Origin of the sequence: Undibacterium sp. 5I2 (genome assembly GCF_035019605.1) — a bacterium.
Lineage (GTDB): Bacteria > Pseudomonadota > Gammaproteobacteria > Burkholderiales > Burkholderiaceae_D > Undibacterium.
Map to the genome: position 1 here is coordinate 1 of NZ_JASJVS010000033.1, position 47,105 is coordinate 47,105.

Annotated in this window: 39 protein-coding genes, 2 tRNA genes and 2 pseudogenes; 23 read left to right on the top strand and 20 right to left on the bottom strand. The window is 53.6% G+C overall.

Annotated features, from left to right (window positions below):
* Window positions 1-352: 352 nt before the first annotated feature.
* The 3 genes from QN359_RS12440 to QN359_RS12450 all read left to right on the top strand — a co-directional run bounded on the left by QN359_RS12440 (window position 353) and on the right by QN359_RS12450 (window position 3,045).
* Complete coding sequence (locus QN359_RS12440; RefSeq protein ID WP_322247608.1) at window positions 353-661, top strand: helix-turn-helix domain-containing protein; 309 nt, start codon at window positions 353-355, stop codon at window positions 659-661.
* Between the two features lie 55 nt (window positions 662-716).
* A complete protein-coding gene (locus tag QN359_RS12445) occupies window positions 717-1,772 on the top strand; it encodes a HipA domain-containing protein (protein WP_322247609.1) in 1,056 nt (351 codons plus the stop codon).
* 487 nt (window positions 1,773-2,259) lie between these two features.
* Window positions 2,260-3,045 carry an ATP-binding protein gene (locus QN359_RS12450; RefSeq protein WP_322247610.1) on the top strand — a complete coding sequence of 262 codons (786 nt, stop codon included), beginning with the start codon at window positions 2,260-2,262 and terminating at the stop codon, window positions 3,043-3,045.
* A 34-nt stretch (window positions 3,046-3,079) separates the two neighbouring features.
* Here the strand turns inward: QN359_RS12450 and QN359_RS12455 are convergent, their stop codons facing one another.
* From QN359_RS12455 to QN359_RS12485, 7 genes are all read right to left on the bottom strand, one after another.
* A complete protein-coding gene (locus QN359_RS12455) occupies window positions 3,080-3,760 on the bottom strand; it encodes a Fe2+-dependent dioxygenase (protein ID WP_322247611.1) in 681 nt (226 codons plus the stop codon).
* Between the two features lie 73 nt (window positions 3,761-3,833).
* Entirely contained in the window at window positions 3,834-6,107 is a 2,274-nt protein-coding gene (locus QN359_RS12460; RefSeq protein ID WP_322247612.1) for a catecholate siderophore receptor Fiu, read from the bottom strand.
* A gap of 177 nt (window positions 6,108-6,284) precedes the next feature.
* Window positions 6,285-7,328 (bottom strand): aldo/keto reductase, encoded by a 1,044-nt coding sequence (locus QN359_RS12465; RefSeq protein WP_322247613.1) that lies wholly within the window; start codon window positions 7,326-7,328, stop codon window positions 6,285-6,287.
* 178 nt (window positions 7,329-7,506) lie between these two features.
* The gene (locus QN359_RS12470) at window positions 7,507-8,550 is read right to left on the bottom strand and encodes a quinone-dependent dihydroorotate dehydrogenase (protein ID WP_322247614.1); all 1,044 of its coding nucleotides are present in this window, start codon (window positions 8,548-8,550) and stop codon (window positions 7,507-7,509) included.
* A 34-nt stretch (window positions 8,551-8,584) separates the two neighbouring features.
* Entirely contained in the window at window positions 8,585-9,307 is a 723-nt protein-coding gene (locus QN359_RS12475) for an arginyltransferase (protein ID WP_322251099.1), read from the bottom strand.
* 40 nt (window positions 9,308-9,347) lie between these two features.
* Entirely contained in the window at window positions 9,348-10,064 is a 717-nt protein-coding gene (aat, locus tag QN359_RS12480) for a leucyl/phenylalanyl-tRNA--protein transferase (RefSeq protein ID WP_322247615.1), read from the bottom strand.
* A 2-nt stretch (window positions 10,065-10,066) separates the two neighbouring features.
* Window positions 10,067-10,633 (bottom strand): NUDIX hydrolase, encoded by a 567-nt coding sequence (locus QN359_RS12485; RefSeq protein ID WP_322247616.1) that lies wholly within the window; start codon window positions 10,631-10,633, stop codon window positions 10,067-10,069.
* Between the two features lie 129 nt (window positions 10,634-10,762).
* On the opposite strand from QN359_RS12485, the gene QN359_RS12490 reads away from it, so the two are divergent.
* From QN359_RS12490 to QN359_RS12585, 20 genes and pseudogenes are all read left to right on the top strand, one after another.
* Window positions 10,763-10,839: transfer RNA gene (locus QN359_RS12490), tRNA-Met, on the top strand.
* A gap of 472 nt (window positions 10,840-11,311) precedes the next feature.
* Window positions 11,312-11,834, top strand: a pseudogene (gene scpB, locus QN359_RS12495) (SMC-Scp complex subunit ScpB); the annotation flags it as partial.
* 264 nt (window positions 11,835-12,098) lie between these two features.
* Entirely contained in the window at window positions 12,099-14,048 is a 1,950-nt protein-coding gene (locus tag QN359_RS12500; protein ID WP_322247617.1) for a pseudouridine synthase, read from the top strand.
* Between the two features lie 213 nt (window positions 14,049-14,261).
* On the top strand, window positions 14,262-14,747 hold the full coding sequence (rimP, locus tag QN359_RS12505; protein WP_322247618.1) for a ribosome maturation factor RimP: 486 nt from the start codon (window positions 14,262-14,264) through the stop codon (window positions 14,745-14,747).
* Complete coding sequence (gene nusA / locus QN359_RS12510; RefSeq protein ID WP_322247619.1) at window positions 14,744-16,303, top strand: transcription termination factor NusA; 1,560 nt, start codon at window positions 14,744-14,746, stop codon at window positions 16,301-16,303. The genes rimP and nusA overlap by 4 nt, the downstream gene beginning before the upstream one ends.
* A gap of 46 nt (window positions 16,304-16,349) precedes the next feature.
* Window positions 16,350-19,193, top strand: coding sequence for a translation initiation factor IF-2 (gene infB / locus QN359_RS12515; RefSeq protein ID WP_322247620.1), 2,844 nt, complete (start codon window positions 16,350-16,352; stop codon window positions 19,191-19,193).
* Between the two features lie 119 nt (window positions 19,194-19,312).
* Window positions 19,313-19,783, top strand: a complete 471-nt coding sequence (gene rbfA / locus QN359_RS12520) for a 30S ribosome-binding factor RbfA (protein ID WP_322247621.1) — start codon at window positions 19,313-19,315, stop codon at window positions 19,781-19,783.
* 4 nt (window positions 19,784-19,787) lie between these two features.
* Window positions 19,788-20,747 (top strand): tRNA pseudouridine(55) synthase TruB, encoded by a 960-nt coding sequence (gene truB, locus QN359_RS12525; protein ID WP_322251100.1) that lies wholly within the window; start codon window positions 19,788-19,790, stop codon window positions 20,745-20,747.
* Window positions 20,748-20,908: 161 nt separating this feature from the next.
* Window positions 20,909-22,741, top strand: coding sequence for a translational GTPase TypA (gene typA / locus QN359_RS12530; protein ID WP_322247622.1), 1,833 nt, complete (start codon window positions 20,909-20,911; stop codon window positions 22,739-22,741).
* 499 nt (window positions 22,742-23,240) lie between these two features.
* Window positions 23,241-24,116 (top strand): DMT family transporter, encoded by an 876-nt coding sequence (locus tag QN359_RS12535; RefSeq protein WP_322247623.1) that lies wholly within the window; start codon window positions 23,241-23,243, stop codon window positions 24,114-24,116.
* A gap of 88 nt (window positions 24,117-24,204) precedes the next feature.
* Window positions 24,205-25,569 (top strand): tRNA 5-hydroxyuridine modification protein YegQ, encoded by a 1,365-nt coding sequence (gene yegQ, locus QN359_RS12540; RefSeq protein WP_322247624.1) that lies wholly within the window; start codon window positions 24,205-24,207, stop codon window positions 25,567-25,569.
* 30 nt (window positions 25,570-25,599) lie between these two features.
* Entirely contained in the window at window positions 25,600-25,884 is a 285-nt protein-coding gene (locus QN359_RS12545; RefSeq protein WP_322247625.1) for a DUF1294 domain-containing protein, read from the top strand.
* A gap of 46 nt (window positions 25,885-25,930) precedes the next feature.
* Window positions 25,931-26,287: a hypothetical protein gene (locus QN359_RS12550; protein WP_322247626.1), complete on the top strand. Its 357-nt coding sequence runs from the start codon at window positions 25,931-25,933 to the stop codon at window positions 26,285-26,287.
* Window positions 26,287-26,721, top strand: coding sequence for an EamA family transporter (locus QN359_RS12555; RefSeq protein ID WP_369124410.1), 435 nt, complete (start codon window positions 26,287-26,289; stop codon window positions 26,719-26,721). Before QN359_RS12550 ends, QN359_RS12555 begins: the two co-directional genes overlap by 1 nt.
* Window positions 26,722-26,749: 28 nt before the next feature.
* Window positions 26,750-27,082: a multidrug efflux SMR transporter gene (locus QN359_RS12560; RefSeq protein ID WP_322247628.1), complete on the top strand. Its 333-nt coding sequence runs from the start codon at window positions 26,750-26,752 to the stop codon at window positions 27,080-27,082.
* Window positions 27,083-27,149: 67 nt separating this feature from the next.
* Window positions 27,150-27,452 carry a hypothetical protein gene (locus QN359_RS12565; protein ID WP_322247629.1) on the top strand — a complete coding sequence of 101 codons (303 nt, stop codon included), beginning with the start codon at window positions 27,150-27,152 and terminating at the stop codon, window positions 27,450-27,452.
* 46 nt (window positions 27,453-27,498) lie between these two features.
* Window positions 27,499-31,572: a DEAD/DEAH box helicase gene (locus QN359_RS12570; RefSeq protein ID WP_322247630.1), complete on the top strand. Its 4,074-nt coding sequence runs from the start codon at window positions 27,499-27,501 to the stop codon at window positions 31,570-31,572.
* A 112-nt stretch (window positions 31,573-31,684) separates the two neighbouring features.
* Window positions 31,685-32,734 carry a tRNA dihydrouridine(20/20a) synthase DusA gene (gene dusA, locus QN359_RS12575; RefSeq protein ID WP_322247631.1) on the top strand — a complete coding sequence of 350 codons (1,050 nt, stop codon included), beginning with the start codon at window positions 31,685-31,687 and terminating at the stop codon, window positions 32,732-32,734.
* A gap of 9 nt (window positions 32,735-32,743) precedes the next feature.
* The gene (locus QN359_RS12580) at window positions 32,744-33,196 is read left to right on the top strand and encodes a copper chaperone PCu(A)C (RefSeq protein ID WP_322247632.1); all 453 of its coding nucleotides are present in this window, start codon (window positions 32,744-32,746) and stop codon (window positions 33,194-33,196) included.
* 346 nt (window positions 33,197-33,542) lie between these two features.
* Window positions 33,543-33,618: transfer RNA gene (locus tag QN359_RS12585), tRNA-His, on the top strand.
* A 157-nt stretch (window positions 33,619-33,775) separates the two neighbouring features.
* On the opposite strand, the pseudogene QN359_RS12590 reads toward QN359_RS12585, so the two are convergent.
* The 13 genes and pseudogenes from QN359_RS12590 to QN359_RS12650 all read right to left on the bottom strand — a co-directional run.
* A pseudogene (locus tag QN359_RS12590) lies at window positions 33,776-33,970 on the bottom strand (GPW/gp25 family protein); the annotation flags it as partial.
* On the bottom strand, window positions 33,967-34,620 hold the full coding sequence (locus QN359_RS12595; RefSeq protein WP_322247633.1) for a phage baseplate assembly protein V: 654 nt from the start codon (window positions 34,618-34,620) through the stop codon (window positions 33,967-33,969). The pseudogene QN359_RS12590 and the gene QN359_RS12595, both read right to left, overlap by 4 nt.
* Window positions 34,621-34,989: 369 nt before the next feature.
* The gene (locus QN359_RS12600; protein ID WP_322247634.1) at window positions 34,990-35,412 is read right to left on the bottom strand and encodes a transcriptional regulator; all 423 of its coding nucleotides are present in this window, start codon (window positions 35,410-35,412) and stop codon (window positions 34,990-34,992) included.
* Window positions 35,400-35,699, bottom strand: coding sequence for a type II toxin-antitoxin system HigB family toxin (locus tag QN359_RS12605; protein WP_322247635.1), 300 nt, complete (start codon window positions 35,697-35,699; stop codon window positions 35,400-35,402). The genes QN359_RS12600 and QN359_RS12605 overlap by 13 nt, the downstream gene beginning before the upstream one ends.
* A 187-nt stretch (window positions 35,700-35,886) precedes the next feature.
* Window positions 35,887-37,086 carry an ATP-binding protein gene (locus QN359_RS12610; RefSeq protein WP_322247636.1) on the bottom strand — a complete coding sequence of 400 codons (1,200 nt, stop codon included), beginning with the start codon at window positions 37,084-37,086 and terminating at the stop codon, window positions 35,887-35,889.
* 483 nt (window positions 37,087-37,569) lie between these two features.
* Complete coding sequence (phnF, locus tag QN359_RS12615) at window positions 37,570-38,385, bottom strand: phosphonate metabolism transcriptional regulator PhnF (protein ID WP_323493584.1); 816 nt, start codon at window positions 38,383-38,385, stop codon at window positions 37,570-37,572.
* A gap of 51 nt (window positions 38,386-38,436) precedes the next feature.
* Window positions 38,437-39,285, bottom strand: coding sequence for a phosphonoacetaldehyde hydrolase (phnX, locus tag QN359_RS12620; protein ID WP_322247638.1), 849 nt, complete (start codon window positions 39,283-39,285; stop codon window positions 38,437-38,439).
* 25 nt (window positions 39,286-39,310) lie between these two features.
* On the bottom strand, window positions 39,311-40,411 hold the full coding sequence (locus QN359_RS12625) for a 2-aminoethylphosphonate--pyruvate transaminase (protein ID WP_322247639.1): 1,101 nt from the start codon (window positions 40,409-40,411) through the stop codon (window positions 39,311-39,313).
* A gap of 37 nt (window positions 40,412-40,448) precedes the next feature.
* Window positions 40,449-42,158 carry a putative 2-aminoethylphosphonate ABC transporter permease subunit gene (locus QN359_RS12630; RefSeq protein ID WP_322247640.1) on the bottom strand — a complete coding sequence of 570 codons (1,710 nt, stop codon included), beginning with the start codon at window positions 42,156-42,158 and terminating at the stop codon, window positions 40,449-40,451.
* Window positions 42,155-43,261 carry a putative 2-aminoethylphosphonate ABC transporter ATP-binding protein gene (locus tag QN359_RS12635; protein ID WP_322247641.1) on the bottom strand — a complete coding sequence of 369 codons (1,107 nt, stop codon included), beginning with the start codon at window positions 43,259-43,261 and terminating at the stop codon, window positions 42,155-42,157. Before QN359_RS12635 ends, QN359_RS12630 begins: the two co-directional genes overlap by 4 nt.
* Complete coding sequence (locus QN359_RS12640; protein ID WP_322247642.1) at window positions 43,258-43,824, bottom strand: phosphonate degradation HD-domain oxygenase; 567 nt, start codon at window positions 43,822-43,824, stop codon at window positions 43,258-43,260. The genes QN359_RS12635 and QN359_RS12640 overlap by 4 nt, the downstream gene beginning before the upstream one ends.
* A 58-nt stretch (window positions 43,825-43,882) precedes the next feature.
* A complete protein-coding gene (locus tag QN359_RS12645; protein WP_322247643.1) occupies window positions 43,883-44,902 on the bottom strand; it encodes a putative 2-aminoethylphosphonate ABC transporter substrate-binding protein in 1,020 nt (339 codons plus the stop codon).
* A 275-nt stretch (window positions 44,903-45,177) separates the two neighbouring features.
* Complete coding sequence (locus QN359_RS12650; RefSeq protein WP_322247644.1) at window positions 45,178-46,989, bottom strand: hypothetical protein; 1,812 nt, start codon at window positions 46,987-46,989, stop codon at window positions 45,178-45,180.
* Window positions 46,990-47,105: the final 116 nt, after the last annotated feature.

Genomic DNA, 47,105 nt, shown 5'->3' on the forward strand with positions numbered 1-47,105 from the left:
AAAAGCACGCGGGAATGACGAGGTATACGGTGTTTCAGGTGTAAAAAAGCGTCCATCAGGCTTTTGCGACAGCCTCTTCAGGGCGGGGAGGATGTCAAGTACTTTACCCGTTTTGTAAGTAAAAAATGACGTCCGCCTTCGGGTACAGTTTGTATGTATCTGTACGGTTTTTTGAGGATCTGACAGGGGATTTTCGTTCTGGCGCTATCTGCTGAAAAAATGACACGCGTTTAAGCCTAGGGAAGTAGGTTTATTATAATTTTTCGCTTGATTTGTCGTATAATCCTATTTCGATAGGTTTTTAATATAAAATCCTTTAATTTGCGAGTAAAAGACTACTCAATTAGGTTTTATGAAAAAAGTCACGAAAACCGTTTCCCCTTACAGCTCGCACATCGCTGACGTGGAGACGCTTGGCCACTTCATTCGCGCACAGCGCACCGCCGAAGGTCTTACCATTGAACAGGCGGCGTTGAGCATCGGTATTGCGAAACAGACACTCGCCGATCTGGAAAAAGGCAAGTCCACGGTCGGCATTGGGATTGTGTTGCGCATCGTTTCCGACTTGGGCTTGAACCTGTTCGTCGCGGACAAGCAGGACTCGAAAGCAGTGACGGACTTCATCCGGCTGCGTCCCTACGACACCGGCAGGATCAAATAATGCGTCTTGAGGTCTACTGCCAAAACGAGAGGGTCGCAACGCTACGGACGGAGAAATGGCCGTTACGCCTATCGAGCCCGAGCAGAAATTCCGCTACTTGTCGCCAGATGAGTTGTCGGAGCGCATTCGTGCTCGGCCGGCAATGCCATTTTCCGTCTGGGATGGGAAGGTCCGCCTGTCCATCGCCGGCTTCCAGGACAAGATCGCCGTCCTGAAGACCGATGAAGGATGGCACCTGGTCGAAGGACACGGCTTGGCCTCGACCGTCATTCTCAAGCCGGAGCCGATAAACTCTCGCCTCGCCGGACTGACCACAAACGAATTTTTTTGCATGCGGCTTGCGTTTCACGTTCGCTTGCCCGTGGCGGATGTGCGCCTGGTGCATGTGCCGGAGCCGGTCTTAGAAATTACCCGATTCGATCGGGAAGCAAGCGCCGATGGCATCCTGCGGCGCCATGTGATCGACGGTTGCCAGGCCTTGGGTATGTCGGTCGGAATGAAATACGAGCGGCCTTACGGTGAGACGAAGGATGTAAGGCACATCAGGGACGGTGCCTCTCTGCCACGTCTATTCGGGCTTTTAGACATAAGCAACCGGCCGGCGGCCCAGCGTCTGGCCTTGCTGCGCTGGGTGCTGTTCCAGATTCTGGTCGGTAATACAGACGCGCATGCCAAGAATCTGTCGTTTTTTGTCAGTGCGATCGGGACATACCTTACGCCCACGTACGACGTGGTCTGCACACTCGCCTACGCCGGCTCGATAGAGGACAACTTTGCAATGGCGATCGGCGACGCTTTCACGGAGGGAGAATTGAGCGCGTATGAATGGGCTCAATTCGCGGCAAATTGTCGCTTGTCGCCGCGCCTTGTTTCAATCGAAATGCTGAATCTGGTGCATCGGATCCGCGAGCGTTTGCCGGCGGTTCGCGCCGAGGTGGCTGCCGCTGGCGGGCTGGCCTCTGTCGTACAGAGCGTCGTCGATGTGATCAACCGCATGTGCTTGAGGCACGAGCAGCTTGCGCGCTTAATCGTCGAGGTCGATACGGACCAGTTTTCTGACCAGATACGCGACAAGCTTGTTCCAAGCGATCGCTTGCGCAGCAAGCTCTAGGGAAGCGCGGATTTAATCGCAGTGGCTTAGTCTCATCATTTCCGCCTGCGCGTACCTGACTACTCTTCGCCTCGTCATTTCTGCGCTGGCAGAAATCCAGTGGCACGCCAGTGCCTTCAGAGGCTGTCGCAAAAGCCTGATGGACGCTTTTTATATCTGAAACACCGCATACCTCGTCATTCCCGTATGCCACAGCCTCGTCATTTCCGTATGCCACAGCTTCGTCATTCCCGTATGCCACAGCCTCGTCATTCCCGTATGCCACAGCCTCGTCATTCCCGCATGCTTTTGGCGGGAACCCAGTGTCGTTTTTGCACTGAAAATGCCACAATTTCTGGCGTTTTCAGTTAACCACGAACGCCGCTGGATTCCTGCTAAAAGCGCGCAGGAACGACGTGGCCACCAGTCGGGGTAGTGATACCGACTGAAAACCCTTTTGCGACAGCCTCTTTAGGGCGGGGAGGATGTCAATGGCATCGACAAGGCTGTGATTTTTGACCATATTGATATTGACGAACCACTGGCTCAGGCATTCGACAGCATCATGCTGTTTTTGAAAAAGCATGCACTGCGTGGTGCGGATTTTTCAGAGTCGCGGCGCAAAGATGTTTGGAGTATCCCCTTGGGAATACTGCGTGAAGCTGTGATCAATGCATTAGTCCATGCCGATTATTCGCAACGTGGCGCACCTGTTCGTATTGCGTTTTTTGATGATCGGATTGAGATTGAAAATCCTGGTATTTTATTGCCTGGCATGACTATTGATGACATGAAGCAGGGCATCTCAAAAATCCGTAATCCGGTGATTGTGCGTGTGTTTCGTGAGCTCAATCTGCTTGAACAATGGGGTAGTGGCGTGAAACGGATCGTGAAGGAGGCTGAAGAACAAGGCTTGCCGGAAGTTCAAATTTCAGAAATTGGTATGCGGCTACGGCTGGTCATTCGATTTGCCGCCTTGTTGACTACGCAAGTGCGTGTTTCTGCTAAAGGCGTTGCGGCGACATTGAGTGCGCCATCAGAGGCCCAGTCAGAGGCCCAGTCAGAGGCCCAGTCAGAATCGATATTACATTTACTTTCCGATGCCTCGCTGGCATCCGCTGAGCTGATTAATTTGCTGCAGCTTAGTTCGAAAACCGGGGCATTCAAGCGCAGTATTCAGACTCTGTTGGAGCAAGGGCTGATTAGCTACACGCTGCCAGATAAACCCAGTAGTCGTTTGCAAAAATATTGCATCACCATGAAAGGTAGGCAACTATTAGCTGGTGCGCATTAAGTGTCTTGCGCTGTCAGCGTGCAACGCGCCGCGCTCAGGTCGTGGCCCACATGCGCAGTAAATTGTGATATTGCGCCGTCAAGCTCAGCACTTCGGCGCAGTCACCGAGGCGTTCGCGCAGTGTGCAGATGTTGTTATCCATTTGGAATAACATGCCGCGTTTGGCATCGTCGGCGATCATACTCTGGGTCCAGAAAAACGCGCACAGACGGGTACCGCGCGTGACCGGCATCACTTGATGCAGGCTGGTCGATGGATAGACAATCAAATCACCGGCCGATAATTTGACTTCATGCGTGCCATAGGTATCGAGCACCATCAGTTCGCCACCGTCATACTCCTCCGGCTCGCTGAGAAACAAGGTGCTCGACACATCGGTACGTAATTGCTGCGTGCTGCCCGGTATGGCACGGATGGCACCGTCAACATGTAAGCCGTAGTGTTCGCCGCCGGCATAGGAATTGAACAGTGGCGGCACGATGTGCAGCGGCAGAGCGGCGGAAAAAAACAAGGGATGGCGGCGTACCGCTGCCAGAACGATGGCACTGAGTTCGCGCGCCGTTGCTCCGTGCTCCGCTAACTGGCGGTTGGCTTTGACGCGTGCGCCTTGGGCGCCGACGGTTTGGCTGCCATCGACCCAGGTGCACGCGCTCAGGCGTTCGCGCAGGGCGCTGACTTCGCTGTGGCTCATGACAGCCGGAATGTGTAACATCATGCTGGTAACTCCTGTCGATTTGAGGTGCCCGGCCGATGCAAGGGCATAGCGTGACGGCCGGGCAGCGCTGTGCTTAAAATTTGATATTCAAGGCCAGCGTGGCTGAGCGCGGTGTGCCTGGGGCATAGCGATAACCGCTCTTGTTTATCGAGGCCACATAGCGCCGATCGCTGAGGTTGTAGACATTGAGCTGCAGGGCTACATTTTTATTGATGGCATAGTTGAGCATGCTGTCGAACACCCAGTATGGATCGGTGCTGACCGGTGTGCCGAGCGCACCGTCTTTGCCGCGCAAGAGCGCATCGACGAAGCGCGCACCGCCACCGAGTTTCAAACCCATTGGTAATTCGTAAGAGGTCCAGACGGTGAAGGTCTGTTTCGGGGCATAAGCGAGATTGGTTTCGCCATTGGCGGTTACGCTGGGTCCGCTGGCGACCGAGGTGTTCATGCGTGCATAGCCGGCGCTGACCAGCCAGTTGCGCCGAATCTCACCGCTCATACCGAGTTCCAGCCCTTGTACCCGTTTGGCACCGGTCTGGTAATACAATAAATCGACCAAATTTTGCACGATGTCGTTGGAGATGTCGGTGCGATACACGGCGGCGGTGAACGACAGTTTTTTCTCCAGTAAATCCCATTTGCCACCGATTTCGTAATTCTTCGCCACCTGCGGATCGAATTTAGGATTGCCGGCATTATCCGCCGCCAGGCTGAGGGCGAAATTTGCTCCGCCCGGTGCTTGTTTCGAGGTCGACATCGACGCATACACGCTGCTGTCGGTGGTCGGTTTGTAGAGTGCGCCGAGTTTCCAGTTGAGCAGATTGCCGGCGGTATTCAAGTTTAAGGGCACCAGCGTATTGATTGGCAGAGTAGGATTAGTTTTGGCAGTCGATAAGCTGGCGCTGGAATAATCGGTGTCGTAGCGGTCGATGCGCAGGCCGCCGTTGACTTGCCAGCGCGGGGAAAACTCTATGGTGTCAAACAAGTAAGCGCTGACGGTGCTGGTACTGCCGCGTGTGAACACGCCATTGCGTTGCAAATTGAGGCCGCTGACCGGGTCGGCTGGATTCGGATGGTACAAATTGGCGGCGGCGACGCTGCCCAAGCCATCGTAACCCCACGTGTTTTGCTTTTCCTGGGTCAATTCCAGACCGCCCAGCAGCGTCTGCTTGAAGCCGCCCCAATTGAGTTCGGCGCTCAGATTGCTTTGGTTAGTGAAAATCTCGTTTTGTTGATCTTTCTGTGTGCGTATGCTGCGTGCCAAGGTCCAGCCGCTGGTATCGCTCGGCACGGGGGTGAGTGCATTTGCGCTCGAGCCCATGAAAGCGGTGAGCAGATAATTTTGTGCGGTCTTACCGTAGCGCGTGGTGTTGATCAATCGGACGGTGGGACTGAAATCATGCTCGATGCGCGCAGTGAACATATCGGCACGGACCTGATCGTGATCGCTGTTGACGCCATAAAAATTGTTGCTATCGACTGCCGCCGCTTGACTCAGGACGGGGCGGGTCGGATCGGGGCTGGTGTAGCCGGGTAAGCCTATGGTGGGAACGCCGCCATCAGGAATATTGTTTTGCTCGACATGCAGGTAGCTGAGTATGACGCGGGTCGGGCTAGCCAGACCAAAGCTGAGCGTCGGTGCGACTGCCCAGCGCTGGTTGCGCACCACGTCGCGCCCCGCTACGCCGCTGTCTTGATCGAGCAGATTGAGCCGCAAAGCCGTACCGCTGGCTTCATCGAGGATGCGGTTGATATCGGCGCTGATGCGCTTTTGCTTAGCACTGCCAACTGACATGCTGATAGCGCCGGCATTATCGAGCTGGGCTTGCTTACTGTTTAAGTTGATCGAGCCAGTTGGCGCACTGCGGCCGCTGTCGGTGCCGGCGCTGCCTTTGAGAATATCGATTTGTTCGATGTTGAACAGGTCGCGAGAAATCGAACCGATGTCGCGCACGCCATCGACGAAGATACTGCCCGAGGTATCGAAACCGCGCATATAAATGGCGTCGCCGGTGCTGGTGCTGCCGTTTTCACCGAGGAAAAAAGCGCCGACACCTGGGGTATTTCTCAGCGCATCGGTGAGCGTGTGGGCCGCTTGCTGCTCGATCAGTTCGCGTTTGATGACGCTAATGGTTTGCGGGGTGTCGAGCAAGGGCTGACTGTATTTGGCGGAAGCGGCGCGCTCTGCTTTGAAGTCATTTTCGGTGCTGGCTTTGACGTTGACTTCCGGTAAGTCGGCGGCCTGTGCCGCAGTCAGCGGCAGCAGCAGGGCGGCGAAGGTGGCAGAGAGCGTGTGGGGTAAGCGTTTGGCGCGAGAGGCGTGATGAGGACGACTGATAATAGGCATTTCGGGATTCCAAAAGGATAGAGAAAACACATACCGTTTGGCTTTTCCGGGGAATGGCTGGTAGCAAGCAAGGAAGCTTGAGACAGTGATTGTAACGAAACTTTTCTTATTTGTAAATACGAACGATTATCAATTGCAATTAAGGTACAGCGCTTCCTCAGGGAAGCGCTGCGTACTTCAGAGCGCCGGGTTGTGCAACTGGCGGTGGATTTGTTCTATCTCGGCCAAGACTTCCGGACTCAATACGGTTTCGAAGGCATTGATATTTTCTTCCAGTTGGGCCAGCGTGGTTGCGCCGATGATGGTGCTGGAAACGAACCAGCGTGAGTAGCACCAAGCCAGCGCCAGACGTGCCGGCGTCATGCCATGCGCGTGTGCCAGTGCGGCATAGCGGCGACTGGCTTCAAACACTTCGGCACGCAGGTAGCGCGGACTCCAGGTCGGTGGGAAGTGCGTCAAGCGGCCGGCAGCGACGGCATCGGCGGCGTATTTCCCACTCAATTGGCCGAAGGCGAGCGGACTGTAGGCCAACAAGCCGATGTTTTCGCGGTAGCAGCTTTCATCGAGCCCTTGTTCAAAGGCGCGGTTCACCATATTGTAAGCATTTTGAATCGATGCCGGTGCAGCGGCGTGCTGCAAGCTGGCTTGGCGGCTGAACTCGCCTATGCCCCAAGCGGTTTCATTGGAGACACCGTAGGCGCGGATCTTACCTTCTTTAATCAGGGCATCAAGCGTGGCGACGGTATCGGCGATGGCGCAATGCGCGCGTTCTTGCGTCGGGTCGAAGCGGGTTTGGCCGAAAATCGGCGCATTCCGGCTGGGCCAGTGTAATTGATAGAGATCGATGTAATCGGTTTGCAGGCGCTGCAGACTGGTGTCGAGTGCGGCGCGCAGATTGGCCGGGCTGAAATCATTGTTACCGTTACGTATCCAGCCCATGCCGCGCGAAGGGCCGGCGATTTTACTGGCTATCACCAACTGCTCACGGCGACCCGATTTTTTTAACCAAGTGCCGAGGTATTGTTCGGTGCGGCCTTGCGTTTCGGCGCGCGGCATGACCGGATACATTTCGGCGGTATCGATGAAGTTGATGCCACGTTCGACTGCATAATCGAGTTGCTCATGTGCTTGGGCTTCGGTATTTTGTTCGCCGAAGGTCATGGTGCCGAGACAAATCGGGGTGACGTTGAGTGGACTGTTGCCGAGTTGTTTGCTTTGCATGAGTAAAAATTCCGTGGGTGGCTGGATAGGCGCGCTGGCGCTGTGGAGTAAAAGTATAGCGCAATTAGCCGTTGCGGTTTTTGGCCGTCCCGCCTCATTGGTAATTCCCTCGAATTTGAGGAAATTACAATCAGGAATAGTGATGCAAGTAGCTTTTCTGTACCGTTACATCTGCCGATTACACGCCTGGCCGCAAGGCCGCCGCACATTCCTTGACCAAGGCCGGGCCTTGATAAATTAAGCCTGAGTAGAGCTGCACCAATTCCGCTCCGGCGGCGATTTTGCTCGCCGCGTCGGCACCGGAAAAAATACCGCCGACGCCGATGATGGGCACTGCCGTGCCGAGTTCGGCTTTGAGTGCACGGATCACGTGGTTTGACAATTCAAACACCGGTTTGCCGGATAAGCCACCGGCTTCGTCGGCATGCGCGAGGCCCTGCACGGCGTCGCGGGTGATGGTGGTGTTGGTGGCGATGACGCCGTCGATACGGTGGCGCAGCAAGGCGGCAGCGATCGTTTTGATTTGCTCGGCGTCGATATCGGGGGCGATTTTCAAGGCCAGCGGCACGTAGCGGCGGTGTTGGTCGGCCAGACGTTGTTGGGCATCTTTGAGTTGGCCGAGTAAGGCGTCGAGTTCATCGCCGCCTTGCAGTTGACGCAGGTTTTTGGTATTCGGTGAAGAAATATTTACCGCTACATAACTGGCATACGGGTAGACCTTGGCCAGACAATGCAGATAATCATCGGCGGCATTTTCTATCGGTGTCGCGGCATTTTTACCGATGTTCAGACCGAGTACGCCTTGGCCTTCTTGATAGAAACGCGAAGCCTGAACATTCTTGACGAAGGCATCGACGCCGCCGTTATTGAAGCCCATGCGATTGATGATTGCACCGGCTTGCGGCAGACGGAACATGCGCGGCAGCGGGTTGCCAGCTTGGGCGCGCGGTGTGACGGTACCGATTTCTATCGAGCCGAAACCGAGTGCGGCCAGCCCGTCGATGTAGGCACCATCTTTGTCCAGACCAGCGGCCAAACCAACCGGGTTGGGGAAGCGAATACCCATCACGGTGCGTGGATCACAGTCGGGTTTGTTCAAGAAACGCGTCAGGCCGAGTTTGCTGGCCGTTTGTAAGGCCGGCAGGGTCAGATGGTGGGCGCGCTCGGCATCGAGCGAAAATAAAATGGAGCGGGCGAACGAATACAATAATTTTTCTGACATGGTAGTAAGCGAAGGTGAAATAAGTTGCTGAGAATTATAGGGATTGCCAATGGCCGTGCATTAATGCATCGAGCGGTTTGAAATTGGTCTTGTAAGACATTTTCGGGCTGGCGGCAATCCAGTAACCGAGATACACATGCGGTAACTGCAATTCGGCGGCTTGGCGAATTTGCCAGAGTACATTGTAGGTGCCGTAGGATGCTTCCGTTTCTTCCGGATCGAAAAACGTATACACGGAAGATAAGCCATCGCTGAGGATGTCGATGATGCTGACCATTTTCAATTGGTTTTCTGCATCGCGGAATTCTACCAAGCGCGTTTCTACCCGACTTTGCAGCAGAAACTGCGCATATTGATCGCGGCTGTCTTGGTCCATGCCGCCGCCGGCATGGCGATACTGTTGGTATTGCTGATACAGTTCATAGTGTTCATGGGTGTAGGCGAGCGCGATCACGCGGGCGCTGAGGTCGGCATGTTTTTTGTCGGCGCGCCGCTGACTGCGATTGGCATGAAATTCTGCCACGCGCACGCGCACTGGCGTGCAGGCGCGGCAATTGTCGCAGTGTGGCCGGTAGACGAAAATACCGCTGCGCCGAAAACCGCGGTGTACCAAATCAGAATACGCTTCTGAATTAATCAGATGGGCGGGCGTGGCAACTTGCGAGCGCGCTTGTAAGCCTGGCAAGTAGCTGCAAGGGTAGGGCGCAGTGGCATAAAATTGTATGCTTTCGCAAACTAATTCGTTGAGTTGTGTCACATTCGCTTCGTTTCTCTGTACCACGTGCGTGGTGCCTTATTTATAGCGGCAAGCTTGATAATGGCTGCCATTGAGTAATTTCCGGCTCGGTCGTGGCTGTTTCTATATGTAGCATAAATGCCTGACGGGATATTGCAGCCGCGCCCAAGGAGGCCAGATGTGCTGTCTCTTGCTGGCAGTCTAACAGTTTCACTCCCTGTGCGCGTAAGAAAAAAACCAACTGAGACAGTGCTAGTTTGGAGGCATTCGGCACGCGCGTAAACATCGATTCGCCATAAAACATGCGGCCGATGGCGACGCCGTAGGCGGCACCGACCAATTGGCCGTCCAACCATACCTCAGAAGAGTGGGCGTGACCGAGCGCATGCAAGCCGCAATAGCCGGCCACAATGTCTTCAGAAATCCAGGTGCCGGCACCCTCTTTGCGTGGTTGCGCGCAAGCGCGCATGACTTGTTCGAATGCCGAATCGAAGCGAAATTCCCAGCGCGGATCGCGCGCGGTTTTTTTCAGCAGTTTTTTTAAGCTCAATGAAACTTTGAACTCGTCGGTTTTTAATACCATGCGCGGATCGGTGGACCACCAGAGTATCGGCTGGCCTTCGGAAAACCATGGGAAAATACCGAGTTGGTACGCTTGCAATAAACGTTGTGGCGACAGATCGGCCCCTGCTGCCAGCAAGCCGGCCGCGCCGTCTTTTTCTGTCAGTGCCGTCGATACCGGCGGAAAGGCGCTGTGTGTTTCCAACCAAGGAATCAAGCTTAGCTCCGCATCGGTTTGAAAATATCATGTTCGTGCAGCGGCCAGTCTTGACCGGCGACGTGCTTGCTCAAATCTTCGAAAAAACAGCGCAAGGTGTGGCTGACGGTGGGGAAGGCGATGTCGTCCCACGGGATGTCGACATGCGAAAACAATTGTACTTCCAAGCTCTCGGTGCCGGCGGCGTAGTTGAGATCGAGCAAGGTCGCGCGGTAAAATAAATGCACCTGGTGTACATGCGGCACATTGACGATGGAGAATAATTCATGCATCTCAATATTGGCGCCGGCTTCTTCTATGGTTTCTCTTTGGGCCGCGGCCACAGTGGTTTCATTGTTTTCCATAAAACCGGCCGGTAAGGTCCAGTAACCGTAACGCGGCTCGATGGCGCGTTTGCAGAGCAGGATTTTCAGCTCGCCATCGCACTGCCAGACCGGGATGGAGCCGACCACCAGTTTCGGGTTCTGGTAATGAATGATGCCACAGGTGCTGCAGACATAGCGTTCACGGGTATCGTCGGCCGGAATTTTCAATTCGACGGGAGCGGCGCAATCAGAACAGAATTTCATAGGAGCGAGGGAGATAAAATTGAGCGATGTCTGCAGTGTAACATCAGCGGTGAGTACGGCGCAGATCAGAATATCGCGGTGGCGGCATTGCGCAATGCAATAAATCGGAGTATAGTTCACTTTATCAGACGCGGGGTGGAGCAGTCTGGCAGCTCGTCGGGCTCATAACCCGAAGGTCGTAGGTTCAAATCCTGCCCCCGCAACCAAATACGCAAAGCCGTTGATTTCTTGAAAAAGAATCAGCGGCTTTATCGTTTTTAGCGCGCGGTTCGCGCTCATATAACTATTTGTCGCACAAACAGTGAACCGTGTTATCCTGCATGGCGTGGTTGCAGAAGCAGGCAAGTCAGACTGAGTCGACTTGCAGCGCGGAGTTTGGCAGGGCAAGGGTGTTTGCCGATTACAATGCATGCGCGCTTGCTGAGAAATTTGCGTCAATTATCTTTGATGGCCTCGCTGTTCTGGACTACAATCTGGTATCTACTGATTAAATGGGTTGAGTGTGCAGCAATGCGCCTCGGGAAAACCTCTGATCTGCCCGCTGGACGGGCTTGCGGCCGAGATGGCTGACATAAATAAAATATAAATAAATTTAAATACATAGAAACGTGGGCTGTCACCGTATCCGGTTCAGTCTTTGTGTATGACATCCATTACAACCCGTGTAGTTAAAATTTCATGAATACTGCTGAGGCAAAACGAGTCCTCGAAACTGCTTTGTTATGCGCTCCGGAGCCGCTGAGCGTGAATGCCATGAGAAAATTATTTCAGGGTGACGACGAGCACGATGAGGCGGTGGGTGCTGACACGATCAAAAAAATGTTGGAAGATTTGCGGCTCGATTGGGCTGACAAGGGTATTGAATTGCTCGGTTTGTCGACCGGTTGGCGTTTTCAAAGCCGTCCTGAGATGCGGGTCTATATAGACAGGCTCAATCCGGAAAAGCCGCCGAAGTATTCGCGTGCGGCACTGGAAACCTTGGCAATCATTGCCTACAGGCAGCCGGTGACGCGTGGTGATATTGAAGAAATTCGCGGCGTGACAGTGGCTACGCAGATGGTTAAGACACTGGAAGACCGTGGTTGGATCGAGGTGATTGGTCAGCGCGATGTGCCTGGTCGACCTGCTTTGTTTGCTACCACGAAGCAGTTTCTCAGTGATTTGGGCTTGGCCTCGCTTGATCAGTTGCCGCCTTTGCAGCAGGTTAAACGGGATGAGCCGGCTGACATCATTCCTGAGTTTCAATTGTCGGGATTGAGCGATGAGTTGCTCAGTGTAGTAGTGGCAGTCGAGGTTGTGCCGTCATCGCCTGATGCGGCGAGTGCCGATGTTGCGCAAGCGACGTCCGCAGAGATAGATGAAAGTTTGAGTGATCAGGCTGCCGCCACGCCGGTGCCCGATAGTGAAGCGGGCGCTGATGGACAGCAGCCTTAAACAGTATGAACAGAATTGAAGAATGAATCCCATGAATCCTGAAGATGTAAAAGCCGATCACAATCGGGGCGACGTGGTCGCAGGTGCTGATGATAGCAAGCCAGCCAAGCGCGCAGTGCGCGGTCCGCGCAAGCCGCGTGCTGAGGGTGAAGCGGCGCAGCCGCGCGCTCCTCGCGCGCCTCGTGCGCCACGCGCCGAGGCTGTCGATGCCGCCGCTGCGAGTGATGAGCCGATTGTAGCGCGTGCGCCGCGTGCGCCACGTGCATCGCGTCCGGATGGTGAAGCGTCTGCTCCGCGTGCAGCGCGTACACCGCGTGCAGCGCGTCAGGATGGTGAGGCAGCCGCTCCGCGCACGGCGCGTGCGCCGCGCCAAGATGGTGAGTCGTCTGCGCCACGTGCGCCACGTGCACCACGCCAGGATGGAGAGTCGTCTGCTCCACGTGCGCCACGTGCACCGCGTGGGGATGGAGAATCGTCTGCTCCACGTGCGCCACGTGCGCCGCGTCAGGATGGGGAGTCGTTCGGTTCACGTGCGCCACGTGCACCACGTCAGGATGGGGAATCGACCGGTCCACGCGCGCCACGTCAAGATGGTGACCCCTATGGTTCGCGCACACCGCGCTCGCAAGCTGACTCCTCTGGGCAGCGCGCCGCGCGCTCCGATGGTACTTACGGTCCGCGCGGTGCGGCAGCAGCCGGTCGTGGTCCGGGTAAGCGTTTGCCACAAGCCGAGCGCCAAGTGCGGCGTGATACCAATCATCCGGATGAAGTATTTTCTTATGTGACCTCGGAAGCCTTTGATGCACTCGAAGGTGATGATGCACAGAAGGCGTCGCATGCCAAGCCGGTCAGACGCGATCTGACGGCCGATGATGATGCGCCGAAATTACACAAAGTGTTGGCCGAAGCCGGTCTTGGCTCGCGTCGTGATATGGAAGAGTTGATCGTTGCCGGTCGTGTGTCGGTCAATGGTGAGCCAGCTCATATCGGTCAGCGTATTTTGCCGACCGATCAGGTGCGTATCAATGGCAAGCCGATTATGCGTAAGGTCAGTAAAAAACCGCCACGCGTGTTGATCTATCATAAGCCGGCCGGTGAAATCGTCAGCACCAGTGATCCGGAAGGTCGTACTTCGGTATTCGACAGTTTGCCGAAGATGAAGGTCGGTAAATGGTTGGCGGTTGGTCGTCTCGATTACAACACCGAAGGCTTGTTGATGTTTACCACCTCGGGTGACTTGGCCAATCGGCTCATGCATCCACGTTACGGTATTGAGCGCGAATATGCGGTGCGCACACTCGGTGAGCTCGAAGAGGGTATGCGTCAGAGTTTGTTGGCTGGTGTGCAGCTCGATGATGGTCTGGCACAGTTCTCTAAAATTTCTGATGGCGGCGGCGAGGGTGTGAATAAGTGGTACCGCGTGGTTATCGGTGAAGGTCGAAATCGCGAAGTACGGCGCATGTTTGAAGCGGTCGGTTTGACGGTGTCGCGACTGATTCGTACGCGCTACGGTGCGATGACCTTGCCAGCGAATTTGCGGCGCGGTCGTTGGGATGAGTTGGAAGAAGATGCGGTTCGCAGCTTGTTGAAGATCAGCGGCTTGGAAAAAGTCGCCAGTGATCGTCCGGCACCGAAAGGGAAGTCGTTCGGTGATAAGCCTTACGGTAACAAGCCGGCCGGGCCGTATGCTCAGAAGCAGCCGAATTTCCCGATGTCGAGTGGTCGTGGTGAGTATGGCGTCGGTCGTGGTGCGAATACCACAGGTAATGCTAATGGCAATAAATTGAGCAGTAATCCTGGCAACGGTAACGGTAACGGCAATGGTAATGCGGCAAACAAGCGTCCGCGTCAGCCTGATCCTATGCAAACGGCGCTGGGCTTTCCTGATGCTGGGCAGCAACGACGTGGCCCGACTTCGCGTGGCAGTGGCCAAGCGATTGGTCAAGGAATTGCGGCGCGTCGACGTTCCCGCGGCGCTTGATTTTTGACTGTGGTTTGTGCTTGATTTGCCCTGTTTTTTGATTGCGACAGGGTAAATAATCGTTTATAATCTGGCAGTTATAAGATGATGCCTGATGAACTGATGATCAGAGCGCTGAAAAAACGATGGGCTTTGCCCATTTTTTTTTGCTTTTTCAGAGCGGGTGCGCTGTGATGGCAGGTTCTTGCAGGTTTGTATTGATCGGAGAATAGTTTGGCTTTGTTGGATTTGATAGAGAAAACCGTCAATGGTACGGGGTATGATCTGGTTGATTTTGAGCAGGCCGAACGCGGTTTGTTCCGAGTGTATATCGATCATTTGCCGACAGACGTGGAAAAAGGCAATATCGCCGTCGAAGACTGTGAAAAAGTCAGTCATCAGCTCTCGCATGTACTCACTGTTGAGAACGTCAATTACGAACGTCTCGAAGTGTCGTCGCCGGGGCTGGATCGTCCGTTGAAGAAGTTGGCTGATTATGTGCGCTTTGCCGGTCAGGAAGTGACGGTGAAATTGCGCATGCCTATGCCGGGTACGCCGAATCGCAAAACCTTTGCAGGCCTGTTGCACGAGCCTGAAGGTGAAAATCTGAAGCTGGAATTTGAAGTAAAAGATGGGTCGGCCATGCTGGAGTTTACGCTCGCCGATGTGGATAAGGCACATCTGGTGCCACAAGTGGATTTTAGGAGTCGCAAAGCATGAGTCGTGATTTGTTGTTATTGGTGGATGTGCTGGCGCGCGAAAAAAACGTCGATGAAGAAGTTGTTTTTGGTGCGCTTGAGCATGCTTTGGCGCAGGCAACAAAGAAGCGTTTTCCTGGTGAAGTCGATATTCGTGTGGAAATCGACCGCGAAACCGGTGAATTCCGCTCGTTCCGCCGCTGGCATGTAGTTCCTGATGAAGCGGGCTTGCAATTGCCCGACCAGGAAATTCTGCATTTCGAAGCGGTGGAAGATGATCCTGAAATTCAAATCGATGATTACATCGAAGAAGAAATTGAATCGGTCGATTTCGGCCGTCGTTTTGCCCAAGATACCAAACAAGTCGTACTGCAACGCATCCGTGATGCTGAACGCGAACAAATTTTGGCCGATTTCCTTGAGCGCGGCGACTCGCTGGTAACCGGTACCATCAAACGCATGGAGCGTGGTGATGCCGTGGTTGAGTCGGGTAAAATCGAAGCGCGTTTGCCGCGTGATCAGATGATCCCGAAAGAAAATCTGCGTGTTGGTGATCGCGTCCGTGCCTATATTTTGCGCATCGATCGTAATGCCCGTGGCCCGCAAGTCGTGCTCTCGCGTACCGCCCCTGAGTTCATCATGAAATTGTTTGAACTCGAAGTGCCGGAAATTGAACAAGGTTCTTTGATCGTCAAATCGGCCGCGCGCGATCCTGGTGTACGTGCCAAGATTGCCGTGTTTACGGCTGACAAGCGCATCGATCCTATCGGTACCTGTGTCGGTATGCGTGGTTCACGCGTGCAGGCCGTCACCGGTGAGCTTGGCGGTGAACGTGTCGATATCGTGTTGTGGTCGGAAGATCCGGCGCAATTCGTCATCGGTGCGCTGGCACCAGCCAATGTTTCATCGATCATGGTCGATGAAGAGAAACATGGCATGGATGTCGTGGTGGATGAAGAAAATCTCGCCATCGCCATCGGTCGTAGCGGCCAGAATGTCCGTTTGGCAGCCGAACTGACTGGTTGGCAGATCAATATCATGACCGCGGAAGAATCGGCCAGCAAAGCAGAGCAAGAAACTGCCGGGATTCGCGCCTTGTTCATGGAAAAACTCGATGTTGACCAAGAAGTGGCCGACATTCTGGTTGATGAAGGATTCTCTAGTCTGGAAGAAATCGCCTATGTGCCGATCAGCGAAATGCTGGAAATCGAAGCATTTGACGAAAGTACCGTGACTGAATTGCGTAACCGTGCACGCGATGCGCTTTTGACAGAAGCGATCGCTTCTGAAGAAGGTTTGGAAGGTATGGATGACGAGTTGATCAATCTCGAAGGGATGACACGCGTTACCGCAGGTAAGCTGGGCTTGGCCGGAATTAAAAACCTGGCAGCTTTTGCCGGTTTGGCCTACGACGAATTTGGCGCGATTTTGGCATTGTCTGCCGACCGTTCACGCCATTTAATTAAAGAAGCATTTGAAGATGTGACCGATGATGAGATGAAACTCATCGACGCTAAATATGATGATCAGGCCAAGGCTTTGTTAGCCAATGCCTGGAAACTCGTAGAAGCTAAGTAATGACGGGTTTCATATTCATAACGCGCACATAGAAAAAGAGGACTGAATGGCGAGTAACAACGTTGCCCAATTTGCCACCGAGCTGAACATGTCAGCAGATTTACTGCTTACGCAATTGCGTACGGCGGGTGTCGATAAAAATTCGACAGCGGATTTGTTGACCAAAGAAGATAAAGATCGACTGCTGGAACACCTGCGTCGTTCTCACGGTTCTGCGCTCGATAACGAAAAGAAAAAGATTACGGTCACTCGTAAAGAGACGACTGAGATCAAACAGGCGGATGCTACGGGCAAATCTCGCACCATTCAGGTCGAAGTGCGCAAAAAACGCACCTTTGTCAAACGCGATGAAGTTGTCGCCGATGATGCGGCAGCCCTGACACCGGTGGCCGAAGTCGAAGTGGCGCAGCTGAATGAAGAGGAAGCGCGGCATGAAGCCGAGCTGATCGCTCGTCAAGAAGTGGAATTGCGCGAAAAACAAGAGCACCTTGCAAAGTTGGAAGCAGAAAAAGAGGCCCAGGCCGCCGCCATGCGTGTGGCTGCCGAAGCCGAGGCCGCTAAGGTCGCTGCGGAGCGAGTCAAGGCAGAGCAAGCCGTAGCGGTCGCTGCGGCGGAAAAAACTGTAGAAGCGAAACCTTCTCAGTCAGATGAAGAGAAGAAACGTTTGGACGCAGAAGAAGCCAAGAAACAAGCTGGCCTGGTAGCGAAAGAAGCGGCAGATCGTGCCGCCGCCACAGAGAAAGCCAGAAAAGCGGTCGCCGACGAAGTCGCGCAGATCAAAGAAATGATGAATGCGGCGCGGCGCCCGGCGAAACCAGTGGTGGCAGCACCAGTGGTGGCCAAGCCTGCTGAAGGCACTTTGCATAAGCCGGCGGATAAAAAAGTCGGTGACAAGAAGCCTGTCGTGGCAGCTGCCAAAGATGATAAAAAACCTGCGGTCGGCGATAAAAAAGCGATCAAATCGGGGAATGTCTCATCGACTTGGCAAGATGATGCCAAGAAGCGTAGCGGTGGTTTGAAAACCCGCGGTGATACATCCGGTGGTCGCGATGGTTGGAAGGGCGGTCCTAAGGGCCGTCGTAACAATCACCATGATGATCGCGAATCGAATTTCCAAGTGCCGGTTGAAGCCATCGTGAAAGATGTCTATGTGCCTGAAACACTGAGCGTGGCTGAGCTGGCACATAAAATGTCGGTCAAGGCTTCGGAAGTGATCAAGCAATTGATGAAGCTCGGTCAGATGTGCACGATCAACCAGGTGCTGGACCAAGAAACGGCCATGATTTTGGTCGAAGAAATGGGTCACAAAGCATTTGCGGCAAAACTCGATGATCCGGAAGCGATGTTGGTCGATACCGAAGAACATGCGCAGTATGAGTCGTTCTCACGTGCGCCGGTCGTGACTGTCATGGGTCACGTCGATCATGGTAAAACTTCGCTGCTCGATTATATCCGTCGCGCTAAAGTGGCTTCCGGTGAAGCCGGTGGCATTACTCAGCATATCGGCGCGTATCACGTAGAAACACCGCGTGGCATGATTACTTTCCTTGATACCCCGGGTCATGAAGCCTTTACGGCGATGCGTGCTCGTGGTGCCAAAGCGACCGATATCGTTATTTTGGTCGTCGCAGCCGATGACGGCGTGATGCCGCAAACGAAAGAAGCGATTGCTCATGCCAAGGCAGCCGGCGTACCTTTGGTTGTGGCGATCAATAAGATCGACAAACCTGGTGCCAATGCTGATCGCGTGACGCAAGAGTTGATCGCCGAAGGCGTTGTGCCGGAAGCATACGGTGGTGAATCACCATTCGTTCAAGTGTCGGCAAAAACCGGTTTGGGCATCGATTCCCTGCTGGAAAACGTCTTGTTGCAAGCTGAAGTGCTGGAACTGAAAGCACCGATCGAAGCGCCGGCCAAAGGTCTGGTGATCGAATCGCGCCTGGATAAAGGTCGCGGTACGGTTGCGACTATCTTGGTACAGTCCGGTACTTTGAAACGTGGTGATGTGGTCTTGGCTGGTACAGCGTATGGTCGTGTTCGCGCCATGCTGGACGAAAACGGCGTGACGATTACGGCAGCGGGTCCATCGATTCCAGTCGAAATTCAAGGTTTGACAGAAGTGCCGTCAGCCGGTGAAGAAGTCATGGTCATGGCTGATGAACGCAAAGCGCGTGAAATCGCCTTGTTCCGTCAAGGTAAATTCCGCGACGTCAAATTGGCCAAGCAACAAGCGGCCAAGCTTGAAAACATGTTTGAAAACATGGGCGAAGGCGAAGTCAAGAATCTGCCTATCATCGTCAAGACCGATGTGCAGGGTTCGCAAGAAGCCTTGGTTCAATCGTTGCAGAAATTGTCGACCAGCGAAGTGCGCGTACAAGTTGTCCACGCAGCCGTTGGCGGTATTTCCGAAAACGACGTCAATTTGGCGGTTGCTTCGAAAGCGGTCATCATCGGCTTCAACACCCGTGCCGACGCATCGGCGCGCAAATTGGCCGAGTCGAACGGCGTCGACATTCGTTACTACAACATCATTTACGATGCGGTCGACGAAGTCAAAGCTGCCTTGTCTGGTATGCTGGCACCGGAAAAACGCGAACAGATCATCGGTATGGTCGAGATTCGTCAAGTATTCTTGGTCAGTAAAGTTGGCGCGATCGCCGGCTGTCTGGTTACCGACGGTATCGTCAAGCGTACTTCTTCCGTTCGCTTGTTACGCAACAATGTCGTTACCTGGACCGGCGAGCTTGATTCGCTCAAACGTTACAAAGATGATGCCAAAGACGTCAAGGCCGGTATGGAGTGTGGTCTTTCATTAAAAGGCTACAACGACATTCAAGTCGGCGATGCGCTGGAAATCTTTGAAGTACAGGAAATTGCACGTACTCTGTAATTCAAAACAACCCCGGCCAGTCCGGGGTTGTTATTTTGGGGGAGCAGAATTCTTGTGCGCACTAACCAGGTGCGCCGCGTGCGCCCCGACATACATCATGGCAAAACACAGTAAATATTATGGCAAAACACAGTAAAACCATCCCGGCACGCGGTTTGCGCGTCGCCGATCAGATCCAGAAAGATTTGGCGCAGATCATTTGGTCGGAATTAAAAGATCCGCGCGTCGGCATGATTACGCTGACCGAAGTGCAGCTCACGCCCGACTACGCGCATGCGAAAGTTTTTTTCACCACACTCGTCGATGATGCTGTGGCGATCAAGGCGACCAATGATGCCTTGAGTAAGGCTGCCGGTTTTTTACGCGCGCAACTCGGCTTGCAATTGCGTATACATACCTTGCCTCAATTGCATTTCATTCATGATATGTCGACCATGCGCGGTATCGCCATGTCGCGCTTGATCGATGAAGCCAATGCCAGTCGTTCGGCTGATGAGGTGGTCGTGCCGGCTGCTGTCGTTGACAGCAGCGACGAACTCGAGGACGCCGATGAAGGCGATCAAGGCGATGATGGCGACGCCAAGCATTGAGCCGATGGTGCGCCAAGCCGCAGTGAATACGTCGATCAAAAAAGCGCCACGCGTGCCGGTGCACGGGGTGTTGTTGCTCGACAAGCCGGTCGGTTTTTCCAGTAACGATGCGCTGATCAAGGCTAAACGCATGCTCAATGCCATGAAGGCTGGGCATACCGGGACGCTCGATCCGTTTGCGACTGGTTTGTTGCCGCTGTGTTTTGGTGAAGCGACTAAGTTTTCGCAAGATTTGCTGGAGGCTGACAAGACTTACACCACCGTCGTGCATCTGGGGCAAACCACCACCACTGGCGACACCGAGGGTGAAATTCTTGCTACGGCAGAGGTGGCGGTCACGCTGGAGCAAATCCATGCCGTGCTGGCGCAGTTCCGCGGACCGATCGCGCAGGTGCCGCCGATGTATTCGGCCTTGAAACGCGATGGCAAACCCTTGTATGAATACGCCCGAGCCGGTATTACACTCGAGCGCGCGGCACGCCATGTGGTGATTCATGAGTTGGCATTGCTTTCGTATCAAGCCCCGTTACTGAGCTTGAAGGTCAAATGCAGCAAGGGCACCTATGTGCGCGTGCTCGGCGAAGAGATCGGTGCTGCGCTTGGTTGCGGTGGCCACTTACAAGCTTTGCGCCGGATTGCGGTCGGCCATTTGGTATTGGAAAAATCGATCACGCTCGATTCTTTGGCGGAACTTGACATTGCGCAGCGCTTGGCTTTGCTCGACCCGGTCGATGCGCTGTTGTCGAGTTTTCCACCAGTGCAGTTGACTGATGAATTGGCCGTGCGTTTTTTACATGGACAAAGACTGGCGCTGGGAAAAGAGGCGCTGAATTTGCCGGCAGAGTTGGGACGGGTGCGCGTGTATCGCGCCTCTGATCAAGCTTTGCTCGGTTCTGCGCAGTTGCAGGAATACAGTATATTGGCACCGGAACGGCTGATCAAAACAGAGGGAAGCGCGCAGTAACGCCGCGCGTCGACTGAAAGGCAGGGGCGAGATGTTTCCGTCGCCCACGTAAAAATGTCATCGCAAGGTAGCAACTCCTTGAAATAATAGGTGTTTTCGGCTTTTGCGCTGCACCATGTTATAATCTTAGGTTATCCGATTTACCCCAAACGAACGCTATCATGTCCACTCAAAAACGCGCTATTCGCAACATCGCCATTATCGCCCACGTCGATCACGGCAAAACCACTCTGGTTGATCAATTATTGCGTCAATCCGGCACTTTCCGTGAAAACCAACAGGTTGATTCGCGCGTGATGGATTCGAATGATATTGAAAAAGAGCGTGGCATCACGATTCTTTCCAAAAACTGTGCAGTAGAATACAAAGGCACGCATATCAACATCGTTGATACCCCGGGCCATGCCGATTTCGGCGGTGAAGTAGAGCGCGTTTTGTCGATGGTTGACAGCGTGTTGTTGTTGGTCGATGCACAAGAAGGCCCGATGCCGCAAACCCGTTTCGTCACGCGTAAAGCGCTGGCCTTGGGTTTGAAGCCTATCGTCGTGGTCAATAAAGTCGATCGCGAAAACGCTGATCCGCAGAAAGCCGTTAACGCGACTTTCGAATTGTTCGACAAACTCGGTGCAACCGATGAACAACTCGATTTCCCTATCATTTACGCATCGGGCTTCAAAGGCTATGCCGGTTTGGTAGACACGGTTCGCGAAGGTAACATGGAACCCTTGTTCGATGCCATCCTTGAGCACGTTCCTGCGCGTGAAGATGACCCGGATGGTCCTTTGCAATTGCAAATCACTTCGCTCGAATACTCCTCGTATGTTGGTAAGATCGGCGTTGGCCGTATCCTGCGCGGTCGCGTCAAGGGCTTGCAAGATGTCGTTTGGATGAATGGTCCCGATGACAAACCGACTAAGGCCCGTATCAACCAAGTGTTGACATTTAAAGGCTTGGATCGCGTGTTGGCTGAAGAAGCTTTGGCTGGCGACATCGTGCTGATCAACGGTATCGAAGAAATCAGTATCGGCACCACTATCTGCGCACCGGACACACCGGAAGGTTTGCCGATGTTGAAGGTCGATGAGCCGACACTGACCATGAATTTCATGGTCAACAACTCGCCGTTGGCTGGTCGTGAAGGTAAGTTCGTTACTACCCGTCAGATCAAAGACCGTTTGGACCGCGAATTGAAAGCTAACATGGCTTTGCGCGTAGTGCAGGCTGAAGGCGATGATTCGACTTATGAAGTATCCGGTCGCGGCGAATTGCATCTGACTATTTTGATCGAAAACATGCGTCGTGAAGGTTACGAGCTGGCCGTTTCGCGTCCACGCGTGGTCTTCAAAATGGTGGACGGCGTGCGCCACGAGCCGTACGAAAACTTAACCGTTGATGTGGAAGAAGCGAATCAAGGCGGCGTGATGGAAGAACTCGGTCGTCGTCGCGGTGACTTGCAAAACATGGAATCCGACGGTAAAGGTCGCGTTCGTTTGGAATACCGTATCCCGGCCCGTGGCCTGATCGGTTTCCAAGGCGAATTCATGACTTTGACACGCGGTACAGGCTTGATGAGCCACGTGTTTGATGAATACGCTCCGGTTGATAATACCCGTGGTGAAATGGCCGGTCGTCGCAACGGTGTCTTGATCTCGCAAGATGATGGCGCAGCAGTAGCGTACGCTATCTGGAAATTGCAAGATCGCGGCCGTATGTTCGTCAGCCATAACGACCCAGTGTATGAAGGCATGATCATCGGTATTCACTCACGTGACAATGATTTGGTGGTCAACCCTATCAAGGGTAAGCAATTGACTAACGTGCGTTCCTCCGGTACCGATGAAGCGGTGCGTTTGGTCACACCGATTCAAATGTCGCTGGAATATGCAGTCGAATTCATCGACGACGACGAATTGGTCGAAGTGACACCGAAGAGTATCCGTTTGCGTAAGCGTTATTTGAAAGAACACGAACGTAAAAAAGCATCGCGCGATTAATATCCGACGACGCTGATGCTCACTGAGTAGCAATGCGGCGCTGATTTTAAACCCGTTTCGTTCTTTGTGAGCGTGACGGGTTTTTTTATTGGGAAAATCGGTAACAACTTAATGGATCGTCGTAAGCGAGCATGGAAAAGACTCTGGAAGGGGTTTGCATCCCCTCCCATCGGGTTGCTCCTTCGTCGCTCACCGGCCAAAAGAGGCTGTCGCAAAAGGGTAGTGAGTCGGTATCATTACCCTAACTGGTGGCCACGTCATTCCTGCGCGCTTTTGGCAGGAACCCAGCGGCGTTCGTGGTTAACTGAAAATGCCAGAAATTGTGGAATTTTCAGTGTAAAAAACGACACTAGGTTCCCGCCAAAAGCACGCGGGAATGACGAGGTATACGGTGTTTCAGGTGAAAAAAAAGCGTCCATCAGGCTTTTGCGACAGCGTCTGAAGGCCGGGGTTTCAAATCCTAGTCAGATTTTTGATGAAATTACAGATAAGGAGAGGCATGTCGTCAGTCAAACTCAATCACCGCAAAGCGGTCATGCTCATGATTTGCGCCGCCAGTTTATGGAGTATGGCCGGGGTCGTGACGCGCCATCTGGAGGGTGCGCGCGGCTATGAGGTGACGTTTTGGCGCAGCTTGTTTGCCGCGCTCTTCGTCGCTGCTGCCATGCTGCGGCAATATGGGCGCGGATTTTTTCCGCGCTTGCGCTTGCTGGGCAAGCCGGGTTTGATTTCCGGTTGTATGTGGGCCACCATGTACAGTTGCTTCATGATTGCGATGACCATGACGACCGTCGCCAATACTTCCATTATGGAAAGTCTGGCACCCTTGTTTACGGCGATACTGGCGTGGTTAGTGTTGCGCGAAAAAATTCCACTGCGTACCTGGGGCGCGATTGCTGCGGCCGGGGCTGGCATGGCGTGGATGTTTATCGGCAGCTTGGCGCAGCTCGATGCGCGTGGCATGCTCGGTATGTGCATCGCACTCGGGGTGCCGGTGGCGTCGGCGGTGAATATGATCGTACTCAAACGCAGTGGTCATGCGGTCGATTTGATACCGGCGGTACTGCTGGGTGGCGTGTTCTCGGCGTTGGCGATGTTGCCGTTGGCTTGGCCCTTACAAGCATCGCTGCACGATATCGGTTTGCTGGCCTTTTTGGGTTTCTTTCAACTCGGCTTTCCCTGCATGCTGATGGTGCGTGCGGCCGCTGGTTTGTCGGTGTCGGAAGTGGCTTTGCTGGCCTTGTTGGAAGTGTTGCTGGCACCGATATGGGCTTGGCTGGGGGCTGGCGAAGTGCCGGCGGCAGCGAGTATCGTCGGTGGCGCAGTGGTGTTGGCAGCCTTGGTGTTCAATGAGGTGACGGCCGGCGAAGCTTGATGTGGCTCAAAGCTTGTGTGGGTAAATTTGCGCAGAAAAGTGAGCGGACTTAAAATCGCGAACATTTTTCTTTATTGATCGCTCAGCCATGTTAATCGCCCCTGAACTTCTTTTACCCGCCGGCTCGCTGGAAAAAATGCATGCCGCATTTGATTTCGGTGCCGACGCTGTGTATGCCGGCCAGCCTCGCTATAGTCTGCGGGCACGGAATAATGAATTTTCTACTGCCGATATTCTGCAACAGGGTATCGATGGTGCGCATGCGCGCGGCAAGAAATTTTTCGTTGCCAGCAATATTTTTCCACACAACGCTAAGCTCAAAACCTATTTGCACGATATGGCACCGGTGGTCGCGATGAAACCTGATGCCTTGATTATGGCCGATCCCGGTCTGATCATGATGGTGCGTGAAAAATGGCCGGAAGTACCGGTACATTTGTCGGTGCAGGCCAATGCCGTCAATTGGGCCGATGTGAAATTCTGGAAAAACATGGGCTTGACGCGGGTGATCTTGTCACGCGAGCTCTCGCTCGATGAAGTGGAAGAAATTCGTCAGCAATGCCCCGATATGGAACTCGAAGTGTTTGTTCATGGTGCGCTGTGTATTGCGTATTCGGGGCGCTGCTTGTTGTCCGGTTATTTCAATCACCGCGATCCGAATCAGGGTACTTGTACCAATTCTTGTCGCTGGGATTACAAGGTCGAAAACGCTGATGAAAATGAAACCGGCGATTTGGCCCGCATTCCGGTCAAAACCATCGCGTTCAATTATGGCCAAGCGCTGGAACAAGCGAATCAATCGTTCTCAGCGATGGGCGACATGCCGCGCCATCCGTTGGCTGATCGTCCTTACCTGATCGAAGAAAGTACCAAGCCGGGGCAGCTCATGCCTATACTCGAAGATGAGCACGGTACCTACATTATGAATTCGAAGGATCTGCGCGCGGTCGAGCATGTCGAACGGCTGGCCAAGATCGGTGTCGATTCGCTCAAGGTGGAAGGGCGCACCAAATCGCTCTATTATGTGGCGCGCACGGCCCAGGTGTATCGCCGTGCGATCGATGATGCCGCCGCTGGTCGAGCATTCAATCCGCAGTTGCTCGGTGAACTCAACGGTCTGGCCAATCGCGGCTATACTGACGGCTTTTACCAGCGTCATCATACCCAAGATCATCAGAATTACATGGAAGGGGTGTCGCAGGCGCATCGCAGTCAATATGTTGGACAAGTTTTGCAGATTGTTGATGGCTGGGCCGAGGTGGAAGTGAAGAACCGTTTTGCCGTCGGTGACAGGATAGAAATTATTTCTCCGGCGGGGAATGAGATTGTTACCCTCGCTGAGATGCGCAACAGTGATCATCAAGCGCTGCAAATCATCGGTGGTGCTGGCCACAGGGTGCGCATTCCGCTGGCGGCCAAATACGACAAAGCGCTGCTGGCACGGATGCTGTAAGCAGCCTATGCCATCGAGCAGGGAGATGCGGTGTCTTGGATACAAATTGTCATGGCGTGGTATGGCACCCTCAGTCTGCTGTGTTATGGCAGCTATGCGCTGGATAAACGCGCCGCAATCGCTGGCCGCGCGCGCATACCGGAGCATACGCTGCTGTTTCTCAGCTTGCTCGGTGGCTGGCCTGGTGCCTTGTTGGCGCACCGATGGTTACGCCATAAATCGCGTAAAACCGCTTTTTTGTTGCGCTTTTCTTTTATGCTGACACTGCATGCTTTATTGTTGTTGGCGGTTGCGTATTTCTTGTTAGTTTTTTGAGCGTATCTTCCTTACAATGCTGAGATCGACTTTTTGAGGGGCTGGCATGAATTGGTATGGGGTTTTTGTGGCGGGCTTGCTGTTACTGGCAGGCTGTCAACCGCCGCCGCAGGTCAAACTCGCTGCACCACTGACGATTGCTTTGTACCCGAGCGAGCGAGATGCCGTCGCGGCAATATCGAACGCTGCTCGCACGACACCGCAAAGTTTTGCCGCTTATGAAGATTTGCAACTTTCTGAGCACTGCGCAGTCAGATTGCTGCATGATTTTCGCGTCAGTTGCGTGGAAACGCGCAATAAACAAGCGGCTTGGATTGCGTATAGTCAACTCAGCGAAGCGCGTGTACAAAGCTTGGCTTTGAGTGCGCCGCCGCGCATCGTCGCGCCAGAGCGTCAGCCATGATGGCTGGCAGCAGTCCATGGCTGCTGTGGGCCTTGTTTTCCGCTATTTTTGCGGCATTGACGGCAATTTTCGCCAAAATCGGCATCCAGGGCGTCGACAGTGATTTCGCCACACTGCTGCGTACCGTGCTCATTGTGTTGTTGCTGGCGGTATTTGTCTGGAGCACAGGCAAGTGGCGCAATCCCTTTGACTTGGCAGCGCGTACTTGGCTCTTTCTCAGTCTCTCGGGATTGGCGACTGGCGCTTCCTGGGTGTGCTATTTCCGGGCCTTGCAAAACGGACCGGCCTCACTGGTCGCGCCGGTGGATAAACTGAGCGTGGTGTTGGTGGCGATTTTCGCTTGCGCTTTTTTGGGTGAGCGGCCCGATTGGCGCCAATGGCTAGGTATTGCCATGATAGCTGGCGGGGTGTTGGTCATGACGCTCAAGCGCTGAGCCGCGGAGGCTTTGACAAGGATACATAATGATGAACTGGCTCTATCTGGGATTGGCAATTTTCTGTGAAGTGATCGCTACCTCGGCACTCAAAGCCTCGGAGGGATTCACGCGACCGTGGCCGACGCTGTTGCTGGCCTGTGGTTACGCTGCCGCTTTTTATTTTTTATCGCTGACCTTGCGCAGCATTCCGGTTGGCGTCGCCTATGCGGTCTGGTCTGGGGTTGGGGTGGTCTTGATTTCCTTGGTCGCTTTTGTATTGTACGGGCAGCGCCTGGATCTTGCCGCTTTGCTTGGCATTGGGCTGATCGTCGCCGGTGTGATTGTCATTAATGTTTTTTCTTCCTCAGTCAGCCACTGAGCCAGCTTGGCAGTGAATGTGGTAACCTGCCCTGATCTTTAACAGGGGGGTTTTCACATTGGAAAAATTGAAATTATTTCCGTTTGCGCGCCTGATGGCCTTGAGTTTATTCGGCTGGTCGGCGCTGGCGAGTTTTCAGCGTGCGCTCGCACATGATTTGCTCAGCGAAGCCCTGATCGCTTGCGGCTTTGTCTTCTTATGCGTGCTCTATTTATTGCAGCCCTTGGTGTTTGCGGCACCGACCGCAGAGTTACGCGCGCGTAAAGCGGCTGCGACCATCGGTTCGGCGGCCTTGCATCGATTTCTATCGATGAGCGGTTTGATTTGTTTAGCCGGCGGCTATGCTGCGCGCTATCTGCTTGAGGCTTGAGCACGATGCTGGTCTCGTTTTTTCAGTTTTTTGATGATCTTTTATGATGCATTTATTTTCCCAATGTTCTGATGATGAATGGCCCTTGCTGACGGCAACGGCCTTGTTCGAAGTGCCGCTGAATCAGCCGCGCGCACTCGAGTTCTTGCAGCTTTGTGGACGTACTACCGCTATTGGCAATCCGTATAACGCCAAATTGCTGAAAGAATTGATCACCGATTTGTGCCGACGGCATTTGCTGCGGCAAGAAATAGGGCTGGGCTTTGTGTTGCGCGAAGATTTGCGCATGGCGGTGCTGTTGCGCGCGCAGCAGCGCGGCGAATTGAAAACCTGGATCACGCATGTGCGTGATTTTCTTAAGCGTAATGGTGAATACCAACATTGGAAATCGTATGATGCGACGTTTTATCGGCGCGAAATGCTGTTTTCTTTACTGTTGGGCCGCACTGATGAAACTTTGCTGTGGCGAGAGAAATTTTATAGCGTCGCCACGCACACTCTGCCGGTGCCGGGTGCGGATTTCTTCAATGATGAAGAAGGCTTGGCCTTATTCGCTCAGCTCAAAGAGATTGATCAGGGTATGCTGCTCACCGATGTGTTTACCCATGCTAACTGGCATTTGAACGATTGTCGGCGTGCGTACGATTACGCTTGTTCGCAAATCGAACAGCATGCCGGAAGTTGGCCACAACTGATGGGCTTATTAGCTTGGCAAGCGCTGTTGCGCGGCGATTTTGATCGTCTCGAACAATTGAAAACGCGTTTGCCACCGCAAGTGCAAGCGGAATTTCTAATCGTTTTCGCGGTGCTGCAAAAGCGTATGGCCGCCGCAACCGGCGTGGTGCAAACCTATGCAGAAGTGCAGAAAACAGCCACGGGTAAGCGTAAGTTATTTTTGCCCGAGACCTTGGGTTTACTGGCGACCATCGCCTTGCTGGCCAAGAATGACAGCGCCAGTTTAAAACTGGCCAAGGCCCAGGTCGACGAGGGTGTGAAACAAAAGCACGCTTACAGTTATTTTGTCTTGCAACCCTTGGTCCATCATTTAGCCAGCGGCGTGGTGCTGCCGATTTCGCATTTTTCCGTGCGCCCGCAGCATGACATCGATGCCGTGTTCGAAGCGGTGGCTGCTTACTGGCAGGATGCGCCGCCGCATCCGAAGTTGCAAGCCAAGCTGTTGGCCATGCGCGATGTGATGCAGGGCTATGGTTATCAGTGGGTGGAGGCGGAACTCGATGTCTTGCTCGCTCGTCAATTCGCTGTCGAAGCGCGTGGCGTCGGCTGGCATGCGCAACATCAGATTGTGCCACTGCTCGACTTGTTTGAACGCGAAGCAAGTTGGAAGCGTGCGCTGACTGCCTTGAGCCAGTTGAAACCCGCTGCCGAAGCCGTCAGCACGGTCGCGGAACAGCGTTTGGCTTGGTTGTTGGAATTTCAGTTTCAGGAATTGAAAGCGGAACCACGCGAACAGAAGCGTAGCGTCAAGGGCAGTTGGAGTAAGGGCCGTCCGGTGGCTTTGCGTCGTTTGGCACAAGAGCAGGACAGTTTGCCTTACTTGCTGGAACAAGACCGCCAAATCGCCTCCTGTGTGCGCAAGACGCACGACAGTTATTACGGTGGTAGTGAATTTGAATTGCAGATCGAGAAGGCCTTGCCCCACCTGATCGCTCACCCAGCCGTGTACTGGGCCGATGCGCCCGATGTGCGTATCGATGTGGTGAAAGGCGATATCGCCTTGCAACTCAAAGAGGATGGTGATCAAATCAGTTTGCAGCTTGATCCTTACATTGGCGGCGACACCGCGCTGGTATGGAAAAAAGAAACCACCACGCGTTTGGCCGTCTATGTGAGTAGCCCGGAAATTCGGCAGATCAGTGGTATTTTAGGGCGCGGCATCAGTGTGCCCGGAAATGCCAAAGAACAGCTGATCGACGTGATTGCCGCCATTGCACCGCATTTACCGATTCATTCTGATCTGCCGGAATTGAATGCGCAGATTGCCAGTGTCGCGGCCGACCTGACGGTGTATGCACATTTATTACCACTGCAAGAGGGCTTGCGCTTGCAATTGCTGGTTCGTCCCTTGGCCGAAGGCGGTTGGTATGCGCCGGGCCAAGGTGCTGCGCATGTGCTCGGTGAGCGCGCCGGCTTGCCCTTGCAAGCCAATCGCGATTTGCCGCTGGAGCGCGCGCGGCTTGAGCAGGTGCTGCAGGCTTGCCCGAGCTTAAGCGTGGCGGAAAGCAGTCAGCAGGAATGGCAATTGCTGCATCCTGAGCAATGCTTGGAATTGCTGGCCGAATTAAAAGCCCTGCCGCCTGAGTTGCTGCAATTGGTCTGGCCGGAAGGTGAGCGCTTCCGCTTGCGCGGCAGCCGTTCGCTGGCTAATTTAAGCTTGAGCATTAAAAAACAAGGCGAGTGGTTTGTCGCCGGCGGTGAAATCACGCTTGATGATGGCCGTGTGCTGGCCTTGCGCGAATTGCTGCAAATGGCGAACGCGGCGCGCGGACGTTTCCTGCGCCTCGGCGACGATGATTATCTGGTGCTGACTGATAGTTTCCGTCAACGCCTGAGCGAATTACAGGCGCTCGGTGAAGTCGGCCCGGATGGCATCCGCATCAATGCCTTAGCGGCACCGGCACTGGCGGCCTTGGCGGCCGAGGTCGGGCAGCTCGAAGCCGATGCCGGTTGGCGTGCCCAAGTCGAACGGCTCGATGCCATGGCGGCTTTTGTGCCGCAACTGCCATCGACCTTGCAAGCTGAGTTGCGCGATTATCAATTAGCTGGCTACCAATGGCTGGCGCGGCTGGCACAGTGGGGTGTCGGTGCTTGTCTGGCCGATGACATGGGGCTGGGTAAGACCGTGCAAACCTTGGCCTTGCTGCTACAACGCGCACCGAACGGCCCGGCCTTGGTGGTGGCACCGATTTCGGTGGCGCTGAACTGGCAGTCGGAAGTCACGCGCTTTGCGCCGACCTTGCGGGTGCGGCCGTATCACCTCAATCGGTCCTTGGCGGAACTTGGTCCTTTTGATCTCGTCATCGCCAGTTACGGCATGCTGCAGTCGGATGCCGAGGCCTTCGCCGCGCAACACTGGCACAGCGTGGTGCTCGATGAAGCGCAAGTGATAAAAAATTCGGCGACCAAACGCAGCCAGGCGGCGATGGCCTTGCAAGCCGATTTCAAAATGATCGCCAGCGGCACGCCGGTGGAAAATCATCTCGGTGAATTATGGAATTTGTTCCGCTTTATCAACCCCGGTTTGCTCGGTTCGAAAGAACGTTTCGCCGAACGCTTCAGCACGCCGATAGAACGCGGCGATAAAGACGCACGCTTGCATCTGAAAAAATTATTGCAGCCATTTATTTTGCGACGCACGAAAACGCAGGTGCTGACAGAATTACCGGCGCGGACAGAAATCACTTTGCAGGTGGAATTGAGTGCAGAAGAGCGCCATCTCTACGAAGCTTTACGACAAGAAGCGCTCGACACCATCGCCAATCTAGGCGGTGAGGCCGGTGCGTCACTCAAGGTGTTGGCCGAGATCACACGCTTGCGGCGTTTCTGTTGTCATCCGCAATTGGTGCTCAAACAAGCGACGATTGCCGGCAGCAAGTTGGCGGTGTTTGCCGAAACATTGACGGAATTGCTCGATAACCGCCACAAGGCGCTGGTATTCAGCCAGTTCGTCGATCATTTGGCCATCGTGCGCGCCTATCTCGATGAGCAGGGTATCAGTTATCAATATCTCGATGGCAGTACCGCGCCCTTGGAGCGTAAACGGCGTGTGGATGCCTTCCAGGCCGGGGAAGGCGATGTGTTTTTAATCAGCCTCAAGGCCGGCGGCACCGGGCTCAATCTGACCGCGGCCGATTATGTGATTCATCTCGATCCTTGGTGGAATCCAGCGGTCGAAGACCAAGCCTCCGATCGGGCCCACCGTATGGGGCAATTGCGACCGGTGACGATCTACCGATTAGTGACGCAAAACACAATAGAAGAAAAAATCCTCGCCTTGCATGCCGATAAGCGTGATTTGGCCAATAGTCTGCTCGACGGTGGCGATGCCTCGGCACGCCTCGATTCGGCAGCGCTGTTGCGTTTGCTGAAAGAAAGCGTGTAAGCCGATGCCGGCGCACGCAATGGTAAAATGCGGCCTGACGGCGTTCCCGTCTACCGCAGTCTCTCGCTGCGCTGCCATTGTATTTTAATAAGTTGTTGTAATCATTGTCATCATGCCTGAATCACAGAAAACACCCCAAGCGGCGCGCCGCACCGTTTGCGTCGCTCCTATGCTCGATTGGAGTGACCGTCACTGCCGTCAATTTCATCGCGAAATCACGCGCCATACCTGGCTCTATACCGAAATGGTGACGACCGGTTCGCTGCTGCATGGTGATGTTGCGCGTCATCTCGAATTCAATCCCGGCGAGCATCCAGTGGCGCTGCAATTGGGCGGCAGCGAACCGAGCGAGTTGGCACAGTGCGCCGTGCTGGGGCAGCAATGGGGCTACGATGAAATCAATCTCAACTGTGGTTGCCCTTCGGAGCGCGTGCAGAAGGGTGCTTTCGGCGCTTGTCTGATGGCCGAACCGACGCTGGTGGCCGACTGCGTGAAGGCGATGAAGGATGCGGTCGATATCGATGTCACGGTCAAACACCGAATCGGCATCAATGATGTCGATTCTTACGATTTCATGCGTGATTTTGTCGGTGAGGTTGCCGAAGCTGGTTGCCGCACCTTTATTGTCCATGCCCGCAATGCGATCCTGAAGGGCTTGACGCCGCGTGAGAATCGCGAAATTCCGCCACTCAAATACGAGTATGCGTATCGCTTGAAGCGTGAATTTCCCGAACTGGAAATTATCGTCAACGGCGGCGTCAAAACTATCGCTGAAATCGATGTGCATTTGCAGCAGCTCGATGGTGTGATGATAGGTCGTGAGGCCTATCACAACCCGTATTTTATGGCCGAGTTTGATGCCCATTTTTATGCCGATACCAGACCGGTACAAACGCGTGAGCAAATTTTGCATGCGATGATTCCGTATATTCGTGAACAATTAGCCTTGCACGGCAATGGTGGCAAAGGTATGCGCTTGAACAGTGTGGTGCGCCACATGTTGGGGCTGATGATGGGGCTGGTCGGTTCGCGCGCTTTTCGTCAGACTTTGTCGGACAGTAAACAACTTGCACTCGGCAATCCCGAATTACTGATCGCAGCATACGAACGTATGCAAACGATCACTACTTATGACCGTAGTACTGAAAACTTGAACGCTTAAGGAGCACTTATGAATACCGCAATTCGATCGATCTTGTTATTGTCTTTGCTGTCGGCCGCCGCCATCGCGCAAGCCGAAATTGTTGTGCAAGAAGCCTGGGTGCGCGCCACGGTAGCGCAGCAGCACGCAACCGGCGCGTTTCTGCAGATACGCAGCAGCCAAGACGTGCGCTTGGTCGCAGTTCAGACCGCTGCCGCAGGCATCTCGGAAGTGCATGAAATGAAGATGGAAAATGATGTCATGAAAATGCGCGCGCTGCCGTATCTCGATATCGCCGCCGGAAAAACCGTGGAATTGAAGCCCGGTGGTTTGCACATCATGCTGATGGATTTGCATGGACAAGCCAAAGCCGGCGAAAAATTGCCGCTGAAATTGATTTTTGAAACGAAAGACAAGAAGCGTGAAACGGTTGAAGTGAATGCCAACGTAAAAAATATGAACGCGAGCGACGGTAAGATGTAAGTAAGCGCAAGGAATTTGTTTCCCAAGTGCACGATGCGTAAGCGATTGTAATAAGTGCAAAGTTTTGCTGCGCCAAATATTATAGTCGCGTCAGTTGCATTGTAAACTCCTCTTCTCACTACCGTGAGTTCATGCCTGCGCCGTATTTCAGCGCAGGCTTTTTTTATCTGAATGTACAAAGCAGCCACCGGCGCTTCCCTTAGGCCCCTGGCTATGCCGATCTCAATAATCGCGCTGGCGTGATGGGTAATAATTACAAAGAATGCCCCGCCCCCTTGTCAAAAACCGGATTGGTCGGTATAATGCGAAGCTCTCTGGGTGCATTATTTGATTCAGAGTTTCAGTGGTGGTCGTAGCTCAGTTGGTAGAGTCCAGGATTGTGATTCCTGTTGTCGTGGGTTCGAGCCCCATCGTCCACCCCATTGAATTCAAAGACTTAGCCCGCTTTTTAGCGGGCTTTTTCTTTTTTTCACAATTTGCGTGCCGCGTTAAGCCGGCAGTTCCTTGCAAATCGTAAGCCAGTTGCAAACCGCTCAGCGTGAGGCGCGGTTCCCAGCGCAGCAGAGCATAGGCCGTGGCCGCATACAAGCGCAAACGGGTGGCACCATTGAGCGGCTGATCGATCAGCTCCGGCACCTCCGAACCATACTCGCGCCGCATGACCCGGCTACCGATCGGTGTCGTTAACATATCGGCGACCGATTGCTGTATATGCGCCAAGCCCGACAAGGCCGCACCGCTGAGCCTGCTCATGCCACTCATCATGTCGCTCATTGCGGACCTCCGGTCTGCGCGCCGCCGGCTTGGATGCCGCCGTGGCGGTGAGCGACCAAGCTGATGCCGCTGACTTCCACATCTGCGCTGACCGTCAGCCGCCCCTCAATCCGCGCGCTGTCTCCAGTGGCACCTGGTAACACCGCCATGCCGGCATTGAGCATGCTCATGCCGTTGACAATCAGATTTTTTTGCACCGTCAAATTACCGGTACAGGTCGTTTCCGGCGCATCAGCGGTAACTTGGTCGGCTTTGATGAAGGCATGGCTGCCCGCTGGTAAAACAGCGCTCAAGGTATGGGATTGCCAGTCATAGGAAATGCTGGCGTCGTCCTGATAATGGCTGAGATGTTGCGCCGGATTGCTTGAAGGTGCCGCGCCACGGTCAGAGTAAATGGCCCCCACAATCACCGACTGATTAAAATCGCCTTCCGGTGACAATACAAGAACTTGCTCACCCTCTGAGGGTGCCCACCAGGTTTGCGTGTCGCCGGCCCGCTCGGTGAGCCATGGCCGCCAGTCCGTCAGATTTTTACCAACCAAGACGCGGGCCCGCTGTTGAGGATAGTCGCACTCGACGATACGGCCTAAGCGTATCAGATTGAGAAGTAAACGCAGTAATTCAGAGCGGTCGGCAGTCATGCACATCATGTTGCCGCGTCAGCGCTGGAATTGCATCAGGCACTTGGTTAGAAAGGCGTTTATCAACTCGGACGCGATGCCCAGTTGGCTGGCTGCATGAGAAAGTACCGGCTCAGCCTCGGCTCAGTCAGCGTCGCCAAAAAAAAGCAGCGATCAGGTCAGTGTCAGCGCACCTGCCTGACTACCGTAGACCATGGTAAGCAAGTCTAACGATGAATCATCCATTTGACTCCTCTTTTGCATTTAAAGGTACAAATAAATACCACCTCGTCGCAGCAGTTGTGGATACCGAAATGAAAGTGAATAAAATTAACGCAAAGAATTTGTACTTCAAACTGAATTTATTCACCATCTTTCCTTTACGACTTAGGCTGATAGTTAGATAAACACAGCAGCAGGGACCTGAAAGCGTCCGGCCAGCTCTTTAATTTGCCGAACGTTAAGTTCACGTTTCCCACGCAAAATCTCTGACACCACTCCTTGGCTACCAATTTCGGGAAGATCGGACTGAGTGAGTTGATGCTGCTGCATCAGAAACCGCAAAGTAGCTGCTGGCGTGACTTCTTGAACCGGGTTATGCAAATCCTCGTAGTCACCAATCACCGCGCCCAACGCATTGGTCAGATCGCCGAGTGGCGAACTTTCGTCGGCAGCGCCTGCATCCAGAAGCTGGTTCAAGATCGTGACGGCTTTCTCATAGTCGGCGTCCGTGCGGATCGCGCGCAGCGGTACAAGAGCTGCGAGCGCCTGAAAACGGGTGGTGATGTCGCTAATCACCTGGCGGTCCATTAAGGCTTCCATTTGTCATACTCCTTGTGCGTAAAAACATGGCGGACAAACAGCTTTTGCTGATCGAAATGTATCGCCGCGATAATGCGATATTTGTTGCCGCCGATATCGAAGACGTAATAAATGTCTACCTTATCGACCGCATTAAAGATGGCTTTTATCTCAGAGAAATTTAAATATGTCCGAGACTCGGCAATCTTACGCCACGCCTGAAGTGGCTCCCCGGCTTGGGGATGGATTGCTGAGAAGTCTGTCAGGGCTTTGTTGGATATCACTCGCATAAATATATTGTATCTCATTTTGAGATAATTGCATACATTTTTTGTGTGATCCCCATCTCAAGGCGGCAGCTATCCCGGTTGCGAATAAAGCTGTCGCTTCAACAGCGAGTAAAGTATCCAAAGAGCTTGTACATTTGCCACTCCATAATTTCAGGAACCCAATACTCGCGGTCACTCATTTCTACACTCACCTTCTATTATCGGATCAATTTTCGGCGTTGGCCCATTCCTCTCCAGGCATGGTGCGTTTCATAAACTCGTCAAACAACGGTACCGTAAATGCCGTATCACCATGTGTCGGACTCCAAACCATTCCTTTTGAAATTAAGCTGCTTCGAACTGGCCCCAGCGATGAACTCTCTCGCCCAAGCTCTGCCGCAATATCTCCTGAGCGATGAGGTCCGTTTCCAAGTTCAGCCATTGCGCGAAGGTATTTCTTCTCTGCCGGGGTAAGGCGATCAAATCGTACCTGAAAAAAGCTTTCGTCCAGCGCAGCAACCGCTTCAGTAGAGGCCGTCTCCACATCCGTTTTGCTGATCGGGCTAGTGTCGGCGACGTCCCACGCATGCTTCCCCCACTCCTGCAAGAAATATGGATAGCCTTTGGTATAGTTCAAGATCAATGCCACCGCGTCGCCATCCACGTCAACGCCCTCACTCAAAGCAGGCTTAACAATAGCGCTGGTAGCGTCAGCAGCTTCGAGCGGTCCGATCGCAGGGAAGTCAAATAAACGTTCCGCATACGATTTAGCTTTACCCATGCGTCCGCGCAATTGAGGCAATCCCGCCCCTACAAGTACAAGTGGTAATTGCAGCTGGGAACAGCGATGGAGTGCAGAAATCAATGCCACCATCTGCTGCTCAGGCACATACTGCAATTCGTCGATAAAAATTGCTACTAGCGTGGATGCTGCTTGAGCGGCGCGTCCTACCTGCTCCAGCAGCATCGTAAGATCACCTTCCAAGTCGCCGTTGTCAGCCAAACCGGGCTCAGCTTCATAATCTAGGCCAACCTCGATATCATTAAATGTGATTTTCATTTTGCCAACGAATCCGGCCAGAGCACGTAGGCCACGGATAGCGACATCTTTTGCTTTCTCCATACGGCTTAGCTTGAGCAAGCCACGCCGTAATTGCGGCGCAAGTGCGGCTGGAAGAGATCTACCTTCCGGCACCTCAATCCGGATCGTAACTACGCCGGTAGCCTCGGCGTCTTTCATCATCTGATCGAGCAGAACCGTCTTCCCAACACCTCGAAGCCCGACCAACATCATGCTTTTAGCGGGCTTGCCTCGCCTAAGCCGCTCTATACACAAACTCATTTTCTCTCGCACAGCGTTTCGGCCGGCGAGTTCGGGCGGAGGACTTCCGGCACCGGGTGCGTAAGGATTCAATATGGGATCCATATGTACCTATATTAGTTAAGTTATTAAATATTAATAAAGTACGTAATATCAGTATAAATATCAATGACATGCCTTAAATAACAGCCGCAAACATGTCTGGTAAAGTTGCCTGTGAGACGTCAAGGTATGGCCGAATGTGATCAATTCAGCATGCCCTAAAAGCTGATGGGCCGTCTCCAGGCTATGCCCTTTTGCCAACAAATTGCTGGCAAAGGATCGACGGCCAGAATGGCTGCTACCGCCGCGAATGCCCGCATCTTTGAGGAGCTTGGTGACGTCCCAAAGGGTTACAAGTTCAGGCTTGTAACCCTTTTGTACGTCTGGAGTATTAATTTAGTGTCGTGTAGGGCTAGTATTGGATCCCTCTGTGTCAGGATAGTTGGTAAGTTGCCGATTTCGGCATTTTCCACCTATTGAGGTGTCTGGGAAAATTAGACCACAGCATACAGAGCGTTCATCCTCTCGGATTGTGTATGGACTAGACTAGTCAGGCTCAATGACAACCTGGACTGCCGTACTACAAAAACGGGAAATGCCATATTCGATGGGACTACCAGCTTCATCAACATAGACGGCTTCGACATAAAGAACAGGTAATGTACTTGGCTGGGAGAGTTGCCGTGCAATTTCTTTACTGGGCATGCGGGCCGTCACTCGACTCATGCGACGTTGAAATTGTAAAATACCAAACTGTTCTAATGCGAGATGGGTAATGCCGTTTTTTGCATAAAGTTCTCCGAGTCCTGCAAAGCGAGGCAAAGGAAAATACTGGGTACATACGCCAATCACTTTGTCATCGACGACATCGAGCGTCTCGATACCAAGCACACTGGCTTTGCTCGACAAATCCAGCAATTGACGCACTTCTGCGCTGGCCGACATAGCAGACCAATGCAACACTTTGCTGACGCCTATCCTTCGTGCATTGGCAACACTATGAGCCAAACGCGTCCGGCGGCCGACTTGATAATCAATGATATCGTCTCGTACAAAAGTACCGCGCCCATGCTGTACATCGACCATGCCGCGTTCGACAAGCGCCTTCATCGCTTGCCGCACCGTGTGTCGGTTGACGTTGAAGCGTTCGGCGAGTGCTGTTTCGTTGGGCAAGCGGTGAGACAAATGCCCGGCTAAAATATCGGCACTGAGCACTTCTTCAATTTGTCGCCAGATGCAGATGCCTGGACTGCGAATGATATTTTTTTGATCCATACCGAATTCTGACATACCTTCACTGAAAAGATGACGGTGAATCAGTGCAACTACACCTTGATATTGACAGCAAAAGGCGCCTTGCATTGCATCCTCATTGGCAACGGACAATTCCACAGCGATTAAATCTGCGCTTCCTTAAGGCCGCTGGCCCTGCGCCATACTCGCTTCGATCCGATCGATGACGGCCGGCAGATCGGCGATGGTATCGATCACATAATGCGCCCCCGCGCGTGCCAGTCGGTTAGCCGCCACAACGCGCCGGGCAGCTCTTTGATCCGTTGATAATTTATCCATTTCAGCGAGTGTCAATCCGTTTTCATTGCCGGACAGGGACAAACCAACGGTCCACATTCCAGCGGCAAGACCTTCTTCAATGCCGGGTAGCGTGTCGTCGACTTTCACGCAAGCGCGTACGTCACCGATACCTAATTCAATCAGATTGGCTAAGGCCATCCACGGCCCAGGGCGACCTCCGGCGTTGAGATCATCGGTGGCAACCGCGTGCGCCACCGTCAGACCTTGCGAGGCCGCGTGTGCCAGCAGTTTCTCCATAACCACCCGAGGATAGCCTGAGCAGGAGCCGATGGCGATACCACGTGACCTGAGCTGAGCGAGCACCTCAAGCGTTCCGGGTATGAGATCGGAGTACGCTGCAACGCGCTCGATTTGTAAGGGCAGGAAGGCGGCGTACAGTGCATCCACATCGGCGTCGCTCATCGTTCGGCCGTAACGCTCATGCCAACGCTGGGCGACCGCGCTTTGCTGGCCGAGTGCCTGAATGTGATCCCATTTGGCCAGGCCCATAGGGATGCGGGCTTCGTCCATCGTCACCAGCACTTCGAAGCCGGCAAAGGCGTCAATCAGGACCTGCGTCGGCGCGAAGGAACCATAGTCGACCAGTGTGCCGGCCCAGTCGAAAATAACCGCACGTACCGGCCCTTGGTAGTTGCGTTGGTAAAGATAATTTGTCGTAGCGAGAGTCATGTCGGTCAGCGATGAAGTCAAAAAGTTAAAGGCAAATGTGCATTTTTTTCAAGGCATGCGCGATCGCATCCAGCGCGATCGCCATTTCAGCCTGGCCAAGCGCGCCGATACAGCCGATCCGGAAGGTCTCCGCCGACGTCAATTTGCCGGGGTACAGGATTACCCCCCGTGCTTTCGTCAATTGATAAAATTGACTGAAATTCCAGTGTGGATGCTGCGGTGCGTGGACCGTCACGATGATGGGTGCCTGAATCTCATGCGGTAAGAAACTCTGTAATCCCTGCGCTTTCAAACCTTCAATCAGCGTGTGACAATTGGCGGTATAGCGCTGCAAGCGTGCCGCTCTGCCGCCTTCTGCGTCGAACTGATCGAGCGCGACGGTCAATGCTGCCATGACATGCGTGGGTGGTGTATAGCGCCACTGTCCGGTCTGTTCCATATAGCGCCATTGTTGGTACAGATCGAGTGACAGTGAATGCGCGTGGCCGCTGGTTTGTTCGAGTTCGGCAGTTTTGACCAGGACGAAACCCATGCCAGGCACCCCTTCCAGGCATTTGTTGCTGGAAGCGATAAGGGCATCAAACTTGCAGGTCTTGGCCGATAAGGGAAGGGCCCCAAAGGCACTCATCGCGTCAATGATCAGTTTCTTTCCGGCGGCGGCGACAAGCGCGGAAATGGCTGGCATAGGATTGAGAATGCCGGTGCTGGTTTCGCAATATACGACCGCGACATGCGTGATTTGTGGGTCGCTCGCTAATGCCTCGGCGACGATGGCTGGATCGACTGGCGCAGTTTCGCCGAAATCCAACACCGATACCTGTCGCCCCATTGTTTCCGTCAGCTGTGCAATGCGCTTACCGTAGGCACCGTTGACCAGGCAGAGCAATTTGCCATCGCGTGGCATCATTGTACCGATGGCGGCTTCCACTGCAAACGTGCCCGATCCCTGCAGGGGCACACAGGTATAGTCGTCTTCACCATCAATGATAGCGACCAAGCGTTTGCGCAAGGAAGCAGTCAGGCGAGTAAAATGACTGTCCCATGAGCCCCAATCGTGCAACATGGCGGTCTTTGTTGCCAAACTGGTAGTGAGTGGGCCGGGAGTAAGGAGGAGAGCGTCGCGCATGCTGAGCCTTCAGAAAATAGGGTGTGAAATGTTGCAATCAATGTAAGCCGGATAATCGGCGCCAGGCTTGGCCGCGGTGACTTAGCCACCAACCGGCACCATGCATCAGCGCGCTGACAAGCAAGGAACTGATGACGATGAGTGTCGCCATTGCGGCGGCGGCTGCCGTATCACCGGCATCATCCATATTCAGGATCGCTACCGCGGCAAGCACCGTGTCTGGGGTGTACAAAAAGATGATGCAACTTACCGTCGTCATACTGGAAATGAACAGATAGCGCGCCACATTAAACACTGCAGGTAAGTTGATTGGTAAGGTCACATGCAGAAAAGTATGCCACCATGGCCGCTGCAAACTGCGGGCGACTGCTTCAATTTCGCTATCTGATTGGCGCAGTGAGGTCGTCAGTGTCAAGTGCGCGGTGGTGTAAAAATGGGCGATCGTCGCCACGACCATCAAGCTCATCGTTCCATACAAAAAATGCAAAGGATTGCTTGGTGCATTGAAGCACAGCACATATCCCAGGCCAAGCACCAGGCCAGGTACTGCCATCGGTAATAAAGCTAAGCTGCGAATCGTCGCAATGATGCCTGCAGGAACTGGTAATTTTTCGATTAAATAGGCACTGATAAAAATAAATCCCGTACCAAATATTGTCACGAGCGTGGCCAGTCGCATGCTGTTCAGGAAGGCGAGCCAACCGCCGCCATCTAACTGCTCAAAATCAAAATGCGACCAGGTAAGACTCATGTCGTACGGCCACATTTTGATAAATGCAGCTACGCAACCAACCCCAAGTAAGGCCAGAAAACAGACCGAGGTGCCTGCACAGAGCAGCCATAGAAGCACGTCACGCAGGTGGTTACGTCGCGGCTGATAGACCACCGACCGTCCGCTCATTTGGCCCGTCCGATGGCGGGACAGCCAGCGCTCAAGCATGAAGCTCAACACCGCCGGCAGCAGTAATAACACGCCAATGACTGCGCCCTTATTAAAATTTTGCTGGCCGATGACTTGTTTGTAGGCTTCCAATGACAATACATTCATCTGCCCACCAATGACTTTCGGGATACCGAAATCGGTGACTACCAGCGTGAACACAAGCATCGCGGCAGACACAAGGCCATAACGGGCGTTTGGCAAGGTCACCGTCAGGAAGCGACGGAATTTGCTGGCACCGAGTGTTTCAGCCGCTTCATAAAGTCGACTGTCGCTCACACTCAGCGCAGTAGTCAGTATCAGCAGGGCATGCGGGAAAGTATAAAAGACTTCTCCCAGTATGATTCCGATCGGGCCATATATCGAAGCGCCAGCCAAGCAGTTTTTCAGTAATCCTTGGTTGCCGAACAAATACACCAAAGAAATGGCGGGCATCAACGAAGGCGCAAGCATTGGTGTCAATGCGATCAGCCTGAAGACGCGCCGTCCGAGCAAGCGCGTACGCGTCAAGGCGAAAGCAAAGGCGAGTGCCAAAGGCAGAACAATGACGAGCGTCGCCATGCCCAGTGCAATGCTGTTGCCAGCCGCGATACGTAGTCTGGGTTCCATCAGCATAGTCGTCCAATTAGCCAATCCGACATAGCTACCGTTGCGCGCTTGTGTGGTCATACTGAACATGCTTAACAAGGGCGAGGCAATGAAGGCGAGCATCAGTAACGCGACTATACCGACGAGCCAGACCGCGAGCTTTTCGTCGATGCTGCGGAACGCAGGTAAGCGATGTCGACTTGATCGAAGTAAAGTCATGGCGCGCATGATGGTGAAGCAGCAAAGACGCGAACTTTGTGTTGAGGAAGGCTGACAGGCACGCGTCGACCGGGTTCGAGCGATGCATAGCCGGCGTCATTCGGGCCAACATCGACAAAGATGGACATGGCGCGATCAGCGCACAGGGATAGTGTGGCGCGACGTAGTCCACCATGAAAATCCACCCGGTCCACGATAGCCATCATGGAATCTGTTCCGGAATGCCAATGTGTTTCGATTTTCACATCTTCTGGGCGGCAAAATAAAGTGGCGTTATGCGCACCGGATGGCAGGTTCACATTGATCGGGAGGCCAGCTAAAGAAGCCAGTCCGTCAGCGGATCGAAGTAATGGCAACCAGTTGGCGCGTCCTACGAAATCAGCAACAAAATGGGACGCCGGATCGCGATAGATCTGCTCCGGGCTACCAATCTGCTCAATCTGACCGTTGCTCATCACGACCACGGTATCGGCGATTGTCATTGCTTCGTCCTGATCATGGGTCACCATAATCGTCGTCACCCCCAGCTTTTGTTGCAGGCGACGAAGCTCTTGACGCAGCCGTTCGCGTACTTTTGCATCCAGTGCTGAGAGGGGTTCATCGAGCAGCAGCAAGCTCGGCGAGGTGGCAAGTGCCCGGGCCAAGGCGACGCGTTGTTGTTGACCTCCAGAAAGTTCCGAGGGATAGCGATTTTCCGTGCCATGCAATCCAACCAGATCAAGTAATTCATCGACCCGATGGTTCTTGTCGGCACGGTTTTGGCGCAATGCGTAGCCAATATTTTGGGCAACAGTCAAATTGGGAAAGAGCGCATACGATTGAAAGACAATGCCATAATTGCGCTGTGCGGGCGGCAATGTGCCGATCTCACGACTGCCCATAAACAAGCTGCCGGAGTCTTGCACTTCGAGTCCCGCGATAATCCGGAGCAAGGTCGTCTTACCGCATCCGGAAGGTCCTAATAAGCAGACGAATTCTCCTTTCCGGATATGCAGGTTAATGTCGTGTAAAGCCTGAAATGTGCCGAACTGCTTGCTGATATGGTCCATTCGCAGCCAAGTTTTTTGTTCGTCCAGAGCAGATGATGCGCCGTCACTATTCATGTTGCAGCCGTCTTGGCGATCATACGATTGAGTCTGTGGAGATAATGCGCCAATGGCGGCACAACTAAACCCCTTACCTTGGCGGCGTCGTCGTAGCGACGCAGTGCCAGTGCTTGAGCAGCTTGTGGTTTGGCAATGAATGCGCTGGCTTCCGCACTATCCATTACGCCACCTTGAAGCGCCATGCTCATACGCGAAGCGTCAGATAGTGCCGCTGAATAAGATGGGTCGGACTGACACAAATAGCGTTTGGCATCGACATGCAAACGTATCGTTTCAATGACAGTGGACGGCACGAGCCCACGTAAGTAGGGTAGCACGCGGAGTTGATGCAGGTCATCCTTACCCTCCACCAGTTCATGATCGGATTGTTGACACAGCATATGACCAAGATCATGCAATAGACAAGCAATGACTAAGGCGTCGTCCCCGCCCGACTGCTCAGCTTGCCAGGCAGTTTGGAGTGCATGTTCAGTTTGGGTAATCGCTTCGCCTCCGTAAAGCGCGTTTCCCGCTTGATCAAACAGCTCGATGATTTGAATTGTGGAAAGACGTTTGCTCATATGCCTGCCAAAGGAAAAAATAATGCGTCCGGACAAATAGGCCGGACGCCATCGGGAACTACTTCGGTTCGGATTTGCCATCGTAACGCTTGGTCCATTCGGCCAGAATGCGGTCACGATTATTGGCAGACCATTTAAGATCCTGTTTGATTAATTGTTGTTCGTACTTGACCGGAATCAGCGGGTTCTGTTTGGCTACGCCGGGGTAGGCGACTATGGCAAAATTATTGGCAAACAATTCGTTGGCGGACTTTGATGCGGACCAATCAGCGAGCTTGCGTGCGGCATCAAGATTTTTTGTTCCCTTCATGATCGCGGTCGCTTCCACGTCCCAGCCCAAACCTTCCTTCGGGAAAATCAGATCAATTGGGGCACCGCTCTCCTTCAACTTTGCACCGCGATACTCAAAGGCGATGCCAATCGGAAACTCACCACTGGCCGCTTGCTTGCAAGGTTTCGATCCGGAGTGCGTGTATTGCGCAATATTGCCATGCAACTGATCCATATAAGCCCAGCCATCTTTCTCACCGAGTTGCGTCAGCCAGCCACTCACATCAAAATAACCGGTGCCGCTCGAAGCAGGATTTGGCATGACGATTTTGCCTTTATATTCCGGTCTGAGTAAGTCTTTCCAGCTCTCTGGCTTTTTCAGGCCAAGCTTGGCAGCCTCAACCGTGTTGAAGCAAATCGTCGCACCCCAGACATCCATACCGACCCAACTCGGGGGGCTGGTGTCATCGACAAACCGCTGGTTCAATTTTTCAAGGCCTTTTGGGGCATAGGAAACGAGCATTCCCTCTTTTTCGAGTACAAGCAGTGATGTAGCAGCGACGCCCATCACGACGTCGGCTTGAGGCGCGGCTTTTTCAGCCAGCAATTTTGCAGTGATGATGCCTGTGGAATCACGTACCCAGCGAATCTTGATTTCCGGGTATTCTGTTTCAAATTGACGCTGATAAGATTTCAGTTGATCTGCTTCAAGTGCAGTGTAAACCGTCAAATTCGTCTCGGCAGAAGCTGCAATACTGACTAAGCAAAACAGTGAGGATAGGGATTTCAACAATGTGGAAAATTGCATCGAATACTCCTTTGAATGGAATGGTATCGCTGTGATACCCGAGTTTCAAAGTGTAGTGAGGCATTGTGACGTCATCGTGACGTCTAGATGACTTGCGGGCTGTTTTTGTCATGTTGTCGAGAGCTGGTTCAAAGCGCAGCCGTGAGCCATTGCTCTCTGTAGTGACAGTGCCGCCATCTTGCGCCCCGCAAGCGAGCCGCCTGCGGGGTGGTGAAGATGTCGGCCGGCGTGTTGAGGTATGGCGGTTCCTGTTTACTGGTACGGCTTAACAAGACTTACAAGCGATAAGCCGGCCCATAGGGCAGTAATAATTCACTGCCGGCCGCAATGTCATCGATGGCGATGTAGATGATATGGTATTGGCCTACCTGTATCGGTGTCAGGTTATTGGTTTTGCTTTGCCATTCCTTGGCTTTAGGCAAGGTGATGTCGGGATGCGCACTGTTGATTTTTTTCAGCATATTGCCGTCGGGGTAAGCACTGATATAGTAATTGGGATTTTTTACATCCATACGGTACGCGGTCACGACCTCCAGCCCATGCTTGGCCACTTCACTGTGCTCCGCCGCTGAGCCATATTTGATCAGGGTACCGCCATAGAAGCCCAAGACTTGGAATGCCTTGAGCGCTTTTTTCGCGTACACCGATTGGCCTCTGCTAGGGCCATAGAGTGGCAGCGACACTTGCATCAATTCGTCCATTTCTTTGGCCGCCACTTCGCCTTCATTGCTGATCCAGCGATGCACGTCTTCTTGCAGCATTTTTTTGATCAGCGCCACTTTATTTTCCGGCATCCCTTGGCAGCGCCAATCAATCCATCCCCATGAGCTGATGGTCGGGAACGCGGACAAACGGTCGGCCTCGGCGATCGAGTTTGGATAGCTGAGGTAGGGCGCGGCGTTATCGTAATCTTTCACGCGTACGCGGAACACGGTGTCGCCGGGGACGGAACCTGGCAAGAAGCCATATGCCAGCGGCGGCGGCAGGGTCTCGGGTGGGCCATAGCGCAGCTCGTGCAAGTGGGCGGCATTGGTTTCAGAGAACACCGTGCTCAGCAGTGGCGTTGTAGCGAGTGTATTTTTATAATTTTGTTCGATGACATCGTAGAGTGAGGTGATCTCACGGTAATGAATTCCCAAGTCATACGAGATATCGAAAAACTCTCCCTTGAGCGCGCTGACGGCTTGGTAGGCGGCATAAAATTCGGCATCATTCTGCGGCTGTTTTTGCATCTTTTCATAGCGTGACAAGTAGTCGGCTTTTTGTTTGATATGCATAAACAAAGCCTCATCTTTGACTTTGATTGCGCGGTAAAGTCGTATGGCAAGGTAGTGGTCTGGCAGATTTCTACTCGATAGCTCGTCCACCAAATCGAGCGCCTTGTTATGCAAGACCCGGTCCATATGCGTGATGATTGCCTCTTCTTTGGTATGTGGAGAGGGATATCGTTTGAGGTAGCTATCGTATAGTTGCAGCGTTTCTTTGATTGTTGTGAGGTCATCGAGTCGGCAGTTCAGTAACTTGTTTTCTATCATGCTGATGCCGGTTTCAGCCAGGCTGAGGCGCTGATTCTTGGCCGGCGAAAACAGCTTGCCGCAGGATGGGTCTTGATCGGCCCGTTTGTGCCGGCCGCCTGCCGGGAAGCGTATGTTGGCGGCGTTCGTCGCGCGCAGAGTCGGCACTTGCGCTGCCATCGCATGCATGGCGATCAGTTTGACGGTGAGGCAGGTTTGTTGCGCCTGCTGGGCTGCGTCGAGCTGCAGGCGCATGCCCGGGGGTAAGAAAAAAATGATGCGGCCACGACCGTGTTTTTCCTGCAAAAAAATCACATTATTCGTGCGGTCTTCGAGGAGATGGGCTTCCTGATCGCCTGATTCCAGTTGGCTGTCGAGCATGCGCAATTGGAACATGGTTTCTGCCGGTAATTTCTCCATATGCACTTGCAGGTCGTTGCTCGTGTCGGCGCTACTTTCGCTGCGCTTGTCCGTGGCTGGCTGCTTGACCCAGAGCTGGCTTATATCGATCGCCGTCGTCCCGGGTTCAAGGTAGAGCGCGGTGGTAGCATTGCGCACTGGCGTTTGCGGCAAGCTGCAAACGCCAGTGCCAGGGACGAAATAGCACGCGATTAAAGTGGCCCCCTAAGTCCAGACAATTATTCAAAGAGTTTAAGATAGTGCCTGTTTCTGCCACAGCTGCGCGGCGC

Coding starts and splice junctions, on each gene's coding strand:
- QN359_RS12440 (WP_322247608.1), top strand. CDS start 353: ATGAAAAAAGTCACGAAAACCGTTTCCCCTTACAGCTCGCACATCGCT.
- QN359_RS12445 (WP_322247609.1), top strand. CDS start 717: ATGGCCGTTACGCCTATCGAGCCCGAGCAGAAATTCCGCTACTTGTCG.
- QN359_RS12455 (WP_322247611.1), bottom strand. CDS start 3,760: ATGATGTTACACATTCCGGCTGTCATGAGCCACAGCGAAGTCAGCGCC.
- QN359_RS12460 (WP_322247612.1), bottom strand. CDS start 6,107: ATGCCTATTATCAGTCGTCCTCATCACGCCTCTCGCGCCAAACGCTTA.
- QN359_RS12465 (WP_322247613.1), bottom strand. CDS start 7,328: ATGCAAAGCAAACAACTCGGCAACAGTCCACTCAACGTCACCCCGATT.
- QN359_RS12470 (WP_322247614.1), bottom strand. CDS start 8,550: ATGTCAGAAAAATTATTGTATTCGTTCGCCCGCTCCATTTTATTTTCG.
- QN359_RS12485 (WP_322247616.1), bottom strand. CDS start 10,633: ATGAAATTCTGTTCTGATTGCGCCGCTCCCGTCGAATTGAAAATTCCG.
- QN359_RS12500 (WP_322247617.1), top strand. CDS start 12,099: ATGAATCCTGAAGATGTAAAAGCCGATCACAATCGGGGCGACGTGGTC.
- nusA (WP_322247619.1), top strand. CDS start 14,744: ATGAGTCGTGATTTGTTGTTATTGGTGGATGTGCTGGCGCGCGAAAAA.
- infB (WP_322247620.1), top strand. CDS start 16,350: ATGGCGAGTAACAACGTTGCCCAATTTGCCACCGAGCTGAACATGTCA.
- rbfA (WP_322247621.1), top strand. CDS start 19,313: ATGGCAAAACACAGTAAAACCATCCCGGCACGCGGTTTGCGCGTCGCC.
- truB (WP_322251100.1), top strand. CDS start 19,788: ATGGTGCGCCAAGCCGCAGTGAATACGTCGATCAAAAAAGCGCCACGC.
- typA (WP_322247622.1), top strand. CDS start 20,909: ATGTCCACTCAAAAACGCGCTATTCGCAACATCGCCATTATCGCCCAC.
- QN359_RS12535 (WP_322247623.1), top strand. CDS start 23,241: ATGTCGTCAGTCAAACTCAATCACCGCAAAGCGGTCATGCTCATGATT.
- yegQ (WP_322247624.1), top strand. CDS start 24,205: ATGTTAATCGCCCCTGAACTTCTTTTACCCGCCGGCTCGCTGGAAAAA.
- QN359_RS12550 (WP_322247626.1), top strand. CDS start 25,931: ATGAATTGGTATGGGGTTTTTGTGGCGGGCTTGCTGTTACTGGCAGGC.
- QN359_RS12555 (WP_369124410.1), top strand. CDS start 26,287: ATGGCTGGCAGCAGTCCATGGCTGCTGTGGGCCTTGTTTTCCGCTATT.
- QN359_RS12560 (WP_322247628.1), top strand. CDS start 26,750: ATGATGAACTGGCTCTATCTGGGATTGGCAATTTTCTGTGAAGTGATC.
- QN359_RS12570 (WP_322247630.1), top strand. CDS start 27,499: ATGCATTTATTTTCCCAATGTTCTGATGATGAATGGCCCTTGCTGACG.
- dusA (WP_322247631.1), top strand. CDS start 31,685: ATGCCTGAATCACAGAAAACACCCCAAGCGGCGCGCCGCACCGTTTGC.
- QN359_RS12580 (WP_322247632.1), top strand. CDS start 32,744: ATGAATACCGCAATTCGATCGATCTTGTTATTGTCTTTGCTGTCGGCC.
- QN359_RS12595 (WP_322247633.1), bottom strand. CDS start 34,620: ATGATGTGCATGACTGCCGACCGCTCTGAATTACTGCGTTTACTTCTC.
- QN359_RS12600 (WP_322247634.1), bottom strand. CDS start 35,412: ATGGAAGCCTTAATGGACCGCCAGGTGATTAGCGACATCACCACCCGT.
- QN359_RS12605 (WP_322247635.1), bottom strand. CDS start 35,699: ATGAGATACAATATATTTATGCGAGTGATATCCAACAAAGCCCTGACA.
- QN359_RS12610 (WP_322247636.1), bottom strand. CDS start 37,086: ATGGATCCCATATTGAATCCTTACGCACCCGGTGCCGGAAGTCCTCCG.
- phnF (WP_323493584.1), bottom strand. CDS start 38,385: ATGCAAGGCGCCTTTTGCTGTCAATATCAAGGTGTAGTTGCACTGATT.
- phnX (WP_322247638.1), bottom strand. CDS start 39,285: ATGACTCTCGCTACGACAAATTATCTTTACCAACGCAACTACCAAGGG.
- QN359_RS12625 (WP_322247639.1), bottom strand. CDS start 40,411: ATGCGCGACGCTCTCCTCCTTACTCCCGGCCCACTCACTACCAGTTTG.
- QN359_RS12630 (WP_322247640.1), bottom strand. CDS start 42,158: ATGACTTTACTTCGATCAAGTCGACATCGCTTACCTGCGTTCCGCAGC.
- QN359_RS12635 (WP_322247641.1), bottom strand. CDS start 43,261: ATGAATAGTGACGGCGCATCATCTGCTCTGGACGAACAAAAAACTTGG.
- QN359_RS12640 (WP_322247642.1), bottom strand. CDS start 43,824: ATGAGCAAACGTCTTTCCACAATTCAAATCATCGAGCTGTTTGATCAA.
- QN359_RS12645 (WP_322247643.1), bottom strand. CDS start 44,902: ATGCAATTTTCCACATTGTTGAAATCCCTATCCTCACTGTTTTGCTTA.